Origin of the sequence: Clostridium sp. M62/1 (assembly GCF_020736365.1) — a bacterium.
Lineage (GTDB): Bacteria > Bacillota > Clostridia > Lachnospirales > Lachnospiraceae > Otoolea > Otoolea saccharolyticum_A.
In genome coordinates this window covers 2,881,477-2,938,367 of sequence record NZ_CP085988.1, presented here as the reverse complement: position 1 = coordinate 2,938,367, position 56,891 = coordinate 2,881,477, and the positions used below count along the sequence as shown (strand labels likewise).

The window sequence follows — 56,891 nt, the reverse complement described above, 5'->3', positions numbered from 1 at the left end:
CGACAAAGGATCTGAACATGACAGCGGCTCTGGCAATCATCAGTATTGCCGTGATCGAGTACGCGGGATTCCACAAGAAAGGCGCAAAGGGATTTTTGAAAAGCTTCGCAGAGCCGGTGGCCATTATACTTCCCATCAATATTCTGGAGGTGTTCATCAGGCCGGTATCTCTCTGTATGCGTCTTTTCGGAAATGTGCTGGGCTCCTTCGTAGTTATGGAGCTTATCAAGCTGGTGGTGCCGCTGTTTGTGCCGATTCCGTTCAGCTTTTACTTTGACATTTTCGACGGGCTGATTCAGGCCTATGTGTTTGTGTTCCTGACAGCTCTGTTTATTAAAGAATCGTTAGAGTAGCTGAGAAAAACAGGACGTGAAGCCCTGGACAGAAGGAAAGGCCGGGCGGCCAGAGGCAATCTGCGGCGGGACAGCAGAAAACAGTAAATGAATAAGTAAAGGAGAAAACAGTTATGTCAACATTAATCGCTATCGGAGCAGCTATCGCTGTATTTACAGGTATTGGAGCAGGAATTGGTATCGGTATCGCAACATCCAAGGCAGTGGAGGCCATCGCAAGGCAGCCGGAGGCTGAGAGCAAGATCAGCAAGGCTCTTCTTCTGGGATGTGCCCTGGCAGAGGCAACAGCTATTTACGGTTTCGTAATCGCCCTCGTAATCATTCTGTTCTTAAAATAAATTAGGAAAGGCAGGTGGAAGAGGTGTTACAGTTTAATGTAAGCCTTGTCTACAACATCATAAACCTGATTGTCCTCTGTCTTTTGCTGAAGCACTTTTTAATTAAGCCTGTGCTGGGAATTATGGACAAGCGGCAGGCCATGATAAACGAGAAGCTGGAAAATGTGAAGAGCACGAAAGAAGAGGCCGACGCCTTAAAAAGTCAGTATGAGGCGGCTCTTAAGGATGCCAGAGCGGAATCCGGCCGGATTGTGGAGGAGGCCAGAGGCCGTGCAAAGAAGGAGTACGACCGCATCGTGGCCGAGGCTGACAAAAAGGCGGCTGAGGATCTTCTGAAGGCGAGGGAAAGCCTTGAAGCGGAGCGCGTGAAAACCATGGAAGAGCTTAGAGGAAGGATTGCGGAGGTGGCTCTCTGCGCTGCCAGACAGGTATCCGGCAGTGCTGCCGGCGCCCCTGAGGATCTGGCTCTCTACGACCGTTTTATAGAGGAAGCAGGTGAATGCCATGACCCAGACAGCAGGTAATTACGCGAAGGCCCTCTTTGAGCTTTCCGTGCCGGAGCAGGTGCTTTTGGAGACGGAGAAGCTGCTGAAGGCGGAGAGCCGCCTGATGGAGGCTCTCAAAAATCCGACGGTCTCTCTGACGGAAAAGGAGCGGGTGGCTGACAGGATCTTCCCGGAGGAAACCAGATCCTTTATAAAGACAGTCTGCCGCCATGGACATGCGGGACTTCTTTTTGAAATATTTGACGCCTACAGAGCCTATGCAAAGGAGCAGAGGGGAATTCTGAGGGCTGTCCTCACCTATGTGACTCCTCCAACCGAGGAGCAGCTTCGCGGCCTCTCCGAATTTCTGAAGAGGAGATTTGGAAAGAGAGAGGTGGAGTTTGAGCTTACAGAGGATAAAACGCTGCTCGGGGGCTTTGTCCTGCGGGCGGGAGCATTTGAATATGACAGAAGCCTCAGGGGAAGCTACAGGCGTCTGTCCAACTACTTGTACGGAGGTGAGAGGGCTTGAGTTCAATCAGTTCAGAGGATATTATTTCCATACTGAAGGAAGAAATAAAAAATTATGACGACAGATGCCGTGAGGAGGAAACAGGAACCGTCATCTCCGTGGGAGACGGCATTGCCAGGATTTACGGCATGGAGCATGCCATGTACGGCGAGATCGTGATCTTCGACAACGGTCTCAAGGGTATGGTTCAGGATATTAAGGAGGACAGCATCGGATGCATCCTCTTTGGAAAGGATACAGGCATCAGCGAGGGAAGCCGGGCTGTCAGGACGAGGAAAAAGGCGGGAATCCCTGTGGGAGATGCCTTCTTAGGCCGTGTGGTGGACGCCCTGGGAGCGCCGATTGACGGAAAAGGGGAGATTAAGGAGGACGGCTACAGGCCGGTGGAGCAGGAGGCTCCCGGCATTGTAGAGAGAAAATCGGTAAACAGGCCTCTGGAGACAGGAATTCTTTCCATCGATTCCATGTTCCCTATCGGACGGGGGCAGAGGGAGCTTATCATCGGCGACCGGCAGACAGGAAAGACATCCATCGCCACGGATGCCATTTTAAACCAGAAGGGCAAGGATGTCATCTGTATCTATGTGGCAGTAGGACAGAAAGCGTCCACCGTCGCCAAGCTGGTGTCCACTCTGACGGAGCACGGAGCCATGGATTATTCCATCGTCATGGCGGCTACAGCCAGCGACTGCTCGCCGCTTCAGTATATTGCGCCTTATTCAGGCACTGCTCTGGCAGAGTATTTTATGCACAAGGGGAAGGATGTGCTGATCGTCTACGACGATCTGAGCAAGCACGCAGTGGCCTACAGGGCTCTGTCCCTTCTGCTTGAGAGATCTCCGGGGCGTGAGGCTTATCCGGGCGATGTGTTCTATCTGCACTCCAGGCTTCTGGAGCGTTCCAGCCGCCTGAGCGACGAGCTGGGAGGAGGTTCCATCACGGCCCTGCCGATTATTGAAACACAGGCCGGAGATGTTTCCGCCTATATTCCGACTAACGTGATCTCCATCACAGACGGCCAGATTTTCCTGGAAACGGATCTGTTCTTTGCGGGCCAGAGACCGGCAGTCAATGTGGGACTTTCTGTATCCCGTGTGGGCGGCGCAGCCCAGACAAAGGCCATGAAAAAGGCCTCGGGAAGCATCCGTATCGACCTGGCCCAGTACCGGGAGATGGAGGTGTTTACCCAGTTCAGCTCTGACCTGGACGCCTCCACAAAGGAGCAGCTCCAGTACGGAAAGAGCCTGATGGAGCTTTTAAAACAGCCTCTCGGAAGTCCTTTAAGCCTTCACGAGCAGGTAATCACCCTGTGTGCGGCAAGACATAAGATTTTTATGGATCTTGACGTCAAAAGAGTGAAACCCTTCCAGACAGAGCTTCTCAGATATTTTGATTCCAGCTACCCTGAGATCGGGGAGGAAATTGAGAATACGGGAGTCCTCTCTGACGAGCTGGAAGAGAGGATTGTGTCGGCGGCAAAGCAGTATGCAGAAACGCAGATCCGGTAAAAACGCTTATTTTGGCAGGAAGGCAGGTGAGTAAATGGCGGGCACAAAGGAAATTCAGACCAGGATGAAGAGCATTCAGGACACCATGAAGATTACGAACGCCATGTATATGATCTCCTCATCCAAGATGAAGCGGGCGAAAAAAGTTCTGGCTGACACAGAGCCGTATTTCTTCGGCGTGCAGACAGCCCTCGACAGAATTCTGAGACATCTGCCGGATGAGGAGAAAGAGAGCCGTTATCTGGACGAGAGGACAGATGTGAGTCCCGAGGACAGAAAACGCGCCCTTATTGTGGTTACGGCTGATAAGGGATTAAACGGGGCATATAATCACAATATTATCAAGATGGCAGAGGAGGAGCTGAAAAAGCCCGGCCACACAAAGCTCTATGTACTGGGCGTTGTGGGCCGCCAGTATTTCTCCAAAAAGAAAGTGGATATGGACGGAAGCTTCCGCTACACGGTGCAGAAGCCGACCATGCACAGGTCCAGGATGATTACGGAAACGGTGATCGAGGGCTTCCTAAGCGGAGAGTTTGACGAGGTATCCATCCTGTTTACAGAGATGCTCAATTCCATGAAAGAGGAGCCGGTACTCAAAACGCTGCTGCCCCTCAAGCATCCGGAGCCGGAGCCTATCTCTCTTCCCATGGACATGAGAAGGGAGGAGATCCGTCTGTTCCCGTCAGCCAGAGAGGTGATGGACAATATTGTCCCAAGCTATCTGGTGGGAGTGATATACGGCGCTCTGGTGGAATCCTACGCCAGTGAGCACAACGCCAGGATGATGGCCATGCAGGCTTCCACAGACAACGCGAAAGCGATGCTGAAAGAGCTTTCTGTCCAGTACAACAGGGCAAGGCAGGCGGCCATTACCCAGGAGATCACAGAGGTAATCAGCGGCGCCAATGCCCAGAAGAAAAAGCGGTAGAGGAGATAATTATGAATAAAGGCAGAATTGTGCAGGTCATGGGACCTGTGGTAGATGTTTTATTTGAAGACGGCGTTCTGCCCCATATCAAGGATGCCCTGAAGGTAAAAAACGGGGACAGAACCTGTGTGATGGAGGTGTCCCAGCACCTTGGAAACAGTACGGTCCGCTGCATTATGCTGGCGGCCAGCGAGGGGCTGTGCCGCGATATGGAGGTAGAGGCCACAGGAAAGGGAATCCAGGTTCCTGTGGGCGACAAGACGCTGGGCCGTCTGTTCAATGTGCTCGGAGAGACCATTGACGGCGGAGAGTCTCTGGAAGGGGAGGAGCACTGGGTCATTCACCGGGATCCGCCGTCCTTCGCAGACCAGAAGCCGGTTGTGGAGATTCTGGAGACAGGAATTAAGGTAATCGACCTGCTGGCCCCCTACGCAAAGGGAGGAAAAATCGGACTGTTCGGAGGAGCCGGCGTGGGAAAGACCGTGCTGATCCAGGAGCTGATTCAGAATATTGCCACCGAACACGGCGGCTACTCGATTTTCACAGGCGTGGGAGAGCGTTCCAGAGAGGGAAATGACCTCTGGACAGAGATGAAGGAGTCAGGAGTCCTCTCAAAGACGGCCCTGGTGTTCGGGCAGATGAACGAGCCGCCGGGAGCGCGTATGAGAGTTGCGGAGACGGGACTTACCATGGCAGAGTATTTCCGTGACAGGGAGCACCAGGACGTGCTTCTGTTTATAGACAATATCTTCCGTTTCGTGCAGGCCGGATCGGAGGTTTCTGCCCTTCTCGGACGTATGCCGTCGGCCGTAGGATACCAGCCTACGCTGGCTACAGAGATGGGAGAGCTTCAGGAGAGGATTGCCTCCACGAAGGAGGGAAGCGTTACCTCCGTGCAGGCTGTCTATGTGCCGGCCGATGACCTGACGGATCCGGCTCCGGCCACGACCTTCGCCCATCTGGATGCCACCACGGTGCTTTCCAGGAAGATTGTGGAGCAGGGGATTTACCCGGCAGTGGATCCTCTGGAATCCACATCGAGGATTCTGGAAGCCGACGTGGTCGGCGAGGAGCACTATGAGACGGCAAGACGTGTCCAGGAGGTGCTTCAGAAGTATAAGGAGCTGCAGGATATTATCGCCATCCTCGGTATGGAGGAGCTGTCCGAGGAGGATAAAAATACGGTGTACAGAGCCAGAAAGATCCAGAAATTCCTGTCCCAGCCCTTCCATGTGGCTGAGAATTTCACGGGAATCCCCGGAAAATACGTTCCGCTCAAGGAGACCATCCGAGGCTTTAAGATGATTCTGGACGGGGAGATGGACAAATACCCGGAAAATGCGTTCTTCAATGTGGGAACCATTGACGATGTAATCGAGAAGGCAAAGGCAGAGAGTTAAAGGAGGAGATTTCATGGGAGCAGAGGCAACCTTCGGGCTTGAGATCTATTCCAGCAACGAAATTTTCTATCAGGGCAGAGCGAGCTTTATCGATCTGCCGGCTACAGACGGCGGACATACCTTTCTGGCCCACCACGAGGATGTGGTCATTGCTCTGGTGCCTGGAATTACCAGGTTCGTCCCTGCGAAGGACCCGGGTGAAAAGGGCGAGGGAGCCGCAGATAAGCCTCAGGAGCGAATTATAGCCACAGGAGCCGGTTTTGCAGAGATGATCAACAACCGTGTGAAGGTGTTTGTACACTCTGCGGAGCGGCCGGAGGATATCGACATTAACCGGGCCAGGGAGGCTAAGGAGCGGGCTGAGGAGCAGCTTCGCCAGGAGCAGTCCCTTCTGGAGTATTACAGAAGCCAGCGGGAGCTGGCGAGGGCCATGTCCAGGCTGAGCGCGGCCGGAAAGAGAAAGTAGAGAGGCTCTGCTGCCAGGTTAGGTGCACCGGGGCAGAGCAGAATCTGCCCCTGAAGCGGCCTGCCTCCCCGGGGGAATCTCCAGGCAGAACCGGGAGATGTGATTTTGATATAGCGGATATTTTATTTAAGTATTTTACACGGGAAATCAGTTGCTGTATACTACTATCGGACTTCGCCCAGGGAGGAACAGCCAGTGGTTTTGATATGCCATTTCTCCCTGCTGCAGGAGATAAGAGGAAACAGAGACTGCGGCGCGGCTGTGACGGAATATTGTACTTTAGAGAGGAAATTAAGGCTATGGTAGAGAAAAAAATCCGTTTTCTGAACACAAATGACATTATTAATTTCTGCGGAATCTGCCAGAAGATGCAGTCAGATATTGACGTTGGAAAATTGGGAGAAAGAGTAAGCTGGATAGACGGCAAATCGCTGATGGGACTTATGACTCTGAAGATCGGGGAAAAGATGAAGCTGGTGGTAAACGGCGAGGATGAAGAACTCTCAGAACACTTTTTCAGGGAATATGAGGTGGATGAGATGTACGATGCCGTCCGCCTGGAAGAGAGAGCTTAAGGCCAAGCAGGAGAACAGCTTATGATAGGCTTAGGGACGTTTATCAACAGCGTCAGCATTATTGCCGGCGGTCTGATCGGACATTTTGCCGGCAGGCTGTTAAAGCCTGATATGCAGGATGTCTTAAATAAAGCGTGCGGTGTCAGCGTGCTTTTTATTGCCATTGCAGGGGCGATGGAGGGAATGCTCAGAATTGAGGAAAATGCCTTGATTTCAGGGCAGTCTATGTTCGTCGTCCTGTGCCTTACAGTGGGCACGGCCATAGGAGAGCTTCTTGGAATCGAAAGAGGCTTTGAGCGGCTCGGCGAGTGGCTGAAATATAAATCCGGAAATGGCAGGGATCCGGGCTTTACGGATTCGTTCGTAACGGCTTCCTTAACGGTATGCATTGGAGCTATGGCTATAGTCGGAGCGATCAGGGACGGGATCCTGGGAGACTGTTCCATGCTTGCGGTAAAGGCGGTACTGGATTTTATTCTTATCGCCGTGATGACTTCATCCATGGGAAAAGGCTGTGTATTTTCTGCCATTCCGGTTTTTATTTTTGAAGGCTCTGTCACACTGCTGGCACGGCTGCTGGCCCCCTTCATGACAGGGACGGCCATTTTTTATTTATCACTGATTGGTTCTGTTTTGATTTTCTGCATAGGGGTTAATCTGGTCTGGGACAAGCGGATTCGTGTAGCCAATATGCTTCCGGCTATGCTTCTGGCAGTTCTGGCCGCATATCTGCCGTGGATAAGCTGAGAAATGAACAGGCCCGCTCTCCGGCTGCATCTGTTCTGACAGTTATTCTGACATGTATCTACACTTCAATTTCCACACTGTCTCTTACATCCCGCTTTGTATACAGAATCACCTTGTCCTCGGCGCGCAGCACCAGAGAGCCGCTGGGGATCAGGATCTTTTCCCCGCGCTGCACGATCACGATCAGCGTCTTACGGGAAATATTCAAGTCACGGATAGCCGTTCCCACCCACGGATGGCGATCCCACAGCTGCAGTTCTTTCAGGGTAATGCCCACGTCGTCCTGATAGCCTTTGGCGCCGAAAATCAGGCGGTCACCTATCTCAATTTCCACATTTCCTTTCGGAACGATTGTTCTTTTTCCGCGGCGGATGACGGCCAGAATCATCTCCGGAGGCAGCGGCAGATCGGAGACCCGCATGTGTTCCCAGGGATGGTGCTCTCCTACGGCCAGGCTGATAAAGCGGATATTTGTTTCCTCTGAGTAATCAGCCATAGATTTCAGCTTGGTATACTGCTCCACAAAACCAGCAGATATAATACCGGTGGGAATCGCTACAGTTCCCACGCCCAGAAAGGCGATCACGATGCCCACCAGCTGCCCGGCATTGGTCACCGGGTAGATGTCTCCGTAGCCTACGGTCAGCAGGGTAGACACTGCCCACCAGATTCCGGAAAATGCGTTCTGAAATTTGTCCGGCTGTACGTCATGCTCCAGGCTGTACATAAACAGAGAGGATGCCACAATCAGGATCAGCAGGATACAGACGGACGAAAAAATCTGATCCTTCTTCTCGTGGAGGACATCGGTAATTACATTAAATGCGTCGTAATACATGTTGATGCGGAACAGCCTGAAAATACGCACTACCCGGAACATCCGGAACGTGACAATACCCATGGGAAATATCACGGGAAGGAAATACGGCAGGAAAGACAGCAGGTCGATGATGCCGAAAAAAGAAAACATAAAAGAAATCCTTGCCTGCCTGCGGCTTTTTCTGGGATACAGGTATTCTGCGGTCCAGATGCGAAGCATATATTCCACTGCAAAAATGCAGGAGGTGATCAGTTCCAGGCTGCGGAGCAGGGGAAGATACGGCCGGGACTGTTCAAAGGTCTCAAACAGGGTAATAAATAAGTTCAAAAAAATAATAAATGCAATAAAAAAGTCAAAGACAATACTGGCGATGTCATGATCTCGTCCAATCTGAATGATCTCAAAGACACGGCGCTTGGCAGGAACCTTCACAGCTCTTTTCTCCTTTGTACCAGATAATTTAAAACCATATTAGCACTTTTCTGTGGAAGAATCCAGTCCATCCCTCCCGGTTTCAGGGCCTGAAAATCCGTACTGCGCTTTTTAGCCGGTGCGGCTAAAGGAGAATCCCTGTCCTGTGCCGAAAGCGAAAAGGGGAAGCGGTTGACTTTACAGGGGTTTTGTGTCAAAATTATATACTGGACTGAGGCGGACGAAGGGTTCGCTTTTGTCGCTGCATATTGAGAGAAGCCAGGGGCTTCAGAAAGATAATTACAGAAAAGAAGGTAGATAGAGATGACAAAGATTGATATTATTTCCGGTTTCCTGGGTGCAGGAAAGACTACTTTTATCAAGCGCCTGTTAAAAGAGGCGATTTCCGGTGAAAAGGTCGTTCTGATTGAGAATGAGTTTGGAGAGATCGGTATTGACGGAGGCTTTTTGAAGGATGCGGGAATAGAGATCCGCGAGATGAATTCCGGCTGCATCTGCTGTTCCCTTGTGGGAGATTTCGGAAAATCTCTGGCAGAGGTGCTCACGAAATATACTCCTGACCGTGTGATCATTGAGCCATCCGGAGTAGGCAAGCTCTCCGATGTGATGAAGGCTGTCAGAGATGTTGCCTCCGAGATCGAGGTTGAGTTAAACAGTGCTGTCACTGTGGCTGATGCCAGCAAGGTGCGCATGTATATGAAGAATTTCGGCGAGTTTTTCAACAACCAGATTGAAAATGCCGGAACCATTGTACTCAGCAGAACTGACATAACAGATCCGAAAAAGGTACAGATTGCTGTGGAGATGATCCGCCAGCACAATCAGGATGCGGCGATTGTGACTACACCTGTCAGCCAGCTTGCTGGAACACAGCTTCTGGAAATTATCGAGAAGAAGGACAATATGATGGAAGAGCTCATGAAGGAGGCCAGAGAGCACGCCCATGAGCACGGCCATCACCACGATCACGAGGAGGGAGAGTGCTGCGGCCACGGCCATCACCATGATCACGGAGAAGGAGAGTGCTGCGGCCACGGCCACCACCACGATCACGAGGAGGGAGAGTGCTGCGGTCATGACCATCACCATGATCACCACCATGATCACCACGATCACGACCACGGTGAGAACTGCACCTGCGGCTGCCATGACCACGATCATCACCACCATCATGCCGATGACGTATTTACAAGCTGGGGGCGCGAGAATGTAATCGGCGTCAGCAGAGAGAGACTGGAACAGATTCTTAAGGATCTGGCGTACAGCGGAAAGTACGGAGAGGTTCTTCGGGCTAAGGGAATGCTCCCGGCTGCAGACGGGACATGGATGCACTTTGATCTGGTGCCGGAGCAGGTGGAGATCCGTGAGGGCTCTGCCGACTATACAGGCAAGGTCTGCGTAATCGGAGCAAATCTGGATGAGAAGGCGCTGGAGGAAGCGTTCAGCGCTCAGTAGCCAGGCAGAGGTAAAAGAAGAGAGCAGCCATCGGGCAGGCAGATTTACGGCCCATGGCTGCTGAAAAACAGGAGGACGACAGATGGACGAGGAGCGTATGCCGCTTTTTCTGATCAATGGTTTTCTGGAAGCAGGAAAGACTGAGTTTATCAAATTCACCATGGATCAGGATTATTTTAAGACAGAGGGAAAAACACTTCTGATTGTCTGCGAGGAAGGCGAGGAGGAGTATGAGGACGAGTTTCTGGAGGAGAACCGGACAGCTGTCGTGTATGTGGACGAGCTGTCAAAGCTGACTCCGGAATATCTCTCCGATCTGGAACTGCTCTACAACCCGGAGCGGGTGCTTATGGAGTGGAACGGAATGTGGAGCCTGGACGAGCTGAAGCTGCCGGCAGACTGGGAGCTGTACCAGCAGATCACCATTATCGACGGGTCCACTTTTGAGCTTTATCTGAACAATATGAAGCCGCTGGTGGGGGCAATGGTGAGAAATTCAGAGATGATTATCATGAACCGCTGCGACGACATAGAGGATCTGGATACCTACAGAAGAACCCTCAAGGGGATGAATCCGCAGGTAGAGATTATTTTTGAGGACTCTGAGGGTCAGATAGAGGAAGTGACAGAGGCGGATCTGCCGTACGATGTAAATGCCGATGTAATTGAGATCTCCCCGGAGGCCTATGGAATCTGGTATATCGACGCATTGGACAAGCCGGATCGCTACCGGGGCAAGGTGGTGGAATTTACAGCCATGGTGTTAAAGACACCGGACTTCCCGAAGAATTACTTTGTGCCTGGGCGCATGGCCATGACCTGCTGCGAGGCCGACATGACCTTCCTTGGATTTATGTGCAAGGCCAAGAACGCAAGGCTCCTGGAGACAAAGCAGTGGGTGAAGGTAAAGGCCCGTGTGGAGTACGAGTACAGCCCTGAGTATGAGGGAGAGGGGCCGATGCTTTACGCTGACTATGTGGAGCCGGCAGAGCCCATTAAAGAGATTGTACAGTTTTAAAAAGATGGATGATACAGCAGAAAACGGACTCTTCGGAGTCCGTTTTCTGCTCTGCACAGGCGGCAAGGCTGAAATTTCAAATCCCGTTATGACTTCTTCGCTTTTGTAACTGCTCCATGAGCTTTGTACTGTAGTGAGCGATAAAAATACAAAGTCCCATAAGCGCAAGATAATCCATATAAAAGAAAATTTTCGGTTCGCTGTAATCCAGAAATACAAACTCGCTTTTCAAAAACAGACAGGTGGGGAAACCTCTGCTGATGAAGACCCATATGCCATATCCGGAGATAGTTAATCCTGCGGCGAAGGCGATCATACTGGGGCTTTTTGTTTTACTTTTTATCTTTAACGCTTTTCGCAGCATTCCCAAAATCATATTCCAGTGAAGTCCCAAATGCACGCTCATCAGGAGAAAGCCCCAATATGCCCCGAGAATATGGAGCCGGCGAGCCAGGGACATGCCGCCTGTCCCCGGCAGGAAGGCAAATACATAGCGGGACATCACAATACCGCTGTACATCTGAGCCAGCATTGCAAGCAGGAGAAGCAAATCGACACAGAGCGTCACAGTGCGCAGTGCGCTGTATTTCCCCTTGAACAGGGTTTTATGCCAGCGCCCGTTCAGAAGGTGGTGGGCCACAAAAAGAAGGAACATTCCGGCACCCACCCATTCATGGGGCGCTTCTCCCCAAAACTGATAGCCCATTAAAAAAAGCAGGGCCAGTGTCATGAAAACGTCGACGGCTAATTTTATAACGGCTTTCGGTTTCATTCCTCCACCGCCTTACCTATGCAGGCAATGGCGTTCAGGCTGCGGGGATAACCGATGTAGGGCAGGCACCCGGAAACAACACGAATCAAAAAGTCCCTGTCATTTCCAAGATTCAAATTTCCTTTTGCGTGGGCAATCAGCTGAGGCTCACAGCCACCCTGGGCCATAAGGAAGCAAAAGGTAATCAGCTCACGCTCTGCCAGGCCAAGGCCCGTTCGGGTGTAGTAATCGCCAAAGCAGTTTGCCGCCAGCCAGCGGTTGATATGGCCTGTTTTCCAGGCCTCCTTCATATGCTCACCGAAAATTGCCGCCTGTGCCTCGATCCCTTTTTCCAGCCTGTCGGCAAGGGTAGTCGTCGCCTGTCCGTCAAGGGGAAGCTCTATGCCTCTCTCGGTCAGCACCTCATTGGTAACATTCAGAAACGGCAGCATTCTGCCATACCCCAGATAGTCGGCGGCCTGATAAACGATCTCCTTTGCCGCTATGGGGGTGATGCCGTTTTCCAACGCCTGAGGGAGCATTTCTCTATAGGCATCCACACCTCCGCAGCCGATCAGCGCTGCCAAAATTGCCAGACAGCGGGTTGGCGGCTCCAACTGCTGGTTTTCTTCGTTTACAACTTCATCAAAGGCAAAATGCTCAAAGCGTTCTGCAAATTCAGGATCTGTTTTCTTTAAATTCATTTTTTTGTCTCCTTTCAGATTTTTTGGCTGCCTGTAGACCACACGTGTTTTTCTCTTGCGGCTTCAGGGGTGTTCTGCGCCATTACGCCTACCAGATTGTGGGGAACATAGGGTTCCTCTAAAAATGCGAGCTCATCGTCAGTCAGAGTAAGCCCGGCAGCTTTCGCCATGCCCTCAACCTGGTGAAGCTTCGTTGCGCCCACGACAGGAGCAGTAACCTTTGTCAGCAGCCAGGCAAGGGAGATTTCAGTCATAGATACTCCGCGCTTATTGGCAAGCTGTATCACACGGTCGATGATGATGCTGTCCTGCCTGGCGGTAGCGTCGTATTTCAGATGAGCATAGCTGTCCTCCTGCAAACGCTTTGAGGTTTCGCCGGGGTATTTGGAGAGCCGGCCGCCTGCAAGTGCGCTGTAGGGTGTCATGGCTATATTATCCTCACGGCAGAGCTTCGCCATTTCCCGTTCTTCCTCCCTGAAGATCAGATTGTAATGTCCCTGCACCGATACAAATTTTGCAAAACCTTCTTTTTCGGAAAGGGCGTTTGCCTTTGCAAGCTGATAGGCAAAGCAGTTGGAAATACCGATGTACCGGGCCTTCCCCGCTTTGACGGCGTTGTTCAGCCCCTCCATAATGTCGTACAGAGGCGTATTGTAATCCCACATATGGTAAATGTATAAGTCAACATGATCCATGCCGAGATTTTCAAGACTCTTGTCAAGCATTTTTTCGATGTGCTGCTGGCCGGTGATCCCCGCTTCAATTTCCTCATTGGTACGGGGCAGGAACTTTGTCGCTATCACCACGCTGTCACGCTCTGCAAAATCTCTGATGGCCCTGCCGAGATACTGCTCGCTTGTACCGCTCTGATAGCCGATTGCCGTATCAAAGAAGTTGATGCCAAGTTCCAGGCCTTTTCTGATGATTTCACGGGAATGTTCTTCATCGACCGTCCAGCTGTGCTGACCGTTTCCGGCCTCTCCAAATCCCATGCACCCCATACAGATACGGGATATATGAAGGTCAGAATTTCCTAATTTTGTGTATTTCATAACTGATCTCTCCTTATACGCCCGGCTCCACGAACATTTTTTTGTCTTTCAGGCGCTCCATATGGTCGTCCCACTCTTCCTTCGGAAAATCCTCAATGGACACCGAGACGAATTTTTCGTCAATGTTCAGTTCCTTTGCCAGGAACTGCTGTACCTTAAGGGCTATCTCTTTTTTAGCCGTATCGTCCCTTCCGGGGATCATCGTAATATCAACATGCGGCATAAAATTACCTCCTATCAATTTTCATAATAAAATGCCCTCTTATTTTGCAAGTCCTGTATCATTCAGCCATTGGCTGACCGCATCGTCGGGATTGGATGAGGAGCTGCTTCCGATATGAAGCCCCTCTGTTACGGATGCGTCAGGCTCAAGGGATTTTATCTCATTGACTGTTCCGGAAAGACCGCTTCCTCCGCTGGTGCAGAACGGAGCAATCGTTTTTCCTGACAGGTCGTAAGTATCGAAAAATGTATAGAGAATCATCGGCATATCGCCCCACCAGTTGGGGAATCCCACATAGACAACATCATACGGGTCAATGTTTTCGATGCTGCCGGAAATTGCAGGGCGCGCGTTTTCCTTCTGTTCCTCCTGTGCCACATCCAAAACAGTATCATAATCATCGCTGTAGGATGTGGCAGGCACAATCTCAAAAATATCGGAATCCGTCTGGCTCTGAACAGACTTTGCAACATTTTCAGTATTGCCTGACCAGGAGAAATAAACGACCAGTGATTCAGAGCCTGTTTCGGCGGGCGCGGAAAAATCTGTCTGTCCACTCGATTCTTCGGCGGAGCCGGAGGAAGCACCTGGACTATCTGATTCTTCCTCAGATGCAGAGGTCTGACTGCCTGACTGCTGTGGGGGAGGGGATGACTCCCCATTTGCCGTGCTGCTGCAGGCGGAAAGAGAGAGCAGCAGGGCAAAAGCTGCGAGAACTGTAAATGCTTTTTTCATTGCGACAACTCCTTTCTGGTTTGAAAAATTTTCCTTTATGGTTCAAAATGGATATTAAAATGGATATTGTGCAGCCCCTTTCCTTCAGTGAGTGCTGATTTTACTCTCACAGCTCGTTTTTCCGACGATGACCTGGCCTTTTGCTTCGTCGATATCCATAATGATCTGGCTGACCTGGGGCACATAGATATGTCCGGACAGGGGATTTTTAATGCTGACGATTGGAGCAGTGAGAGTTGCCTCTACCTGGGAGCGCTCAAAGCTCAGATCGGTTTCGATCATTTCGCAGTTTACGAGCTTCAGATTTTTGCAGTAGCAAAGGGGCTGGGTGCCGCTGATTCTGCAGTTTTCAAAGGTGATATTTTCGCTGTACCACGCCAGGTATTCACCTTTCACAGTGCTGTTTCGCACGGTAATGTTTCTGGCGTGCCAGAAAGCGTCCTTCGTGTCGAACACGCAGTTTTCAAAAACGGAATCGGTGATATACTGAAAGGAATATTTGCCTTTCATGCGGATATTGCGGAAAGACAGGTGATCAGAGCGGAGCATAAAATATTCGCTGTCGGCGGTGCAGTCCTCCATGGAGATACCGTGCACCGACCAGCCGAATTCCGGTGAAAGGATGTCGCAGCCGCGCATTTTAATATTTGCACATTCGCGGAGGGCCTTAATTCCGTGGAGTCTGGTATGGCTGATCTCCACATTTTCAGAGTACCAGAGAGCTGCTCTGCAAAGCTCGGTCATTTCCGAGTTTTCAATTTTCAGATCCGTGTCGTGCCAGAATGGATAGCGGAGATTGAAAAAGCAGTGATCGACTGCAACATCTCTGGATTCCTTAAATGCGCTCTCCCCGTCAGCAGGGCCGTCAAAAGCGCAGTCTTTTACGAGAATATCACGCGCGCCATAAAGAGCTCTCTCTTCGTCAAAGGTTTTATTTTCAATGGTTTTCATAGCGTTCTGCCCCTTTCAAGCCTTCATTGCCTTTTGTATTTCAAACCGGAGATAATCCAGGCGGTCTAACTGCCGTTCCTTGAAATGGATTTCATCCAGTGTGCCGTTTCTCTTTTCGCTCAGCATTTTCAGCCGTTCTTTCTCGGTTGACTTTCCCTTCAGAAGAAGCTGCATATATTTTTTCACCTCGTCATTGGAAAAGCCGATGTCGTGAAGCGTCATAATGGTGCTCAGCCGTTCCATATCGCTCTCATCATAATGCCACGAGCCCATAACTTTTTTGACTTCGCCGCACAGCCCCCAGCTTTCGTATTCCTGCAGGATTTTAATGGGGATTTTATATCGTTCGCTCGCCTCGTTAATCGTCATTTCAACCCTCCTTTCCGATAGAAATAAAACAGTGATAAAAATAGAAATTAAATAAAGACGAAAACAAAAAATAAAAATAAAGGTGCTCCGTCCTGGAACACCTTTATTATAAATTTGCCTGTATGGAATGTCTAATACTTATATTTCATCACAAGATATGCCTTTCAGGTATTGTGATGCAAAATCGATAAAGGCGGAGGTTGTAGAAGAAAATATCTGCTCTTTTTTCCACGCTAAGGCTGTTGAAACTTCCAGAGCAGGGCGTAATGGGATAAAGCGCAGATTTTCGTAGGTGCAGTTTAAGTTTATGCTGAGCATTACGCCTATGTTTTCTTTCACCAGCACGGCTTCGTTATAAGGAAGATTCGCCGTCGCTGCGATTTCCACCTGTTCTCTGTAATCGCCAAGCCATTTTCCGATACGGCTTTGGTTGAAATCGCCTGTTGCAGTCACAATCGACATTCCTTTCAGGTCTTCAGGACTTATGCTTTCTTTTTCAGAAAGAGGAGAATCGACTGGAGCAAACAAACCCCATTGCTCTTTAATCGGCATATTGACAAAGTTATATTTGCGCATGTCAATAGGCTCTGACATTAACCCGATGTCTAAGTGTCCTCTTTCAATATAGTCCCGGATGTTATTTGCATTTCCGCTGTATATCTCATACGTTACATTGGGATATTTTCTGCGGAACCCGGCAATGATTTTTGCTAAATATTCCGTGGAGCGAAACTCTCCGCTGCCGATTGAAATGGTGCCGGAGAGAGCCTCGTCTTTCTGCAGAAAATCCCGCTTTGTTTTATCTGCCAGGGACAGAATCTCCTGTGCGCGGCGCTTTAATATCATTCCGTCCTCAGTCAAAATAATATTATGATTGCTGCGGACAAACAGTTTTACGCCCAGCTCCTGTTCCAAATCGGCAATCTGCCGTGACAATGTAGGCTGTGTGACATGAAGCTGCCGGGCTGCTCTCGTAAAATTTTCTTCTCTTGCGATTGTCAAAAAATAATTTAATACGCGAAGTTCCATCTGCCTTACCTCCGATAAAAGTATAGCATAGGCAGAGATGAAGAACAATATATCTGACTATAAGATATGCTTTCTGTGAATAGCAGTTTTCTGCTGTCGGCCGGACCTGACGGAAGGTCTTTCTGCAGCGTAAAAAAACAGGGCACCTGCAGGGGAAGATAGTGAATCTGTCCCTGCAGGCGCCCTGCATATGAGCCTGCGGCGGCCTAAAGGCAGCCGGCTTTTATGTTTACGACATCGGCGGCACAGGAGTGGGCCTGCTTTGGTCGAACACCTGGGTCACGTCGAAGAGATCGCTTAAATGGGTCTTGACCGGATTTGTTTCCGGAAGATCATAGTACATCCGGTAGCCGTCCAGATTGCGTCTGCCCTGGCGGAAGTGGTCTGTTCCGATCTGGACAAAGTACTGGGCGGAGTCCACGTTGCAGAAGTAGCGGAAGCCCTTGGACTTGAGATAGAGAAGCCGTTCATTGTCCTCGGCATAGGGACGCCAGCCTCCTATATCACTTCCGAAGGGGAACAGGATAATGTCGGTGCCTCCGACGAGAGGAGCAACCTCTGTATCCCATTTGTCTGTGTCCGCGATGAAGTCCTCCATGGAGATGGAGCCCATATCTCTGTGGCCCCAGCTGTGGCTGGCCAGCTCGTAGCCGTCATCCTTTAAGGCCTGGGCTACTCTGGCGGCATTTTCACGCTCTGCCTCATAATCGAAATCAGGATGGGCAGCCTTATACTCATCCGTATTGTAGGAAGCTGCCGTGCGGTAGCCGAGGATTCCATTGTAGCCGGTGAAGGCGATGACAGCCTTGGCTCCCTTGTAGGAGAAATCCGGGTGTTCCTCAATAAATTCGTCTAACAGGGGAACGAGATCGTAGGCGCCTGTGGAAACGCTTCCGTCATCCATCTTCATCTCGCAGACGGGCTTTCCGTCCTCCCCGACAACCATGCGGGATGCAAAGCCGTCGCCCTCCATGTACTCGTAATAGCAGACGTCATCCTGGGACATGACAAAGGCCTGTTTTCCCGGAGGCAGCATAATATTGCCCTCTGTAAAGACAGGATTTCCGTTTTCGTCTGTGGTCTCATAGGCGATGTCGTGGAGACTTACAAGGACAAAACCGCGGTCGTACATGGACTGAAGGATCTTCTCAAATTCCTCCTTGGTGGTCATCATCTGATTGTAGCCGTTCTGTTTCCTGTCTCCGTCAAAGGCCTTGGAGGTGTCCATAATCAGGGAGTGGAAGAATACATGGGTTACCTTGTATGGATCGACCCTTACCAGAGTGGATTTGGCGGCCTCATACTCAGCGATGGCTGCGGTTACCTGCTCGTTATCCTTTATGGCCTCATTTTCGGAGAGGAGAGCGATGGCTCCGTCATAGTCATAGCCGGCAGCCAGAAGCTCTGCCTGCTCAAGCTGGGAGGCAAGTTCCTCCTCTGGAGAGAGCGGCGCTTCAGACGGCTCTGTCTGTCCCTGCGTGCCGCTTCCTGTTTCTGACGGCGTGGGGAACAGGCCGGATGTTTCAAAGTTGCCTCTGCTCACAACGATAAAGATTCCTGCCAGAATGAGTCCAAGGACTGCAATTCCAAGCAGAATCAGAGGGAGTCTGCGGGGACGGCGGCTGCGGCGGCGCCTGCTCCACCCTCTGCGGTTTAGATATTGGTTTTTCATAGACAATCTCCTTTGTTTCTGTGTTCTGTGGTTTTATGCTTCAGGATGTGCCTGGCGGTGAAACGGCTTTTCATCTCTGCCGCCCTGAAGTCAGACAGGCCCTGAACAGCAAAAAAGGCAGAACGTGCGCTGCCTGTCTGGCTGCCTTTTTCAGGCATCAGGCAGGCGGCGCGTCTTTGCCGGTAACTGGTAAATAACGTCTGCGCTGATAAAGTTTCATATATGGAAGGAGGCTGTGACTGCAAACTCAGCTGCCTGTCCTGCGGGTGCCGTGTCATCCGGATTCCTCAAAGGGCAGAAGCGCGCAGCCTCTTTCTGTTCAACTATTATAGCATAGCCTGCGGGAATGTGTCATTAATGTTTATTACAAATTTCAGAAATTTTTGTCAGAAATGGCAGAGCGATGGGGAGGAAATCAAAGAAGTATTCATTTAAAACTGGAATAGGGACAAAGGATGCGTCCATATGCTGATGAAAGAGGATATGTTTAGAGTCGGGGGACAGATTGTATGAAGAGAATCCTGTCTGTCATATGTGCAGCGCTCCTGCTTGCAGCTGTTTTATGCCAAAGTGCCTTTGCACAGAAGCCGGAGATAGGAGCGGAGGTGTCGGCGCCTGCGTCCGCTGCCCTGGAAGGGCCGCAGATTCAGGCGCCCTGCGGGATCCTGATGGAGGCCTCCACAGGAACAGTGCTGTATGAAAAAAATGCGGACGAGGCGAGAAATCCTGCCAGTGTCACAAAGATTATGACACTGCTTTTAACCTTTGACGCCCTCAAGTCAGGGAAGATTGCCCTCACGGACGAGGTGGTGACAAGCGCCCACGCCAAATCCATGGGAGGCTCTCAGGTATTTCTCGAGGAGGGGGAGGTACAGACGGTGGAAACGCTGATCAAGTGCATTGTCATCGCGTCGGGAAATGACGCCTCGGTGGCAATGGCAGAGTACATAGCGGGGGATGAGGCATCTTTTGTACAGATGATGAATGAAAGGGCGAAGGGGCTGGGGATGGAGCAAGCTAATTTTGAGGACTGCTGCGGGCTGACCGATTCGGCCTCCCATGCCATGTCCGCCAGGGATATTGCCCTGATGACAAGAGAGCTGATCACGAAATACCCTGAAATTTTTAATTATTCGACTATCTGGATGGAAAACATTACCCATGTGACGAAGCAGGGAACTAAGAAGTTCGGCCTTTCCAATACGAATAAGCTGCTGAAGATGGCCACAAACTTTGAGGTGACGGGGCTGAAAACAGGCTCCACCTCCACGGCAAAATACTGTCTGTCGGCCACGGCGCGAAAGGACGGGGTGGAGCTGATTGCCGTTATCCTGGCTGCGCCGGACTACAAGGCGAGATTCAACGACGCAGTGACTCTCTTAAATTACGGCTATGCAAACTGCCGTCTTTATACAGACGAGGATGTGGGGGAGATACCGGAGGTACAGATACTGAGAGGCGTGCAGGACACGGTTCCTGTAAGGATCGACAAGCCGTTTTCCTATCTGGGAACCTCAGGGGAGGATTTCTCGGGAATTGAGAAGGAGTGGATATTTGAGACAGAGCTTAAAGCCCCGGTACAGGAGGGAGAGATTGTAGGAAAGCTGGTCTACCGCCTGAACGGGAAGGAGATTGGCCAGGTAGATGTGGTGGCAGCGAAAGAGGTTCCCAAGGAGACCTTTTTCGATGTCATAAGAGAGGTTTGGGAGGCGGCGCTTCTGTAGAGTGTCTGAGGGAAAACCGGGACCGCCCTCTGCTGTCAGCCCGGCAGAGGGAAGGTCCCGGTTTCGGTTGACGGGAACGGCGGCGTTTTGTATAATAAAGTAAAGCAACTATTTTAATTTTATGTAAAATTTCACAAAAACTGAAGATTCGCGGCGGTCTGCGCCGCGGGAAAACAGGAGGGGTTTCAATGACAGATTACAGCAAGATGTCACCGAAAGAGGTGAGGGAGCTTATCAGGAGAGGAGAAATTACACGTCCCACAGCCGGTATGTGCGGGGGATATGCCCAGGCAAATCTTGTAATTCTCCCGAAGAAGTACGCAGATGATTTTAAGGAATTTGCGAGAAAGAATCCAAAGCCCTGCCCGATTCTGGAGATTGTGGAGGGAAGCCCTGAAGTCCACGATATGGGTGAGGGGGCTAATCTGGTGACAGATATTCCACGGTATTTTATCTATAAAAACGGCGTCAAGGTGGATGAGGTGACGGATGCTTCCTCCTACTGGGAGGATGATTTTGTGGGATTTCTGATCGGCTGCAGCTTCTCCTTTGAGGAGGCACTGCTGCGGGAGGGCATAGACGTGCGCCACATTTCCATGGACTGCAATGTGCCCATGTACAAGTCCAACATTCCCTGTGAGCCGGCAGGCGTCTTTGAGGGGCCGACAGTTGTGAGCATGAGACCCATGACGCCGGAGGACGCAAAGAAGGCATGGGAGATTACCGAGCGGTATCCCAATGTACACGGCTGTCCGGTCCACATGGGCGATCCGGCCGATATTGGAATTAAAGACATCACAAAACCGGACTACGGCGATCCGGTGGAGATCCGGGAAGGGGAGATCCCCGTATTCTGGGCCTGTGGTGTTACGCCGCAGGCGGCAGTGGAGCACGCCAAGCCGCCGATCGTGATTACCCACGCGCCGGGACATATGTTTATCACGGATATTTTGAACAGCGAGCTGAATGACTTCCTGGAGAAGAAAAAGAAATAGAAATAGGGAGAAATAGGGAAAGAGAGAGGGAGAAGACTGATTGTTCCGATGGAAGGGACAGTCAGTCTTCTCCCTTTTTGTGCAGAGGGGCAGTTAAAAAAGAGGCGGAGGAGAGACTCTCTCTCCTGTCATCTGAAAAGCTCTCTGGCATTCTGCTCCAGTTCTCTGAAAAAGAGGCTTACGTGGAACCCGTCATTGACCGCATGGGAGAATTCTCCTCCCACCGGAAGGGTAATGCGTCCGCCGTCAGAGGTCAGCTGGCCAAACATGGCAAAGGGGATAAAATCCTCCTTCGTGTCACCGCTGAAGCTGAACCCCTCAAAAGATAGATCCGGAACAATCGAGATGCCGCAGATATTTTCGGGGATTGTGCTGTCGCACAGGAGCCTGCCGCAGTTTTCCGCCAGGGCATAGTCCTTCTCAAAGGCATGGTAGAACTGGGAAAAATCAGGGCAGAATTCTGTGAGTTTCATGGAGAAATGTCCGGGGGCGCCTTTGCGGGGAACTGTATAGTACGGGTCGATTCTGTCCCAGATGCCGATGTTCCCCTGACTGTCTCTTCCGTACCGGAATTCCGGATGGCTGTTGACTGTTTTGGCTGCACAGTAGACTAAAGCCGGGTACAGACGCAGCCCCCGGTGCTTTACAGCCTCATAGAGAGCCGTAATATCGATGCGCACCGTCATATAGATCGATGTTTTTCTGAAAAATTCAAGGTATTCCCTGCGCTCCCAGGAATCATAGCAGATCGGTTTTAATCCCATGCCGTTCTCCTCTCTGTCGAAAATGTCAAAGATGTAAGAATGCCGGACATCTCCATGGTGCTGTGATGCCGGGCTTAGGAATAGTTTAGCACAGGAGCGAAGGTATGGCCAGGGAAAGCTGCTGCTATTTCAGCGCTTCCTCAGAAAACTGCGTGGTTACCAGGTCATAGTAGGGAACACGGGCCTTGAGCTCTCCGGATTCTTCGAGAATATTCTGCAGCAGATCGAAGCTTTCTTCCTCGAATATGGTGTCGCCCTTCCAGGTATCCTGGGATTTGTAGCGCTCTACAATCGCAGCGATGACAGCCTCATCGGTTTCCGGAAACTGGGGCTTTATGACCTTTGCGATCTCCTTGGAGGAATGGGAATTGACATACTCCAGACCTTTCTGGATGGCATTGGTGAAGGACTGAATGATTTCAGGGTTTTCTGAAATATAGCTTCTCTTTGCGCTGTAAGCCGTGTAGGGAACATAGCCGGAGTCCACTCCCAGGGAAGCTACCACATAGCCCTCGCCCTCCAGCTCCAGGGAGGTGGCGTGAGGTTCAAACTCCACGGTGTAGTCCGCATCATTTCCCGTAAATGCGGCGGCTGTCAGGCCGAAGTCGATGCTCTGGTCGATGGTCAGATCCGTTTTTGGATCAATCCCGTTTTTCCTCAGGATGAACTCGAAGATCATTTCCGGCATGCCGCCTGCCCTGCCTCCGAGTACGGTCTTTCCTTTCAGCTTATCCCATGTAAAGCTGTCGTCCGGCGTGCGGGCCACCAGAAAGTTTCCCGCCCTCTGTGTAAGCTGGGCAAAGTTTACGGCGTAGTCCTCAGAACCCTGCTGGTAGACGTAAATGCTGGACTCGGAGCCCATAAAGCCGATGTCGGCGTCCCCGGAAATCAGCGAAGTCATGACCTTGTCGGCCCCGCCTCCGTTCACAAGGGTCAGGTTAATTCCCTCCTCCTCAAAATACCCCAGCTCAATGGCTGCGTACTGGGGGGCATAGAAGATAGAATGGGCAACTTCATTTAAGGTGACAGGCGTAAGGCCGTCCGTCTTTTCGGAACAGCCAAAAAGCGTGGCAGAGGCCAGAAGAAGGGCTGCCGCCGCTGCAAAAGCAGATCGTTTCATGTAGATCCTCCCGGTTGTGATTTGATAGTAATATAGTATAGAGGGACAGGAAAAAAGGTGAAGAGAGATGTAAAGGAAAGCCACGGAGGCGTCAGACTCTGCGGTGGCTTAAGGATGGGCTTAAATTTATAGATTCTTTATCTTTTGACTATGGACTTTACAACTTTAGTATGCTAAAATTAACCATAACGGACTATAGATTTGAGAAGGAGTTGTATACATGAATAAGAAGATAAAGACAGAGGCTGTTGATCATCTCTTTCAGGCCATTCTGACACTGAAAAATACGGAGGAGTGCTACAGCTTTTTCGAGGATGTGTGTACAGTAAATGAGATTCTCTCGTTCTCCCAGAGATATGAGGTGGCCAAGATGCTCAGGGAAAAGAGAACATACCTGGAGATTGCGGAAAAGACGGGGGCATCCACAGCTACGATAAGCCGGGTAAACCGTTCCTTAAATTATGGAAACGATGGGTACGACATGGTATTTGAGCGTCTGACAGGCGATGCGGCGCCGAAGAAAACAGAGTAGGGGCCAAAGGGCGCAGAACGGGAGGCGGCTCATACGGGTAAACCGGGAAGCGTCAGGGAATAAGACAGAAGGTATAGTAAAAAGACATCAGAAAAAGAAGGACGGGATTCAGGCAGCGTCCTATAGGAATTAAAAAGAATTTTAGTCGGAACCGGCGTGTCAGATCGCACCGGTTCCGATTCATTTAAGGACCCCCCTCCAATCCTCAAAGGGATCCGGTAAAGCACCTGCTCCCTGATATAGTAAATTTAGAAGCAGCCGGTGTTGCTTTTATTTTCATCGCTTAATCCTCCAAAGATAAGGTGACGGTCACATAGCCGTTTCCCAAAGCCTCTTTCCAGCCAGTAAGATCATTGATATGGCCCAACCGGGTATAGCTCCAGGAATTAGAGCCGTAGAACATAACGATTTGATTGCCCTGATACAGCACAATATCCCCGGCCTGGGTGGTGGTTTGCTGGCTGCTGGCAGGAAGGCTCGTTCCCAGAGGCCCGACTTTTTCAAAACCGGAATAGTCGCTCATCTGAATGGTGACGGGGCCTTGTTCCATCATATCCACCAGCGCATCCGCCGCTGCATTTTCTTCCAAAGTGGCAGTAAAAGTGCTGCCGCCGACCTGTACATTCATCTGCATTTCGCTGTTTTCCTCCTCAACCTGCCCATTTTCCACGTCCCCTGATTCCGGCACTGTGCTGGAATCTGATTCCTCTGGTTCTTCCGGCACGATATTCGATTCTGGTGCTTCCGGCTCTGAAGATGATTCCGCTTCAGAAGAAGAGGTATCTTCCATTTGGGCAGCAGAACTGCTTTCTGAAGTGCTCTCTGCCTGCTCACTGCTGCCGCAGCCTGTAAGCAGCACCGACAAAGACATAAGAACAGCCAGTGTCAGGGGTATTGCTTTTTTCATAGTTTTATCACCACTTTCTTAATAGAATGATTTATAGAAACAGCCTGACAAAAACGATGATTCCAAAGGCACAAAGGATTCCGCCAAAAATGCGGTTCACAGTATGAAGCTGAAATTTGGCTGCCCTTCTTTTGATAAAAAGAGTTAGGACAGCAAGGGTTCCCCACCAAAAGCAGGTTCCCAGAAACACCCCGGCTGCCAGGCAGATACCGTCGCTCTATCCGTCCGCTTTCGAGAACCCAAGGGAGACTGCGAGGCCTCCCTTTTACGCTCTCATGCACAAGCGCAGACGCTTTTAGCCTCTTGTTTCTGCACCTGCACGGTTCCCTTGGCTTCTTCAATATCCCGGATAATTTCACCTACAGCCGGAACAGCAATATATCCGGACAAAGGATTTTTGATGCTGATAACCGGCGTTGTAACCGTAGCTTCTACCTCGCTGCGCTCAAAGGCCAGATCGCAGTCGATCATCTCACAGCCCACAAGCTTCAATCCCCTGCAGTAGCACAGGGGCTGTGTACCGATGATTTTACAGTTTTCAAAAGTAACATTCTCGCAGTACCAAGCCAAGTATTCGCCTTTCACAACACTGTTGCGGACGGTGATATTTCTCGCATGCCAGAAAGCATCCTTGGTATCGAAGATGCAGTTTTCAAAAACAGAATTTTCAATGTACTGGAAAGAATATTTCCCTTTCATGCGTACATTCGTAAAGTGCAGGTTGGCAGAACGCATCATGAAATATTCGCTCTCGGCATCACAATCTTCCATCTCGATACCCCGGACAGACCAGCCGAACTCTGGAGAAACGATGTCGCAGCCTGCGATCTTTACATCGGCGCATTCCCGCAGGGCCTTGATGCCGTGAAGTCTGGTATTTTCGATGGCAATGTGGTCAGAATACCACAGGGCAGCCCGGCAAAGCTCAGTCATCTCCGAATCACGGATGGAAAGGCCGTGGTCATGCCAGAAAGGGTATCGCAGGTTAAAAAAGCTGTGTTCCACCTGCACATCTTTACATTCTTTAAAAGCGCTCTCTCCATCAGCTGGGCCGTCAAAAGAGCAGTCCTTTACCAAAATGTCGCTGCTGCCATAAAGGGCACGCTCTGCATCAAAGGTCTGATTCTGAATCGTTCTCATATGGAAACCTCCTGTTTACAATTAAATTTTTATTTCTTGTTCTGCATTTGATAGATGAGATAGTCAAGACAGTCGATTCGCTTTTCATCCTTATGCAGCTTTTCCAATAAATGTTTCCTGTGACCGGAAAGGAGCCGGATTTGCTGTTCCTCATCCTCGCTGTCCTGGAGAGCCATAAACTTCTCTACCATTTCATCTGTACATCCGGCATCCTTCAGATTCTGTAAAACGGTATAAGCATAAAGATTTCCGTTTGTCTCCCGCTTTGCTGTATTATTTTTGCACATTTTTATTCTCCATCACTGATAACCACAATCTGGTTGCCCCAGCCTTCCAAAACAGGATTATTTTCTACGGCGTCCACAAATTCCTCTGTGGCATCAAATGTACCAATCCTGGTGTACTGCTCGTTGATCTCTGCATCATGATAGTAGAGCACAATGCGATTAGGGTCCGAGTAGAATACATCGCCTGCATGGGCTTTTGTTGCGGTTTCGCTGTTGTCAGGAATCTCATACCGGCTGGGGATATCGTAATATTCCATCACATCGGATTCATCATAGCTGTAAACCGGCAGCCGCCAATCTGAAGTGCCAACATAGCCAGCGATGGCCTCTGCAGTAGAATTTTTCTCCAGGTGCATGACGAATGGTTCGCCATCATCGCCAAATCGAACTGTTAACTCCGTGGTATTTGAAACCGGAATATTGTCCTCCTCTTCACTGGAACGGCTGGCCGTCTGAGAGGAAGAAACACGATTGTTTTCCTCAGAAGAACTGGATTCGGCTGAGCCGGATGAACTGCTGCATCCTGCCATTGCAATACTGAGTGTCAGAAACACGCCTATCAAGGCTGCAAACGGATTTTTCATAGTATTTCAGCTCCTTCTTTTGCTGTATTTTTTCTTTCCATCTATAGTTTAGTAGCCGCAAGATTAAATATCAAATACTTATACTTTATCGTTTTCCATAATTAAATCAAATGGAATTGCTTTATTCTTCCGCCAATAAAGCGAGAGACGTTTTCCCAATTTTTCCTGCTGCTGAATAAGCAAACAGAAGAAACAGAACTATCACCACAATCCCCGGAAGCACTGCGGTAAAGATATCCGGCTGGGAGGAAAAATTGCTGATGCCCTCCATCCGCATAAGCATCGCCACCAGCGGGTCGGTGAGGAAAGCGCTGAGAATTGTCCCCAAAGTGCTGCCCAACAGGGCGATCATCCCAAAACGCAGGGCAAAGGAACACCTCAGCTGCCCGGATGAAAAGCCCATGGCACGGTAAATGCTCAGATCCCTTTGCTCGGCCTGCAGCAGATTTCCCGCTGTCAGCAGTGTGACCACCAGCACAAAGAGAATCACCATAGCATACAGGAAAATCATCAGCGCCTGCATGGCGGAAAGAATACCGGCAAGCCCTGGCCAGGAATTTTCATGGAGGTACACATCTCCTCCGTAAGTATCCTGAAGAGCCTGCATAATCTCCGGCTTGAGAGACAGGTCGGCCCCAAAATAGTGGGTACACCATATGGAAGGAGATTCTTCGCCAATCCGATCATAACCCTCCCGGTTCATACCGATGTTCATTCCCATATCGTTGGCGCACTGATAAATACCGCTGACCACATATTCTCCGCTGCCGAGCGCCCCTGCCACGATAATGCTATCTCCAACAGAGACGCCTAAATCTGCCGCCACAAATTCCGTCAGCACTACTTCATCTGCCTCCCGGCAGGTTTGCCCGGAGAGCAGATGAAACCGTTCTGGCTCTGAAATCACGTTGGCAGTCATGTCCACACCATTTACGGAAACGCTGGGCATGGCCAAATCATAGGAATCGATAATGGATGTGTAACTCTCAATTGTCTGTTCTACCTGGCGGGTTGCTGTTTCCCTCATAGGCTGGGCGGCAATGTGCAGATCGGAGGGGTTAAAGGCGTCCATTAACCCCTCACCGTTTGGTCCCAGCCAGGCGTTTACCCGGCCAATGAGTGAAGCAAAGAACACCAGCAATACTGCCGCCAGACAGGCTCCCATGTACCGGCGCCTGCCGCTGAGAAGCTGCCGCAGGGCAAGCCAGAACGGAAGCCCTTTCTTTTGGATGGGGAAAGCCGCCCTTTTGCTTTCCTGGGATTTCTTCCAGGTCCCGCGGATGGCGTTCACGGGAGAAATCCGGCGGATCGTCCCAGTGCGGAACCAAACGAAGCCCATCAGCAGGAGAAGAATTGCCGCTAAGGCAGTCAGGCAAATGGAGGCGGGCAGTGCAGATGGAATCAGCAATCCGGTGGCAGTCACTGTCATTGTGCAAATCAGGCCGGCTGCTGGGATAGAAAGAAGCAGCCCCACTCCCATACCGTACAGTGTGGTGATAGAGTACTGCAAAAGCTGAATTTTTCTCAGTTTTCCGCTGGTAAACCCCATGGTTTTGAGGATTCCCATATTCTTATAATCCTGCTCGATGGTGCTGCCGATGCTGTGGGAGAGCACCGCCATGGACGCCAGAAGCAGAATTGCCACAAAGGCCAGCAAGAGGCTGGTGAACACATTCTGCAAAGTCAGCATAAAGCCAGAGATAGATTCACGGCTGTGGGTAAACTCCACATAGCTTGTCAGGCTGGTATTCTCATTCAATAAAGCATTGAACTGTGCGGCGGTCAAGGCGCTGCCATAAACTTGAGAAATGTGCAGCATAAACCCTTCACGAGCCAGGCTGTCCGCGCCGGATTCCTCAATCATCCCGATGATTTCCTCATGATCCTGCCCGTTTATCAGAAACCCTTTCATTCCGATCATGGAGCTGCCCATAAAGGGGTCTTCGTAAAATCCCGCCACAGTAAAGCTCATATCTCCTCCGCTGCGGGCAATGGGAAAGGTGATGGAGTCCCCAACCTGCACCCCAAACATGGATGCCGCAGAGGCAGAAGCATAGACTTCTCCTGACACAATTTCTGCAGGGGCCTCCCTGTAGCCGGACAAATCATCAGCAAAGAATTTGTAGGGATAGTGCGCTGGGTCATAGGTAATCAGCTGGCCTTCGCTGTCTGACTCCTGGTCACCGATTTCATATTCGGAGAAGATAAGGGATTGTACCCCAACTGATTGCACTTCGTCCAAGGTAGAAATTTCCTCCGCTAAAGGAGCTGTCTGCGAAAGCCCTGATACCCAGGCAGTGATATCCCCATAGCCCAACCGGTTCATCTCACTGTCCACATAGCGGCTGGAATTATTCCATACTGTCAGTACGGTTCCTAGAGACAGTGAAACCAGCAGAATCAGAATAAACACGCCAAGTATGGATCCCCGATGGGAGTTGATATTGGATTTTAGCAATGTCTTGATTTCCATACCATGCCCCCTTACCAGGACAGAGAGGTAAGCCATGCGCTGACTTTTTCTTCCCGCTCTTTCTGCATGTTCATATCAAAGGGCGGCAGCGGCATTTCGTCCAGGATCTTTCCGTCTTCCAGGTAAAGGATACGGGTTCCCCGGATGGCCGCTTTCACATCATGGGTTACCATGAGGATGCTCTGCCCCTTCTGATTTAAGGAAGTGAGCAGATCCATCACCTCTTCGCTGTTTTTCCGGTTGAGCGCCCCGGTGGGTTCGTCAGCAAAAAGCAGTCCAGGCTGATTGATCATAGCTCTGGCAATGGCCGCCCGCTGTGCCTCGCCGCCCGAAGCCTGAGAAGGCAGGCGATCCCCCGCTTTTTCTGCATGCATCTGAGCAAGCAGGGATTTTGCCCGTTTTTTGACTGTTTTCTCTGACTTTCCTTTCTCCAAATAACCGGCTATGGCCACATTCTCGAACAAAGTCAGGTTACTTACCAGATGGGGCTGCTGGAAAACAAAGCCGAATTCTTTAGCCCGCAGGGCCGCCATCTTCTTTTCGGAGAGGGTTCCCAACTCCTGCTCCTTATACAGCACTTTTCCACTGCTGAGAGCGTCCATGCCGCTGAGTGCATAGAGCAGGGTAGACTTTCCAGCGCCGGAGGGCCCCATGATAATGGTAAAATCCCCCTGGCAGATCCTCACGCTGATCTGGTTCAGCACCGGCTCCTGCGCGCCGGGATAGATTTTTGTGATTTCTTCGGCTGTCAGCAAGGCTTCTCTCATACCGCTTCCTCCATTTCTGTTTTCTCATATGGGACAATCAGCGGCTTTTTTCCTGTAAACGGACTGGGAAGAATCTCATCCACAAAACGCACGGCAAACTTTACATAGCTTAAATTTTTCTCTCGCATAATTCCCTCCATCTGCAGGAGCATTTCTGCCTCAATGGCGGGCTTTTTCTCTTCTGAAGCAGCTTCAGCCAACATTTCAAAGGAATCAGAAGCATTTTGCCGGAACTGATAATCCAGTAATCCTTCGATACAGAAGCCCTCTATCGCCAGCGGATGCAGAAAATCACGATGCCCGGTCCCGTCCTCAAACCACAAAAGATCCTCACTGCGTCCCAGCAAAATTTCTGCGCGGGTAAAAGGGCTTCCCGCCATGGGCTCTTTGAGCACCAGATAGTCTGAAATGCGGTAGCGGATCAGCGGCTGGGCAAAGTTATAGAGGCTTGTCAGGTACATGGCTCCTTTTTCCACTTCAATGATATTTAGGTCATCAAACAGCAGCATGCCGTCTTCCATCCCAGTTTCTACACCGAGAGCCAGGGACTCACTGGCCCCATAGATATTGATGACAGGACAGTGAAAGGTTTTTTCAAGAAAATTCCTGAGTCCACAGCTTAAGGGTTCCCCGCAGGAGATCACCCGCTTGATTTGTACCTGCACCTTGCCTTTTGCAGCTAATTCTGCCAAAATCTTAATGGCGGACGGATAGCCGATGATGATGTTGGGGCGGAACCTCCGAACATTATCAATCCAATTATCCAGGGGAGTTTTGATGTCCAGATACATCTGCTTGGCTCCCACGCCGTCAATGCCATCTCCCACAGCCATAGCTCCGCCGTAACGGCCATCTGTGGCAGCTATGTAAATAATACGCGGCCTCCCGGCCAGCAAGTTCAGAATCTGCGGCACAGTCATGTTCCATAAGGCACCCCGTATAATCCCCAGGAGCATGGTGTGCCAAGCCGGTTCATCATAGATGAAGTACCCGGGTTTCCCTGTACTGCCGGAAGAATGTACGACATGATATTTTCCAAGATAAGGCTTGCGGTCCGCCTGGGTTTCCGCGTCAAATTTTCTAAGATCCTCTTGGTGCAAATCCTGTACTGTGATAAGCTCGTCAAAGTGCTCCATCAAAACTGATTTATCAATAGTGGGGAAGGAGGAAAGGGGCAAATTGTCCAGCTGTTCTTCTGTGATGCCAGCTTTTTCAAAGTACGCCGGTAAAAAGCAGAGTGTTCCCAAGCGAAATGGAGCAGCATCCGAAGCTTTCGATTTTGCAGCTCCTTCATTTGTGATTCCGGCAAACGGGTGTTTTTCATAAATACAAATAAATCTTTTAATGTTTTCAGACAGTTCATTTTGGCCGCTCCTTTCTATCGAGATTCTAATCGGAAAGTGTAGTTCCGGTTATAATTTTCCCGGTGATAATACCGGGCCTCTCCTTCAGACAGGTTCATAACGATACTCCACTCGGTGGATTCAAACTCACCAAAATTATCCTTGCTCACACGGTCCAGGGCATCTCTGACATCTTCCATTTCCATCTGAGGGGTTTCCTCCAGCTTATTTCTCAGAATATCATACCGTTCGTGGGATTGTTCCGTTCCAATCCCCTGTTTCTCTCCTTCTGCCAGATAGAAGTTTGTCAGTACCGGCGTTTCCGTGATAACCATTTCATTGTCCACATATTCCACTGCCACACTGCGGCCGGCAGAATCTGCTATGGCGAAATGGATCATCATGCCCATAGAACCATGGAGATCGTATTGCCTGAGCAGCTCCAGCGCCTCATCCACGCTCCCAGCCTTATCTAGCAGTAGGCGGATTGCTGTTGTAGTGGTAATGTCCGGCTTATCCGTATTCTGCTCAATGACAGCGCTGTCCTGAATCATATTCACGGATACAGCCAAGCCGGCTTCGTTCATCCCGTCCAGCGGAGCATACAGGGCAGCGAGTGTTTTGAACTCGTCCAAATTCAGAGCCATCCCTACCATGCCGCCGCCCACGTTCTGGGAGATGAAATCCATATTAACAGTAGAAAGAGAAGCATGGCCGTTTTCTGGATGGGATTCCACAACCATGGCTTCGCAGTTCTTCCAATCAAAATTGCGTCCAAACAGGGCATCTCCATCAGGACTTTGTACCGCAATGGTGCTGCATCCAAAAATACCACCCAGCAGGTCCCCCAAATTCAAATCGGAGAGAAGATTATTTGCAAGATACTCAACGACTTCTCCATCAGATGAAGCGCCGCCGCCGGCGAGGAATTCGTCAAAGCCGTAATCTCCGTCATACCGGATGGCAGAGAAACCATCCTCCAATTCCGCAATCTCCGAAGCGGGAGAGATCAGATGGACGTTTTCTGCATCCGGTGAAGTTTGAGCAGTTCTGTTATTCTCTGCGTTCGGCATATGGTCATCCGTCCTTTCTCTGCATCCAGTCATTAACATTGTGATACCAAATAAAAAGGAAAGGCAGAGTATTCCGCTTTTTTGCAAGCGTTTATGCGTCATTTTGAAATCCTCCTTACACTTTCGTTTCTATAAGCTCAGTATATCCGCTTCAAAATAGCATATCAAATACTTATTCATTATCATTATTCATAATTGATTTTTATGGAATTTTTCGGTATACTGAATGCAGGAGGATATCTAAATGAAACTGCGTTTGCTGGAATACTTTTTAGCAGTGGCCAGGGAACAAAATATTACCGCAGCCGCTGAGTCCTTGCACATCTCTCAGCCGGCCTTGTCCACACAACTCAAAAATTTGGAGGATGAGTTAGGAAAACAGCTTTTAATCCGTGGAGTCAAAGGTTCACGCAAGGTTATTTTGACAGAGGAAGGCATGATTCTGCGTAAGCGTGCAGAAGAAATGCTCTTGCTTATGCGGCGGACGGAAGAAGAAATAACCGGCTCTAATGAAACCATCGCAGGCAATGTATTTATTGGAACCGGTGAAACGGAGATAGTTCGTCTTTTTGCTAAGGTCGCAAAAAAATTGCAGCAAAAATATCCAGATATTCGATATAACATCTCCAGCGGTAATGCAGAACATGTATTAGAATATCTGGATAAGGGGATTATTGATTTTGGGCTGCTTTTTACGGAGATCGATCCGCAGAAATATGAGGCCATCCCGGTTCCAATCAAAGATACCTGGGGTGTTTTAATGCGTAAGGATTCTCCCCTGGCAGAAAAAGAAACTATCTGCCCGGAAGATTTGTGGGATAAACCTCTTATTGTTTCCCATCAGAAAGGAGACGACGTATACCTGAACCAATGGCTTCAGCGGGAAGAGTCGGAACTGCATATTGTGGCCACTTACAACCTGCTTTTTAACGCTTCTCTGTTAGTAGATGAAGGACTTGGATACGCCCTGTGCTATGACAAGCTTATCAACACACAAGGCAGCAACCTTTGTTTTCGCCCTTTTTTCCCACAATTAGAGGCTCGCGGTTTTATCGTCTGGAAAAAATATCAGGTGTTTTCCAAGGCTGCAAATATCTTTTTAAAGTACCTGCGGGAGCTGCTTGAACCGGAAATATAATTCTTGTCTGCTGTAGGAAACCGCACCGCTATTCAAAGCCAATCTATTCTAATGGGGAACATCGAGAGTCTCCTATAATCGAAAAACCATCGGTTCTGAAAGAGCTAAAGAGGAATTTTGAAATAGCAAAAGAAAAACTCTATGCAAATGGTTCGTTCATTCACATAGAGTTTTCTTACATAACAGGAAACTTCGTTCCCCGTTATGTAAAAAACGCGCCGCGGGAACGCACTGCGGCGGAAAGGAAGAATGCCGCTTTCGCGCCCCGCCGCAGGCGGAGAATCCTGCGAAGCAGGATTCTTTCTTATTTCCCGTTCACTTGACACAGGTCGGTATTTTTGCAATATTTTTTATGCCCCTCTGCCATTATTTCCTGTCCTTCTTTTTCTTTCCCTCCGGCGGATTCTCCTGCCGAAGCTGTTCGGCAATCAGTTCGATCATCTGCTTTTTCAGATATACGTCAAAGGCCAGCTCACAGATAAAGGAGAAGAGCTGAAGAAACTGCCGGTCGCTGTCCTCATCGCTCCCGCATAAAGGGAAGCGCTCATCGGAAAAGGTTTTCATGGCAGCCTCAAATTTAACCTGCACATCCTCCTTCAGACGTTCCCGCTGTTCCTTTTCAAGGGAAAAGACCTCGCTGTAGATCTCAGACAGCTCCGGCACAGAGCCGTCTGAAAAATGGCATTCTGTGATAGGAGAGAGGATCTGCTCGATATCCCTGAAGGAGAGAACATTCTTAAAATAGTAGATGAAGGCCAGAAGCAGAATGTGGTTTCGGGAGTATTTTTTCTTCACCGGAGGCGGGAGCAGATTGTTTTTTGCGTAATTGTTGATCATGGTCTTTGTAAGCACCTTGTCCTCGCCGATCCACCGGGAAGAAGCCAGGTGAGTATCCATGAAGGTTGTCACCTGATCCATATACAGGTTAATATTGGGAATATCAGACGGATTGATGCGGGATAAGCTGTCCACGTAGTCCATCAATGCGTTTAAGCGTTCTTCATTTGTTTTCATACCTTGTCACCTCATAGTTATATTATATAGTATTGAATACTAGATGACAAGAGAAAATCGTTCTGAGGACAGGTCTTAGGCAGTTTCTCCTTTTCACCTGCGGGGAGGCCGGCAAACTTCCCGGTTGAGGAGAACGGATGTTTGTAGTACAATAGGGAACAAAGAGGAAAAGGAGGCTTTCCATGTCATTACAGTTTATTATCGGCGGTTCCGGCTCGGGGAAAACCCATGTTCTCTACGAAAACCTGATCCGGCAGTCACTTGAGGAGCCGGAAGGAAAATACTTTGCCATTGTGCCGGAGCAGTTTACCATGCAGACACAGAAGGATATTGTGGCCATGCATCCCTGCCACGGCGTGAGAAACATCGATATTGTCAGCTTTGAGCGTCTGGCCTACCGGATTTTCGAGGAGCTGGCTGTGGAGACGCCGGCGGTTCTGGACGATATGGGAAAGTCCATGGTGCTAAGGAAGGTGGCCGCAGGTCGGAAAAAGGAGCTGCGCCTGTTTGGAAGCCATCTGGACAAATCCGGCTTTATCGGGGAGCTGAAATCCATGATGTCGGAGTTTTTCCAGTATGGGATCACTGGAGAGGCTCTGAAGGAGATGGCAGAGGGCACCCAGAGCGCCATGCTGCGCCAGAAGCTCTCAGACATGAGCGAGCTGTATGAGGGATTCCGGGAATATACGAAGGACCGGTTCATTGCAAAGGAGGAGATCCTTGATATTCTGTGCCGGGTAATTCCGCGCTCAGAGCTGATTAAGGACAGTGTGGTGACCCTGGACGGATACACGGGGTTTACGCCGGTGCAGTACAGGCTTCTGGAGCTGCTTTTAACCTACTGCCGACAGGTGACGGTGACCATTACCATGAATCCGGAGGAGAATCCCTACAGAGAAAAGCCCATCCAGCACCTGTTTCACCTAAGCAGCCATACGGTGTGCAGGCTTACGGATCTGGCCGCCTCCTCCGGAGCAGGGCGCACAGAGGATATTCTTCTTAAGGGAGACTGCCCGAGATTCAGAGAGAGCCCTGAGCTTTCAAAGATTGAGAGGGAGCTGTTCCGGTACGGGCGCAGAGGGGAACAGAAAGAAGGAAAACAGGAAGAAGGAAAACGGAAAGAAGAAAAACAGAATCAGACCGGCTGCGGGGCTCCCCACAGAAAGAGTGGGCTGATTCTTCATCAGGCGGAGAATCCCATCCGGGAAATCCAGTTTGTCTGTGCCCAGATTGAGAGGCTGGTGAAGAAAGAGGGGTACCGCTACCGGGATATTGCGGTGGTGACGGGAGCCCTGTCCGATTACTCCGGGGAGCTTACAAGGCAGTTTCAGGAAAACAAAATTCCCTGCTTTCTGGACAGCAAGAAAAATATTCTCGGAAATCCCATGGTAGAGCTTCTCAGGGCCTCCATGGAAACGCTGACCGAGGACTTTTCCTATGAGAGCGTGTTCCGGTATCTGAAAACGGGAATGGCCGTGGAGGATGTGGAAAAGCTCTCAAGACTGGAAAATTATGTGAAGGCTCTGGGAATCAGGGGGTATAAGCGCTGGAACAGCCGGTGGGAACGGGTGTACCGGGATGGAGAGCTGTTAAATCTGGACGAGCTCAATGAGTTCCGGGAACAGATTGTGGCGCCGTTTCGGCCTTTAAGGGAGGTATTTTCCGACCGCTCGTCCTCGGTTCGGGAAATGACGGCGGCCCTTGTGCATTTTCTGGAGGAGATTCACGCAGAGGAGAAGCTGGGAGAGTGGGAAAAACGGTTTTCTGAGATGGGGGAAGCAGAGCTTGAGAAGGAGTACAGCCAGATTTACGGGCTTGTGATGGAGCTGTTTGACCGGGTCGCTGCCCTCCTGGGCGACGAGGTGGTCAGCCGGAGGGAGTATGCACAGATCCTGGATGCAGGCTTTGAGGAGATCAAGGTGGGACTGATCCCGGCTGTGGTAGACCGCGTGGTGGCGGGAGATCTGACAAGAACCAGGCTCTCCCACATAAAGGCCTTGTTTTTTGTGGGAGTCAACGATGGAATCGTGCCGTCTGCTGTCAGGAGAGGGGGAATCCTGACAGAGGCGGAGAGGAGGCTCTTAAAGGAAAAGGGTGTGGAGCTGGCGCCGACGGCCAGGGAGGAGGGCTTTTTAGAGCGGCTGTACCTCTATCTTGTCATGACAAAGCCGTCGGACACTCTGTTTCTGACCTGGAGCCAGACCTCGGCAGCGGGTAAGGGGCTTCGCCCTTCCAGCCTGATCGGGCAGGTGAAGTCGCTGTTTCCAGAGCTTACGGAGACGCGGTCAGACGAGTTTGAGGAGGCAGCCTGGTCCCTTCCGGCTGGAAGGCGGGCGTTAATCGGAGGGCTTCGCGAGAGGAGTGCGTCCTCCTCCCAGCCGAAATTCCTGGAGCTTTACCGCCGATTCTATACGGACAGCGGGTACAGGGAGATGACCAGGCGTCTGGTGGAGGCTTCCTTCTGCTCCTATGAGGACAGGGGAATCGGGCGGACTGCAGCAGGCAGGCTGTACAGCCCCATCCTTCGCGGAAGCGTGACGAGAATGGAGCGGTATGCAGCCTGCGCCTACGCCCATTTTCTGAACTTCGGGCTGGAGCTTCGGGAGAGGAGAGAGTATGAGCTGGCTGCAGCGGATATCGGAAACATGTTTCACAGCTCCATTGACCTGTTTTTTAAGACCATGAAGGAGGAGGGAAGGAGCTTTCGCACCCTCTCTCCGGAGGACAGGAAGGAGCTTGTGGGACGCTGCGTCTCGGCGGTGACAGCGGAGTATGGGAATACGGTGGTGTCAGCTTCCTCCAGAAATGAATATCTGGGGCGCCGTGTGGAGCGGATCACAGACAGGACCGTGTGGGCCCTCACGGAACAGCTCAAGAAGGGAGATTTCGAGCCGGCCGGCTTTGAGCTTACCTTTACGCCGGCAGATAATCTGAAGGCTATGAAGATCCCTGTTTCCAGGACAGAGGCCGTTCACCTTCAGGGGCGCATTGACCGGATGGATCTGTGTGAGGATGAGGACAAAATCTATGTAAAGATTATTGACTACAAGACAGGTCAGACGAAATTCGAGCTGACGGAGCTGTTCTACGGGCTTCAGATGCAGCTGGTGGTATATCTGGATGCGGCCATGGAGAAGGAACAGAGGAAGCACCCGGACAAGCAGGTCGTGCCTGCGGGAATTTTCTATTACAATATCGCAGATCCAATGGTGGAAAAGTCAGAGGACATGGATGAGGAGGAGACCCAGGAGGAAATCCTGAGAGCCCTCAGGATGAACGGGCTTGTAAACAGTGATTTAGACGCCATCTCCCATCTGGACAGAGAGATAGAGACCCAGTCTGATGTGATCCCGGTGGCCTTCAAGGCGGGGATCATTCAGGAGGCCAGATCCTCGGTAGCCAGCGAAAGGCGTTTTGCGGCCCTGACCGGGTTCGTCAACCGGAAAATCCAGTCCATGGGACGGGAGATCCTGGACGGAAGGATCACGGTGGATCCCTACAAGCGGGGAGACCGCACCGCCTGCGATTACTGTCCTTATCACGGAATCTGCGGCTTTGATCTGAAGACAGAGGGCTATTCTTTCCGCCGTTTTAAGGCAATGAAACCGGAGGCAGTCTGGGAGGAGATTGAGGCGGAGGAAGAGGAAAGCAGAATCGGAGAAGGCAGAACAGGGAACCGCATAAGCAGAGGCGGTCAGGAAGACGGAAACGGAGGCAGTGCAGAGTCATGGGAGTAAACTGGACAAAGGAGCAGAGGCAGGTAATTGAGAGCAGGGACAGGAATCTCCTTGTCTCAGCCGCTGCCGGGAGCGGAAAGACCGCAGTTCTGGTGGAGCGAATCATCCGGATGATCACGGACGGGGAGAGGCCGGGGGATATTGAGAGGCTGCTGGTGATGACGTTTACCAAGGCGGCGGCCTCGGAGATGCGCGAGAGGATCCACGACGCCATCGAGAAGAAGCTGAAAGAGGATCCGGGCAATGAACATCTGCAGCAGCAGGCGATTATGGTGCAGTATGCCCAGATCACTACCATTGACAGCTTCTGCCTCCATATTTTGCGGGAACATTTTGACTGCCTGGACATTGACCCTGCGTTCCGCGTGGGGGATGAGGGCGAGATGCTTCTGCTGCGGGGGGATGTGATGGAGGAGCTTTTGGAGGACTGGTATGGGAGACATGATCCGGCCTTTGAAAATTTCGTGGAAACCTATGCGTCCGGAAAGGCAGACGGAGGGATAGACGATTACATCTACCAGGTTTACAGCTTTTCCCAGAGCAATCCCTGGCCGAAGGAGTGGATAGACGAGTGCAGGAGAGAGCTGTCGGACACCTCTGTGGAGGCCCTCGACAGAACCGGGTGGATGCAGTTTCTGCTGGAAGATGTGAGGAGGCAGGCGTCTGAGTGGGCGGGGCAGCTTCAGGAGGCTGCCAGGCTCTGCTCAGAGGAGGATGGGCCCGGGGCCTATCTTCCCATGATTCTCTCCGATCTGTCAAATGCCGAAAAGCTCCGGGAGGTGTCGGGGTACGACAGCTTCGTGCAGGCGGCGTCAGGCTTTGAATTTCCCAAGCTGGCCGCTGTCCGGGGGAAACATTCACCGGTGAACCCGGATAAAAAGGAGAAGGTGTCTGAGTGCAGGAAGCGGATCAAGAAGGCTGTGGAGAAGATGAAGGGGCAGTTTCTGTTTGCCTCCGAGGAGGAAATCCTTGCAGATCTGGCAGGAAGCAGCGAGGCAGTTCTCATGCTCCTTACGCTGGCGGAGGATTTTGCCGGACGGTTTGAGGCAAAGAAGAGGGAGAGAAACCTGGTGGATTTTAACGATCTGGAGCATCTGGCCCTTCAGGTGCTGTACCAGGAGGAAAAGGAGGGGGGAGAACACAGGCCCGGCGAGGCGGCCGATCTTCTGGCAGGGCAGTTTGACGAGATCCTGGTGGATGAGTATCAGGACAGCAATCTGGTGCAGGAGGCCCTTATCAGGGCAGTGTCCAGGGAACGGTTTGGAACACCCAATGTGTTTATGGTAGGCGATGTAAAGCAGAGTATTTACAAATTCCGCCTGGCCAGACCGGAGCTGTTTCTGGAAAAGTACCATTCCTACACGAAGGAAGACAGTCTCTATCAGAAGATTGAGCTTCACCAGAATTTCAGAAGCCGCAGGCAGGTGCTGGAGAGCACCAACGACGTGTTTTACCGGATTATGACGGAGAATCTGGGCTCCATCTCCTACACAGAGGAGACAGCCCTTCACCCGGGGGCCTCCTTTGAGCCCCTGCCACAGGAAAGGGGCCGAAAAGAGGCGGAGCTTTCTGGGTCTGCTGCAGGACAGACTGCAGGGGAAGCCGGAGAGGATGGGCCTTTAGAGGAGCAGAGAGATCCGTTTTCCACGGAGATCCTCCTCATTAACACAAAGGACAGCGTGCTGGAGGAGCTGGACGATGACATCTCCGACTACACAAGGCAGGAGCTGGAGGCCAGGATGATCGGAAAGCGGATCAGAGAGTTGACCGATCCGGAGAGGGGATGCCCGGTCTGGGACAAAGAGCTTGGGCGCTACAGGAAGGCGGAGTACAGAGATATTGTCATCCTTCTGCGCAGCGTCTCAGGGTGGGCGGAGAGCTTTGTGGAGACTCTGGCACACCAGGGCATTCCGGCCTTTGCCGAGTCAAAGACAGGCTATTTTACCACCATTGAGGTGGAGACGATGCTGAATTTTCTGGCAGTGCTGGATAACCCCATGCAGGATATTCCCCTTACCGCCGTTTTAAAGGCTCCGTTTTTCGGGCTGACGGACCGGGAGCTGGCAGAGATCGCGGCCAGATTTAAGCATTCTGCAAACCGGGGACAGGACCGGGGAATGTACGGGGCTATCTGCCTGTATCTGGGGGAGAGCGATCAGGCAGGAGAAACGATGCAGTCCTCTGCAGAAGGAGAGCGGGAACCGGAAATTCTGGAAAAGCTGGCCAGCTTCTTCCGGGTGACGGAACAGCTGAGGAGGGAGGCCGTTTATCTGCCCATCCACGAGCTGATTTACCGGATCTTTGACGTGACCGGCTATTATGACTATGTGTCCGCCATGCCGGCAGGGGAGACCCGCAGAGCCAATCTGGACATGCTTGTGGAGAAGGCGGCTGCCTATGAGGCCACAAGCTACAGAGGGGTGTTCCATTTTATCAAATATATTGAAAAGCTGAAAAAGTACAATACAGACTTCGGCGAGGCCTCCACTGCGGCAGAGGGCGGCAATACGGTGCGGATTATGAGCATTCACAAGAGCAAGGGACTGGAGTTTCCCATTGTCTTTGTGGCTGCAATGGGTAAGCAGTTTAACAGGCAGGATACCAGAGGAAAGATTCTGATCGACTCCCGGTTTGGAATCGGGACGGACTATCTGAATGCCGAGACAAGGCTTAAGGCTCCCACCCTCAAGAAAAATGTGCTGAAGCGCAGGATGGATCTGGAAAACATGGGGGAGGAGCTGCGGGTTCTCTATGTGGCCATGACGAGGGCCAAGGAGAAACTCATCCTGACAGCCTCTGACAGAAATCTGGAGGCAAAGCTGGAAAAATGGAAAGAGCTTCTGGACACAGGGGAGAGGGGACTTGCCTTTACCCTCCTGTCCCTGGCCGGCTCTTATCTGGACTGGGTGCTGATGGCCATGGAGGGAGGCGTCTGCCGGATTTGGATGCGCGAGGTGATGGCGAAGGAGCTTTTAAGTGAAGAGATCGGGGAGCAGGTAAGGCGGAAGGTGACAAAGGATATGCTCCTGTGGCCGGACAGGGAGGAAGAAGGGGAGGAGTCTCCTGCCTCTCAGATATTCGGGATGCTGGGAGATGAGGAGTACAGAAAGAGGCTGGAGGAGTCCTTCTCCTTCCAGTACCCCTGGGAGGATGAGCTGCGGCTGAACACGAAAATGTCCGTGTCCGACATTAAAAAAGAGGGAGATGAGGAGCTCTTTGAGGAGAGCGCATTCCTCCCGACGATTCCATCCTTCCTGTCCGGTGAGGAGAAGGAGGTACAGGGGGCCAGGCGGGGAACCGCCTACCACAGGGCCATGGAACTTCTGTCTTTCCATGAGATCAGAAAAAAGTCTGATATAAAGGAGCAGCTTGACAGGCTTGTGGAGGAGGGGAAGATGACTGCCGATTCCAGGGAGCTTGTGAGAGAGTCTGTCATCTGGCCATTTTTCAGTTCAGATCTGGGAAAGCGGATGGCCGCCGCCCAGAGAGAGGGAAGGCTGAAAAAGGAGAGCCAGTTTGTTATCGGCATTCCGGCCAGAGAGATGGGAGATTTTAACTCCGATGAGCTGGTGCTGGTTCAGGGAATTATCGATGCCTTCTTCGAGGAGGACGGAGAGCTGGTGCTGGTGGACTACAAGACGGATTATGTGGAAAAGGAAGAGACGCTGAGGGAGAGGTATGGGATTCAGCTTGACTACTACAGGCGGGCACTGATGCAGATGGAGAAAAAGAGGGTGAAGGAAACGGTGATTTACTCCTTCCGCCTGGGAGAGGTGAGGCTGCAGCCAGAGGGCTCCTCTCAGGCCAGATAGCTTTCCAGCTCATCCAGATTTCTGGGGATGGGAAGAGAGGGATCCAGGATCCCTTTGCGGCACAGGGAGTCAAACAGGCGCAGGGCGGCGGGAACAGAGAGATTTGCCTGGGAAAGAAGTTCACTGTCGGTAAAAATCTCTTCCGGCGTCCCCTGCCCCAGGACGCAGCCATCCTTTAACACGACAGCCTCATCGGCCCAGTCCAGGGCGAAATCCACGTCATGGGTGGCCATCATGACGGTGATCCCCTTATCGGTCATCCGCTTAACAGCCTCCCGGACCAGCTTCGTATGCCTGGGATCCAGGGCGGAGGCCGGCTCATCCAGAATGACAAGCTCCGGCTCCATCACGAGAATATCGGCAATGGAAACCTGCTTTTTCTGTCCCCCTGACAGGGTGTGGACGGGACGGCTTTTCAGAGAGGTCAGTTCCATTTCATCGAGAATCCGCTCCACGGCCTGACGCGCTTTTTCCTCGGGAAATCCCAGATTCATGACTCCGAAGGAGATCTCCTGGTAAACGCTGGAGGAAAAGAGCTGGCTGTCCGGATCCTGAAATACGATTCCCACCTTCTGGCGGAGGGATAAGAGTTCTTTTCTGGAGTATCCCACCAGCTTTCCGGCAAAGGACAGAGTGCCGGATGTGGGACGGTGAATGCCGTTGCAGCAGAGAAAAAAAGTCGACTTCCCGGAGCCGTTGGCTCCCAGAAAAGCTGTTTTGCTGCCGCGCCTGATTTTCAGAGAGAGATCCCGAAGTGCACAGCTGCGCCCCTGGTCGTAGGAGAAAAACAGGTGATCTGCCTGAAGGATCACCTCACTTTCCGGACAGACGGGTCTGGCGGGTGCTTCTGTCTCCTTTTGTGTCATGTCCCGGCAGCAGACTCTGCAGGTGCCGGTCAGTTCTGTTTGCTTCATGTCGGTCCTCCTTTAATGGGTGGTGAACAGTGAGTGTGAATGATGAATGACGAGTGATAAGTCAGGAAGCCAGCCACAGAACCAGGCAGGCCGAGGCTTCAAAGGCAGCTATCAGAACCAGATGGGAAGGCTTTGGCGGCAGACACTCCCTCAGAACAGAAAAATTCCCGTCATAGCATCTGGCCTCCATGGCGTCATACAGGATGCCGGAACGGCGGACAGACTGGATGAACAGACAGGAGACCAGGGAGGCAAAGGAAGACAGGGAGGTGTGAAAGTCGCGGTTCCCCAGCCTGGAACGCTGGGCCACGGATATTTTTCCGGCGCAGTCCAGGAGCAGAAAGATGAACCGGTAAATCAGCATCATCAGCTCGATGATAAGCGCCGGAAGATGCAGCCCTTTGAGAAACAGGAGAAGCTCTGAAAGGGGCGTGGAGAGAGCCAGAAAATAGAGGCAGGATACACCTGCCAGGGCAGTGGCAGCCATGCAGGCGGCGGCAGAGAGAGTCTCCCTCCCGGCTGTCAGATACAACCCTCCCACCGGAAGGGAGAAAAGCTCCAGGGGAGTCTCCCGCAGAGAAAGCCCTAAAACCAGGGCATTCATTGCAAGAAAGCTGAGGGGGATCAGAAAAAGGCGAAAGTAGGAGACGGGGGAAAGTCCCCCGGCCAGGACAGTAAGAGCTGCCATGACCAGGATGATATAGAGATCCAGCCGGATACAGCGCCCTGCCACACAGAGGCAGAGGGTGAGGATGGATAAGAAAAACTTTTCACCGGTGTTGATATAGCGAAGCCGTGACTGGTAGCTGAAGCTGTCAATTAAAAGCATTTATCTTTCCTCTCGTACTGTCTGGCAGTCATCCGGGATTTCGGATAATCCGCACTGTCTCGTCCACTTCTTCCTCTCCACAAAACGGCCCATAAAGAAGGCAATCACGCCCACGCCGATTCCCGTCTGAAGGCAGAACAGCATGCTTTCTACCTCCCCTGGAAGTTCTCCTCCCAGCAGTGTTTCCAGAACAGGGGAGGCCCACGGCTCGTAGCCTGGATCCGTCGTCTCAATCAGCTGGTTGCCGCGGTCGTCTGAACCGCCGAATTCTGCGCCCTTTAAAAGAAACAGAGGGGCAAATGCGATCAGCACGGCCCCGATCAGGAGGGCTGCTGCGAGAGTGCGGCTGCTTTTCTCGGCTGTCTTATGGCCGGTTCCGGCTTTCCCTTCCCTTCTTTTCGGTGCGAAACGGTCTTCTCTTTCCATTATTCAGTTCCCTCCTTTAAAAATCCCACAGCGGCAAGCTCCGGCTGCGCATATGATTCCAGTCCGATGACGATGGCGACAGTCAAAAGCCCTTCTACCACGGCAAGAGGGATCTGGGTTCCTGCAAAGATAACCAGATTTTCCCTGAAGGCGATGGAGAAGGAGGTGGCCGAGTTATGGGCCAGGGCAAGCTGGAAGGCAGTCACGCAGTAAGTGAAGAGATCCCCCAGAAAAGCGGCTGCAAAAAGGGAAACTTTTCTGTTTATCCGGAAACCGCTAAGGATCCGGTAGAGCAGCCAGGAGACGAAGGGACCTGCGATAGCCATGGAGAAGGTATTGGCTCCCAGGGTGGTCAGGCCGCCGTGAGCCAGAAGGATCGCCTGGAAAATCAGTACCAGAATCCCCAGAACAGACATAGCAGAGGGCCCAAACAGGACAGCCCCCAGTCCCGTCCCCGTCATATGGGAGCAGCTTCCGCTGACAGAGGGAATTTTCAGGGAGGAGATCACAAAGATAAAGGCCCCTGACATGGCCAGAAGAGTGATGGCGCGCCGGTTTTCACGGATCGTCTTTTGGATGGAAAAGAAGCCTGCCAGAAGAAAGGGCAGACAGATCAGTCCCCAGGCCACGCAGAATCCGGCAGGGAGAGCACCCTCCATGATGTGCATGGCAGAGGCCGGAAAAGAGACGCCGAGGGCTGCGGCAGGCAGAGCTGCCAGAAGGATTTGTGTTTTTCTCGTTTTTGTCATCGTAAACTCCTTTCATTCGCTGTGCGCACCCATCTGCACTAATGGCTTGCGGTGTTCCTGTCTCAGGCTTTGCTTTTTCAGGGCACGCAAAAAAGCGCTTCATCACAGAAAGTCTTGTGAAGAGCGCCGACGGCTGGGTAAAGGCCGTCTGACAGAGCCTCTGTCCTTCGCAGTAAGCTTTGCCGATTTCCTATGGCGGGCAGGTCTTCTGACTCAAGCGTCCTCATTGCCCCCGGCCTTCCCAGGCAGAGCCCAGTGACACGTTTTGGGGACAACTCTTCTTTTACAGCGGCGTGACCGTGGAGGATTTTCACCTCACTTCTCTATTCTCCTGCGGAATGAAAACGCAGGCACCTCGCCATATTCAATTCAGATATATTATAGGAAAGAACAATCCAAAAGTCAACGGTTATGTTCCGCTCTGCCTTCTGTCTGCCAGAGAGCTGTGATGCCCTCGGAAAGCCTGCTTTTCAATTCTTCCAGAAATTCCGCGGCAATGCCGGAAACAGCGCCGCCTCTCGGGAGAATACAGCCAAACTCCAGGCAGTCGGTACACTCCTCAATGGGAATGGAGATGACCTGATAGGTGGAGCTCTGAGCTGAGAAATCGTGAATGCCGATGCTGTAGAAATCGCTGTTGGAGAGCAGGTGCATCAGGGAAGCACGGCCGTCCAGATATACGATTTTAGGCCCTGAGTTCAGGTTATACTGAGCATTCTGCGAAAAAATCCGGTAGGCGTAATCCTCGGCTGCATCCTGGTACCTGGCAAAGCCGTAGGGGGCCAGATTGCGGAGCGTGACAGGACGTCCCTCCCGTATGAGGGGATGGTTTGCCGAGAGGATGATGTGGGGCCGTACGTGGGCCAGAAAGGAGTAAGAGAGCCCCAGAGAGGATATGTGGGAGCTCACCTGCCCTCGGTTTTTCGGATCGAGGTGGATGACGCCCACGCTGAACTGGCCGGAATAGACATCCTCGACTACCTCCTGGGCAGTCCCTTCCCGGAGGCGGTGAAGAAAGGAGGGCTCATCCTTGTGCCGGAGAACGATCTCGATAAAGCTCTCCATGATGTGGGAAAAGCGAGTCATGGACACGCTGAGGAAATGGGAGGGAGCATCAGAGGAGCCTGAAAAGCGCTGAAGCTTTTTTGCCTCTCTTAAAATGGTGTCCGCGTGCTCCAAAAAGTCGCGCCCGTCAGGCGTCAGGATTACTCCGCTGCGTGTGCGCTCAAACAGAACCGTTCCCGCCGTATTCTCCAGTTCTTTTATGATTTTCCCCAGGTAGGGCTGTGATATGTAAAGGGTCTGTGCCGCCTTGTTGATGGAGCCAAGGCGGGCAACCGCTATAAAGTAGGAAAGATGCTTCAGATTTAAATCAAAATTCATAGCTGACCTCTCAAAATGGGATTCTGTAATAGCTGTTTTATAGTCATTATACCATAAAAAAGTGCCTGATGTGGGTTTTTGTTGTAGCAATATGCTATATCCCTATAGATATAGAGAATTAGGCCCTGTTCAGAAAAGATGGTATAATAGCGAGGAAAGCGCATGCCATGCCTGCATGAGCATGCCTTTGACGAGCAGTCCCATCGAGACGACAGTCGGGGGCTGAAAAGCAGCTATGGGAGAGGATATCCAGGCAGGACGGGGGAATGAGAAATGACAGAGGAAAAAGTCAGATTAGAGTCGCCTCAGAAAGAAGGCGGTGGAAGAAATGGCGGCGTATCGGACGGGGAGATGCCCCGGATTTTAAACGAGGCTCTTCTTGCCGGGATGAGAGAGGTGCCGAAGGGGGAAACCGCCTCCTATATACCGGAGCTGTCACGGGCTGATAAAACAGATCTGGGGATCTGTATTTATACGAGAGACGGAAAAGTCTATGAGGCCGGGGATGCAGAAAAGAGGTTCAGCATTCAGAGTATTTCCAAGGTAATTTCCCTGTGTGTGGCGCTTCAGCACTGCGGCTTTGAAAAGGTGTTTGAAAAAATCAGGATGGAGCCGTCAGGGGATGCCTTCAATTCCCTGCTCAAGCTGGATATGACCAGCAATTATCCCTATAATCCAATGATCAATTCCGGGGCGATTGCAGTGGCCAGCTACCTGATGCCTGTGTTCAGCTTTAAAGAGCTGTTGGACTATGCGGGAAAGCTCTGCCTGGATCCGAAGATCAGGCTGGATGAGAGAGTCTACTCCTCGGAGATGGGGCACAGTGCCAGAAACAGGGCTATCGCCTATCTGCTCCAGAGCAAGGGAATTATTGAATGCGATGTGGAGAGAAGTCTGGAGCTGTATATCAAGATGTGCTCCTTAAGCGTTACGGCAAAGAGCCTGGCAGGCCTTGGCCTGGTGCTGGCAAACGGGGGATTTCATCCGAAAACGGGAGAGCGGCTTCTGGACAGGGAGGTGGTGCGCACGGTGAAAACGATTATGCTCACCTGCGGTATGTACGACGGTTCCGGTGAATTTGCCGTGGAGGTCGGAATCCCGTCCAAGAGCGGCGTAGGAGGAGGAATCCTCTCTGTTGTGGACCGAAAAATGGGAATCGGCATTTACGGTCCGTCCCTGGATCAGAAGGGAAACAGCGCAGGAGGCCAGGCCATGCTGAGATACGTTTCTGAGAAACTGAATCTTCACATGTTCGCGTGGGAAGATTAGAAAAGATTGAATAAAGGTTAAAATTTTGCAAAAATTTGTTGTAAAGACAAGGGGTGATATATTATAATAAAAAATGTATAAAAAGTATTAAAAAATGCTAAATTTAGGCCGCGATCACAGAAGAGACAGGTGATCGGAAGGGGGAAAACGACGAAGGCAGGTTTGGCAGATAAAATGAGCATTTAAAAAGTTCAGTAAGAAGAATAAGAGATGAAAAATTTGTGGAAAGGGAAGGTGATTTCGATTTGTTTGCGGAAATTATCAATACGCTGAGTAACTGGCTGTACACCTATATTCTGATTATACTGCTTCTCGGAGCGGGCGTCTTTTTTACAATAAAGACAAGGTTTGTGCAGTTTCGCTGTCTGCGGGAGGCAATCCGGGTGGTAAAGGAGCCCAGCGACGACAAGGAATCCATCTCTTCCTTCCAGGCGCTGATGGTATCTACTGCGTCCAGAGTGGGAACGGGAAATATTGCGGGAATTTCAACAGCCATCTGCATCGGAGGAGCAGGGGCCATGTTCTGGATGTGGCTGGTGGCCCTTTTAGGCAGCGCATCTGCGTTTATTGAGAGTACACTGGCTCAGATTTACAAGAGGAGGGCCGATGACGGAAGCTCTTATGGAGGTCCGGCCTATTACATACAGGCAGTGTTAAAGAAACGGTGGCTGGGAGTCCTCTTTGCATGTACCTTGATTGTAACTTACATGGGAGGATTTAACCTGGTAGCTGCATTTAACATTGCGGATTCCTTCCGGGCATACAGTTTTTATGACGAATCCACAACACCTCTGATTGTGGGAGTTGTGCTGGCCGTGATCTTTGCTCTCTGCATATTCGGAGGAAGCAAACAGATTTCAAAGGTTACAGGAGTTCTCGTTCCTGTTATGGGAATCTTCTATATCCTTGTATCTCTTGCCATTATTGTGACCCACTTAAATCTGGTTCCCAAGATGTTTGCGGATATTTTTTCACAGGCCTTTGATTTCCAGGCGATATTCGGAGGCTTTACTGGTTCCGCTATTATGCAGGGAATCAAGAGAGGCCTTTTTTCCAATGAGGCGGGCGTCGGTTCCGCTCCCAATGCAGCTGCATCCGCAGGAGTCTCCCATCCTGTAAAGCAGGGACTGGTGCAGATGCTCTCCGTCTATATTGATACTATCGTGATCTGCTCCGCAACGGCTTTCATGCTTCTGTGCTCCGGAATTGAACCAAGCACAGAGCTCCAGGGAATGCCTTATGTGCAGGCGGCGGTGGCCAATACACTGGGAGGTTTTGGAACTGTTTTTATCACAGTTGCACTCTGCCTGTTCGCGTTTACCACATTAATCGGAAATTTCTACTATGCAGAGATGGGGCTTGGCTATATCTGTGACAAGAAGCCGGGAAAGAAACTGATGCTTGTGTTCCGAATCGCGGCAGCTCTGATTGTATGCTTTGGTTCTACAATGGAATTCAGCGTGGCCTGGAATACGGCAGATGTGCTCATGGGACTGATGGCAATTATCAATCTTCCTGTCATCCTGATCCTCTGCGGTCCGGCTGTGCGCTGCATGAATGATTACCTGAAACAGAAGAGAGCGGGAAAGAATCCGGTATTTAAGGCAGCGAGCATTAATCTGGAGACAAAGACAGATTTCTGGAATTAGAGAAAACAGAAAATGCAGGAGGCGGCATACTCCCATGGCTGGGGTATACCGCCTCCTGCATCACTTTAAAGAAGAAACAGCTTTGCAATACCGAGAACCACAGATCCGGCTACCAGCAGTCTGCCTGCCAGCTTCCAGCTTTCTTCTGAGCTTTTCCAGTACAGAAGCGCTCCTGCAATTCCAACAGCTCCGATTGCCCATCTAAACAGCTGAGCGGACAGATAGTTTGACGGCAGGCTGTTAGCCCCCAGATATGCTGTCAGCAGTCCGAAGGCAGCCATCACATAGACTGCTCCGCTCTGAAACCGTGATTTTTTTGCCAAAAACATAATCAGGATACCAATTGCACCCAAAACACTCATCACAACAAACAGTACCATTAACATTCCTAATGCCATATTTTGCACCTCTTTCATCTTTTTTTGATTGTTTAAAAACGAATGAGATTCTCTGTTTCATTTTCATGCTCCCAGTGTAGCAGGAAAATCTGAAAAAAAGTCACAGCAGTTTCTGAAGAATTCTAAAGAATAACAAGTCCTTTTAAAACAATTTCAATATGAAAGAGTTCCGGCGTCCGATTAATGGTGATACTGCCCTGGTAAAGCTCCGCAATCTGGCGGATTGCAGCAATTCCCAGTCCGCGGCTTTCCGTTTCCGGAACGGCATTTTTAGAAATAACGTTTTCCTGTGTGATACAGAGGGAATCGGCTCCGGTTTTGATTTCCAGACTCACAGGACAGTTTTCGTTTCCGTACCGTTCAATATTTGTCATCAGATTGTCGAAAATTCTCTGAAGTTCTCCTGGATCCACGGTCCACTCAAAATTTCTGCAGGCATCGAGAGAGAGCTGGCATAGAAAGTGTTCCTCCAGAGACGCTTCCCATTCGCTGGCCATCTGTTCCATCAGGAATCTCCCGTTTTCAATATGTGTCAGTTTTCTGACATTTGTGTTTAGCAGGCGATCGGTCAATTCTCTGATCTGGCCGGCCCGGCTGCAGACACTGTCAATGTAAGCCCTGATTTCCTCCTCACTCCATGTTTCACGCTCTCTCATATACTCGGAGCGGGCGAGGATTGCAGCCAGTGGGTTGCGGATATCATGGGACATGGAGCGGATGAAGCGCTCCCTTTCGTCACGAAGGGACTGCTCCCGGAAGCGAAGCTCCCTCTGAGAACATGCAAGCCTGTTGATGCATGCGGCGAGCTCTGCCAGCTCATCATTTCCCTCCTCAGGAATGGAAAAGTCCATCTCTCTGGCATCCATTTTTTCGATTCCTTTTATGATGGTCAGAAGGTAGGACACTTTTTTAGAGAGCAGAATAAAGAAAATCCAGAGAAAAAACAGGACAGCTCCCATGGCACACAAACTCTTCAGCCACAGCCTCCCGGCCGAAAGCCATTCTCTGGCCGGAACCCACCCTCTGTAGTGCAGGTAATTTTGTGCGATGGAAGCGGCTCCTCCGTATAGAAACAGATAAAAAACAGCAGAGCAGATCATGCTGATACAGAAATAAAGGATCAGCTCCCAGGCGAGCTGCCTCCTGCGTACACGGTGTTCAGTCAATGTAATATCCCCTTCCCCAGGCTGTTTTTATATATTTCGGATTTCGTGAATTGTCGCCCATTTTTTTTCGGATATTCTTTATGTGTACCATAATTGCACCGTCCCCAACAGCGTCTTCCCCCCATACACTCTGGTAAATATTGTCCAGGGAGTAGATTTTTTTTCTGTGCTTTGCCATAAGCTCCAGGATTCGGTATTCCGTATAGGTCAGGCTGATTACAGCCTGGTTCTTTATAAGGGACTGACTTTCTGTATCCAGAAGCAAATCGCCGATGGGGATCATCCCCTTTTTTTCAGCTGTCTCCTCCCTGGCTGCGGCGGGAGGAGTTCCCTGCTCCGCTCTGCGGAACACAGCGCGAACCCGCATGATCATCTCCATATTGGAAAAGGGCTTTACGATGTAGTCATCTGCTCCGATTAAAAAGCCGTTTACCTTGTCTGCTTCTCCTGAGTAGGCTGTGAGAAACAGAAGCGGCGCCTGAAAGCGGGCCCGGATTTTTTTGGCAGCCTCAAAGCCTGTTTCCTCCGGCATATTGACATCTAAAATATACATATCAATGGACTCGTCCGCCAATTCGGCAGCCTGCAGCCCGTTTTCTGCTTCAACTACTTCGTACCCTTCGGCGCTTAAAATCATTTTCAGGATTTCTCTGAGATCCTGCTCGTCATCTGCTATCAGAATTTTCTTTCGTCCTGTCTGATCCATCTTTTGCTCTCCTTCCGCGTGACACTATTTTAAAGTGGGTGAAAACCTTGGAAGCAAAATCTCCGGGGGTTTAGCATCCTGTTCTCGGCGCGGACAAAATGTCCGCTTTGCGGTCATTGTACCATAATTTCCACTAGATGGAAACTGCCGGTTTTAGTTTCTTATTTCTGGCAGAGAGCTGGAACACGGACGGGCATTATGCAGGGAGACTGGAGAGAAGCTGGAAGGCAAAAAGCAAAAAGAGCGCCTGTGCGGCATACGGGCAGGTTCGCTTCAAACCTGCCCGTATGCTGTACGGCGCGCTCTCTTCATAACAGAATCTGTATAGAACCATCTGCTTATAGGAATGGGGACGGTCTAACCGTCTAAGCCTACTTTCCCTCAGCTACAATCAGCTCCTCCCCGTAGGGAAGGGTTTTGATCCAGTCGCAGAAGGTGTGCCACTCAGCCAGCTTGTGATCCTTTCTCGCATAGTAAATATTGATCAGTGTCTCATAGTTAAAGGAGCAGGTTCTCATCTGGTTATAGCTTGAAGGCAGAAGCTGGATCAGATCGTACCAGTCCTCCTTGCTCTTCGTCTCCAGGTATCTTAGCCGTGTTTCCTCCAGCTTGTCCACGACGGTCTGCATAAATGCCTTTGCCCCGTCTGTCATGTGATCACAGCTGAAGTCATCCATAGTAAACTGCCTGCTGTGGATTTTATGCATGGTGCTGCAGGAATTGGCTACAGTGGCAATTTTGTAGGTGTCATATTCCTTCCACCAGTAGAGAGGTGCAGTGATATCCACGGAAACGAAAATCTGGCGCACAAACTTGCGGTGATCGCTTCCGGCTTTTCTGAGCCGTTTTGCCAGGTCCAGGTCATTGGGTCCTAAAATATAGGCTCCATTTTCGTCGTAGTAGCTGTCGGAACGGTTCCAGCTGTTCATGGGGTTTCTGGCGCCGCGGATCGCGTTTTCCAGGTTCATCACACTGGTTCTTTCTAATTGAATCATAGGGATTTCCTCATTTCTTTTCTTCTTGCTGTATGTTAAATGGCTGTGAAAGTATTATACCTGTCCGGCGGGCAGAATGCAATGACAATTAAACGCCCGCGCCGGCACCTCAGTACTGGGACTGCAGGATGCAAAAGCCCATGCTGCAGGCAGCAGACAGGGCCTTACTATGCCCGGCTCGTCCAAACGCTCTGGGCTGTCAGAAGGGCAGGCAGATTTTGTGCAGTTCCTTCTGATTATACCTGAAAAGGAAGGCGGAGTAAACATCAGAACGCCTTGCCTGCCCGCGTCCTTCTGTGCTATACTACGAAAACGCAGGAGGCTGCCTGCCTGGCCCTGATGGAGGGCTCTGCATTCGGCCTTCAGTGAAAGCAGTCCTGACTGCAGTTTCAGAGAAAGGCGCAGGGCAGGAGGAAAAATCCGGGAAAGGTGGATAAGGAAATGAAAATTATAGATGTGACAGGCGTTGGAGAAGGAGCGGTTTTCCTCCTGAGGGGGAAAGCCAATATTCTTTTTGAGGCGGGGATGGCCTACGCCGCTGACGCCATGATAAAGAAAATCAGGGAGGAGCTTGACGGGCAGGAGCTGGACGCAGTGCTCCTGTCCCACTCCCATTACGATCATGTGGCAGGGCTTCCCGCTGTCCGCAGAGAGTGGCCGGGGGTGAAGGTGTATGCGTCAGAGCGGGCAAAGGAAATTCTTGTAAAGCCGGGCGCTCTGGAAACCATCCGCAGGCTCAGCAGAGAGGCAGCAGAGGCCTCGGGGCTTTCCTGGGACAGTGAGTATGACGACAGGGATCTTAAGGTGGACATTGCCTTAAAGGACGGGGAAACGGCAGATATCAGAGGGGATCAGGTGTATGCCTTTGAAACGATCGGACATACGAAATGTTCCCTGTCCTATGTGGTGAACAAAGAGGTGATGCTCTGCAGCGAAACAGTGGGAGTCATGAACCGGAAAAAGGAATACATGCCCAGCTTTCTCGTGGACTACAGGGGAGTGGAAGAGTCCATCCGCCGCTCTGAGAAGATACCGGTCAGGGAGATTATCCTGAACCATTACGGTCTGGTGGATGAGGAAGATATGCCGGGTATCTGGGACTTTTTGTTAGAGACTGCCAGGGAGAGCCGTGATACGATGATCCGGATTATGAACGAGACAGATACGGATGAGGAAGCCCTGCAGGAGATGGAGAGGGTATTCCACGGCAAGGTAGATAAAAAAGAACAGCCTGACGAAGCGTTTTTTATCAACGCGGCCAGCATGATGAGAACGCTGAGGCGGCAGTACCCGGAGCTCCTGAAATAAAATTAAGAGGCACAGACGGGAGAGAAGTGAGACGTACAGAATGCCGCCGTTCGGTGAGGCTTCGGCATACCCTGTGAAGGCAGGAAAATCCAGAAAACAGGAAAAGCGGAAAGGAGAAAAAGATGCAGTTAATAGCAGCAGTCGATAAAAACTGGGCCATTGGAAGAAAGGGGCAGATGTTAGTGACCATTCCGGCCGATCAGAAACTGTTTCGGCAGGAAACCATCGGAAAGGTAGTGGTTATGGGGAGAAAGACTCTTGCGGCGCTCCCGGGAGGCAGGCCGTTAGACAGCAGGACAAATATTGTGCTCACAAGAGATCCGTCTCTCTCCGTAAAAGGAGCCACTGCAGTTCACAGCGTGGAGGAGGCTCTTGAAAAGCTGTCCGTGTACAGGGACGAGGATATCTTTATTATCGGGGGACAGAGTATCTATGAGCAGTTTCTGCCCTACTGCGGGGTGGCTCATATTACCTTTATTGATTATGAGTATCACGCGGATACCTATATGGTGAACCTGGACAAAGAGGGCTGGCGCGTAACGGATGTAAGCGATGAGCAGACCTACTTTGACCTGTGCTATGAATTCCGCAGGTATGTGAGAACAGATAAATAGAGGAAGAGGAGGGAACAGGGGTCGAATATCCACATGGCTGGCTGAATATATTTCTGGTAAAAAAACGGTTCCATGCACCGGCGCATCTTGTAAAAAATTTGCCCCGCTTTTTGAAAAGAGGCACTGGGAGAGGCAGAAAAGAGCCCTGAAACAGGGGAATTCAGGCAGAAAACGATCTGGCATGAAGGTTGCTTGATAAGTAGGTGCCGGCGCAGAAAACTGTTTTAGGAGGAGATATGTATGGCCAATGAGGGAAAAGCGGAAAAAAGAAGAGAAAATTCTAATACGGAGATTCTGAAGACCGGGGAACAGCCGTTTCGGCCTTCCCTTGCGGCTTCGCTGATTATTGTGGGATATCTGATTATTTCCATGGCAGCCGCAATTTTTTACCTGGATCAAAAGCTCCACGTCACGATGCTGACAGCCTTTGGGGTGGCTGTGCTGGTGCTGACGATTGAGAAATGTCCCTACTCAAAAGTGGAGGAGGCGATCCTTGAGGGCAGTAAGCTGGCAGTTCCGACGATTCTGATTCTGTACAGCATCGGATGTCTGATGGGCGCGTGGATCGCCAGCGGGACGGTGCCGATGATTATTTACTGGGGGCTTAAACTGATTAATCCATCCATCTTTCTGGTGACAGCCTGTCTGGCCTGTGTGATTACCTCCCTGGCCACGGGAAGTTCCTGGTCAACCATTGGAACGGTAGGCGTGGCGCTGATAGGCGTCGGAATGGGACTCGAGATCAATCCGGCTATGACCGCCGGCGCAATTGTGAGCGGAGCGGCTTTCGGAGATAAAATGTCTCCGCTTTCCGACACGACCAACGTGGCTCCGGCTGTGGCAGAGGGAGATCTGTTTGACCACATCAAGGCCATGGTCTACACAGCAGGTCCTGGAATCGTGATTGCCCTGGTTGCATTTTTTGTTCTGGGAATGAAGCACGGCGGAAGCGCAGACACAGAAACGGTGAGCGCGATTCTGGCAGCTCTGGAAAGCCAGTTCCATCTGAATATTATCACCCTGATTCCGCCGGTTCTGGTTATTGCCCTTGCAGTGATGAAAAAACCTGCCCTTCCCACTCTGCTGATTTCCGGTATTGTGGCGGCTGCCATTGCGATTTTCATGCAGGGCGAAACACTTCCTTCCATTGCCAATATTATGGAAAACGGCTATGTGTCGGAGACAGGCTTTGCAGATATTGACTCGCTTCTGTCGAGAGGCGGCCTGTTCAGCATGAACTATACTTCAAGCCTTACGATCATCGTAATGGTATACGGTTCGCTTTTGGAGAAGCTGGGCGTGCTGGAGGTTGTTTTAGAGAAGCTGAAGGTTCTTACCAGAACCGTGGGAAGCCTGGTCTGCACTACAGTTGTTACAGCTATACTGGTCAACCTGATTACTGCCAGCCAGTACATGTCCATCGTTCTGCCGGGAAGAATGTTTGTATCAGAATATAAGAAGAAAGATATGCTTCCCCAGACGCTTTCAAGGACACTGGAGGATTCAGGAACAGTAACCTCTCTTCTGATTCCTTGGAATCTCTGCGGTTCCTTCGCATCTACAACGCTGGGAGTCTCCTGTATAGCATATCTCCCATTTTCCGTATTCAACTGGATTGTCCCGATTATCGCAATTATCTACGGATTTACGGGAAAATTCCAGTGGAAGACAGGGGAGATACCGAGCAGAAAAACGTACAGACCCATAGAGAAATCAGAATAGAGCAGAAAGGCTGTCAGAATCTGGTATGGAAGATTAACCATTTGTGGACATGAATAGGAAAACGGTGGTATAATTGTGATAATTTGAAGCGATAATTTGCCCGCGCAGGACACGGACAGAGGGAAAACTGAAAACAGAGCTTTCCTCTGTCCGGTCTGTGCTGTTCAGGGCGGCAGGAAGAGAAGAAGAATAAAGGGGTGTGGTTATATGTTCAGCCAGTATGTACAGCAGGCACTCGGAATGCATGAGAACACGGACGCGGTTCTGATCTGTGACCGCAAGGGATACATAGAGTATGCGAAATGGAAAAATGACGCCTTTTTCTATCCCAAGGAAGTGGTGGGAAAGCATATTCTGGACGTATATCCGCAGATGGACAGCAGGGAAAGCACGATTATGCAGGTGCTGCGGACCGGGCATCCCAGTTTTGAGGTGGAGCAGAAAATCCTCACCTGGAAGAATGAGCTGGTTCACTGCCTGAGCACAACGCTTCCTATCGAGGTGAACGGTGTGATCATCGGGGCGCTGTGCGCCTCGGTCCACTACTCGGAGAAGGCGAAGGCTCTGCCGGGCAGGAGGGGAAAATACTACTGCCTGGAGGATATTATCACAGAAGATTCCCAGATGGAGGAGCTGAAAGAGCGGATCCGCCATGTTGCGAGGAATAATTCCACAGTTCTTATTATGGGTGAGACAGGGACAGGAAAAGAGCTGGTAGCCCAGTCTCTCCACACGTGCAGCGACCGGGCGGATAAGCCCTTTATCTCCCAGAACTGCGCCGCCATTCCGGCCAATCTTCTGGAGGGG

The 56,891-nt window shown here is 50.9% G+C and carries 55 protein-coding genes, 1 pseudogene and 1 riboswitch (2 of these 57 only partly in view); of the genes and pseudogenes, 24 read left to right on the top strand and 32 right to left on the bottom strand.

What is annotated here, in order from left to right; all coding sequences use genetic code 11:
• From LK436_RS13780 to LK436_RS13735, 10 genes are all read left to right on the top strand, one after another.
• A protein-coding gene (locus LK436_RS13780) for a F0F1 ATP synthase subunit A (protein ID WP_008394980.1) crosses the window boundary here: on the top strand, nt 1-353 show its end. 355 nt of this gene lie to the left of the window's left edge; 353 of the gene's 708 nt are visible here — the last part of the coding sequence; its start codon lies beyond the left edge, outside the window; the stop codon is at nt 351-353.
• 113 nt (nt 354-466) lie between these two features.
• Nucleotides 467-691, top strand: coding sequence for an ATP synthase F0 subunit C (gene atpE / locus LK436_RS13775; protein ID WP_008394981.1), 225 nt, complete (start codon nt 467-469; stop codon nt 689-691).
• A 14-nt stretch (nt 692-705) separates the two neighbouring features.
• Complete coding sequence (atpF, locus tag LK436_RS13770; protein WP_008394982.1) at nt 706-1,215, top strand: F0F1 ATP synthase subunit B; 510 nt, start codon at nt 706-708, stop codon at nt 1,213-1,215.
• Complete coding sequence (gene atpH, locus LK436_RS13765) at nt 1,196-1,708, top strand: ATP synthase F1 subunit delta (RefSeq protein ID WP_008394983.1); 513 nt, start codon at nt 1,196-1,198, stop codon at nt 1,706-1,708. The genes atpF and atpH overlap by 20 nt, the downstream gene beginning before the upstream one ends.
• Complete coding sequence (gene atpA / locus LK436_RS13760; protein ID WP_008394984.1) at nt 1,705-3,216, top strand: F0F1 ATP synthase subunit alpha; 1,512 nt, start codon at nt 1,705-1,707, stop codon at nt 3,214-3,216. The genes atpH and atpA overlap by 4 nt, the downstream gene beginning before the upstream one ends.
• A 34-nt stretch (nt 3,217-3,250) precedes the next feature.
• Nucleotides 3,251-4,147, top strand: a complete 897-nt coding sequence (atpG, locus tag LK436_RS13755) for an ATP synthase F1 subunit gamma (RefSeq protein ID WP_008394985.1) — start codon at nt 3,251-3,253, stop codon at nt 4,145-4,147.
• Between the two features lie 11 nt (nt 4,148-4,158).
• Entirely contained in the window at nt 4,159-5,547 is a 1,389-nt protein-coding gene (atpD, locus tag LK436_RS13750; protein WP_008394986.1) for a F0F1 ATP synthase subunit beta, read from the top strand.
• Nucleotides 5,548-5,560: 13 nt separating this feature from the next.
• Nucleotides 5,561-6,013, top strand: a complete 453-nt coding sequence (locus tag LK436_RS13745) for a FoF1 ATP synthase subunit delta/epsilon (protein ID WP_008394987.1) — start codon at nt 5,561-5,563, stop codon at nt 6,011-6,013.
• 299 nt (nt 6,014-6,312) lie between these two features.
• Complete coding sequence (locus LK436_RS13740) at nt 6,313-6,588, top strand: HPr family phosphocarrier protein (RefSeq protein ID WP_021966909.1); 276 nt, start codon at nt 6,313-6,315, stop codon at nt 6,586-6,588.
• A 21-nt stretch (nt 6,589-6,609) separates the two neighbouring features.
• Nucleotides 6,610-7,335, top strand: coding sequence for a DUF554 domain-containing protein (locus tag LK436_RS13735; RefSeq protein WP_008394989.1), 726 nt, complete (start codon nt 6,610-6,612; stop codon nt 7,333-7,335).
• 58 nt (nt 7,336-7,393) lie between these two features.
• Here LK436_RS13735 and LK436_RS13730 read toward each other — a convergent pair whose 3' ends face one another.
• Nucleotides 7,394-8,587, bottom strand: coding sequence for an ion transporter (locus tag LK436_RS13730; RefSeq protein WP_008394990.1), 1,194 nt, complete (start codon nt 8,585-8,587; stop codon nt 7,394-7,396).
• Nucleotides 8,588-8,890: 303 nt separating this feature from the next.
• Here LK436_RS13730 and LK436_RS13725 point away from each other — a divergent pair, with 303 nt between their 5' ends.
• The gene (locus LK436_RS13725; protein ID WP_008394992.1) at nt 8,891-10,042 is read left to right on the top strand and encodes a CobW family GTP-binding protein; all 1,152 of its coding nucleotides are present in this window, start codon (nt 8,891-8,893) and stop codon (nt 10,040-10,042) included.
• Nucleotides 10,043-10,124: 82 nt separating this feature from the next.
• Entirely contained in the window at nt 10,125-11,060 is a 936-nt protein-coding gene (locus LK436_RS13720) for a GTP-binding protein (protein ID WP_008394993.1), read from the top strand.
• Nucleotides 11,061-11,136: 76 nt separating this feature from the next.
• Here LK436_RS13720 and LK436_RS13715 read toward each other — a convergent pair whose 3' ends face one another.
• The 10 genes and pseudogenes from LK436_RS13715 to LK436_RS13670 all read right to left on the bottom strand — a co-directional run bounded on the left by LK436_RS13715 (nt 11,137) and on the right by LK436_RS13670 (nt 18,546).
• Nucleotides 11,137-11,832: a DUF4405 domain-containing protein gene (locus LK436_RS13715; protein WP_008394994.1), complete on the bottom strand. Its 696-nt coding sequence runs from the start codon at nt 11,830-11,832 to the stop codon at nt 11,137-11,139.
• Entirely contained in the window at nt 11,829-12,515 is a 687-nt protein-coding gene (locus LK436_RS13710) for a carboxymuconolactone decarboxylase family protein (RefSeq protein ID WP_021966913.1), read from the bottom strand. The genes LK436_RS13715 and LK436_RS13710 overlap by 4 nt, the downstream gene beginning before the upstream one ends.
• 14 nt (nt 12,516-12,529) lie before the next feature.
• Nucleotides 12,530-13,567: an aldo/keto reductase gene (locus tag LK436_RS13705; RefSeq protein ID WP_021966914.1), complete on the bottom strand. Its 1,038-nt coding sequence runs from the start codon at nt 13,565-13,567 to the stop codon at nt 12,530-12,532.
• A 13-nt stretch (nt 13,568-13,580) separates the two neighbouring features.
• Complete coding sequence (locus tag LK436_RS13700) at nt 13,581-13,790, bottom strand: tautomerase family protein (RefSeq protein WP_008394997.1); 210 nt, start codon at nt 13,788-13,790, stop codon at nt 13,581-13,583.
• Between the two features lie 39 nt (nt 13,791-13,829).
• Nucleotides 13,830-14,525: a flavodoxin gene (locus tag LK436_RS13695; RefSeq protein ID WP_008394998.1), complete on the bottom strand. Its 696-nt coding sequence runs from the start codon at nt 14,523-14,525 to the stop codon at nt 13,830-13,832.
• An 84-nt stretch (nt 14,526-14,609) separates the two neighbouring features.
• Nucleotides 14,610-15,476: a DUF3737 family protein gene (locus LK436_RS13690; protein WP_008394999.1), complete on the bottom strand. Its 867-nt coding sequence runs from the start codon at nt 15,474-15,476 to the stop codon at nt 14,610-14,612.
• 15 nt (nt 15,477-15,491) lie between these two features.
• Nucleotides 15,492-15,845 (bottom strand): MerR family transcriptional regulator, encoded by a 354-nt coding sequence (locus LK436_RS13685; RefSeq protein ID WP_008395000.1) that lies wholly within the window; start codon nt 15,843-15,845, stop codon nt 15,492-15,494.
• Nucleotides 15,846-15,983: 138 nt separating this feature from the next.
• Complete coding sequence (locus LK436_RS13680; RefSeq protein ID WP_227910223.1) at nt 15,984-16,691, bottom strand: LysR family transcriptional regulator substrate-binding protein; 708 nt, start codon at nt 16,689-16,691, stop codon at nt 15,984-15,986.
• Nucleotides 16,692-16,703: 12 nt separating this feature from the next.
• Nucleotides 16,704-16,874, bottom strand: a pseudogene (locus tag LK436_RS18565) (LysR family transcriptional regulator); the annotation flags it as partial.
• A gap of 229 nt (nt 16,875-17,103) precedes the next feature.
• Entirely contained in the window at nt 17,104-18,546 is a 1,443-nt protein-coding gene (locus LK436_RS13670; RefSeq protein ID WP_008395002.1) for a hypothetical protein, read from the bottom strand.
• Between the two features lie 509 nt (nt 18,547-19,055).
• On the opposite strand from LK436_RS13670, the gene LK436_RS13665 reads away from it, so the two are divergent.
• Nucleotides 19,056-20,270, top strand: a complete 1,215-nt coding sequence (locus LK436_RS13665) for a D-alanyl-D-alanine carboxypeptidase family protein (protein ID WP_008395005.1) — start codon at nt 19,056-19,058, stop codon at nt 20,268-20,270.
• A 188-nt stretch (nt 20,271-20,458) separates the two neighbouring features.
• A complete protein-coding gene (locus tag LK436_RS13660; RefSeq protein WP_008395006.1) occupies nt 20,459-21,265 on the top strand; it encodes a putative hydro-lyase in 807 nt (268 codons plus the stop codon).
• Between the two features lie 128 nt (nt 21,266-21,393).
• Here the strand turns inward: LK436_RS13660 and LK436_RS13655 are convergent, their stop codons facing one another.
• Together LK436_RS13655 and LK436_RS13650 are read right to left on the bottom strand one after the other, a co-directional pair.
• Nucleotides 21,394-22,029, bottom strand: a complete 636-nt coding sequence (locus tag LK436_RS13655) for a CatA-like O-acetyltransferase (protein ID WP_008395007.1) — start codon at nt 22,027-22,029, stop codon at nt 21,394-21,396.
• Nucleotides 22,030-22,153: 124 nt separating this feature from the next.
• Nucleotides 22,154-23,149: an ABC transporter substrate-binding protein gene (locus tag LK436_RS13650; protein WP_008395008.1), complete on the bottom strand. Its 996-nt coding sequence runs from the start codon at nt 23,147-23,149 to the stop codon at nt 22,154-22,156.
• Nucleotides 23,150-23,369: 220 nt separating this feature from the next.
• Here LK436_RS13650 and LK436_RS13645 point away from each other — a divergent pair, with 220 nt between their 5' ends.
• Complete coding sequence (locus LK436_RS13645) at nt 23,370-23,681, top strand: YerC/YecD family TrpR-related protein (protein WP_008395009.1); 312 nt, start codon at nt 23,370-23,372, stop codon at nt 23,679-23,681.
• A gap of 283 nt (nt 23,682-23,964) precedes the next feature.
• On the opposite strand, the gene LK436_RS13640 is transcribed toward LK436_RS13645, so the two are convergent.
• From LK436_RS13640 to LK436_RS13600, 9 genes are all read right to left on the bottom strand, one after another.
• Nucleotides 23,965-24,588: a cyclophilin-like fold protein gene (locus LK436_RS13640; RefSeq protein ID WP_008395011.1), complete on the bottom strand. Its 624-nt coding sequence runs from the start codon at nt 24,586-24,588 to the stop codon at nt 23,965-23,967.
• Nucleotides 24,589-24,861: 273 nt separating this feature from the next.
• Complete coding sequence (locus tag LK436_RS13635; protein ID WP_008395013.1) at nt 24,862-25,728, bottom strand: DUF3737 family protein; 867 nt, start codon at nt 25,726-25,728, stop codon at nt 24,862-24,864.
• A gap of 29 nt (nt 25,729-25,757) precedes the next feature.
• Entirely contained in the window at nt 25,758-26,015 is a 258-nt protein-coding gene (locus tag LK436_RS13630) for a hypothetical protein (RefSeq protein ID WP_008395014.1), read from the bottom strand.
• Between the two features lie 2 nt (nt 26,016-26,017).
• Nucleotides 26,018-26,599, bottom strand: a complete 582-nt coding sequence (locus tag LK436_RS13625) for a cyclophilin-like fold protein (protein ID WP_008395015.1) — start codon at nt 26,597-26,599, stop codon at nt 26,018-26,020.
• 121 nt (nt 26,600-26,720) lie between these two features.
• Complete coding sequence (locus tag LK436_RS13620) at nt 26,721-29,072, bottom strand: ABC transporter permease (protein ID WP_044930333.1); 2,352 nt, start codon at nt 29,070-29,072, stop codon at nt 26,721-26,723.
• A gap of 11 nt (nt 29,073-29,083) precedes the next feature.
• A complete protein-coding gene (locus LK436_RS13615; RefSeq protein WP_008395017.1) occupies nt 29,084-29,839 on the bottom strand; it encodes an ABC transporter ATP-binding protein in 756 nt (251 codons plus the stop codon).
• Nucleotides 29,836-30,975, bottom strand: a complete 1,140-nt coding sequence (locus LK436_RS13610) for a phenylacetate--CoA ligase family protein (RefSeq protein WP_227910078.1) — start codon at nt 30,973-30,975, stop codon at nt 29,836-29,838. The genes LK436_RS13615 and LK436_RS13610 overlap by 4 nt, the downstream gene beginning before the upstream one ends.
• Nucleotides 30,975-31,202, bottom strand: a complete 228-nt coding sequence (locus LK436_RS13605) for a hypothetical protein (protein ID WP_227910077.1) — start codon at nt 31,200-31,202, stop codon at nt 30,975-30,977. Before LK436_RS13605 ends, LK436_RS13610 begins: the two co-directional genes overlap by 1 nt.
• 15 nt (nt 31,203-31,217) lie before the next feature.
• Entirely contained in the window at nt 31,218-32,255 is a 1,038-nt protein-coding gene (locus tag LK436_RS13600; RefSeq protein ID WP_227910076.1) for a carcinine hydrolase/isopenicillin-N N-acyltransferase family protein, read from the bottom strand.
• A gap of 244 nt (nt 32,256-32,499) precedes the next feature.
• Here LK436_RS13600 and LK436_RS13595 point away from each other — a divergent pair, with 244 nt between their 5' ends.
• On the top strand, nt 32,500-33,393 hold the full coding sequence (locus LK436_RS13595) for a LysR family transcriptional regulator (protein ID WP_008395020.1): 894 nt from the start codon (nt 32,500-32,502) through the stop codon (nt 33,391-33,393).
• A gap of 366 nt (nt 33,394-33,759) precedes the next feature.
• Here the strand turns inward: LK436_RS13595 and LK436_RS13590 are convergent, their stop codons facing one another.
• The gene (locus LK436_RS13590; protein ID WP_008395022.1) at nt 33,760-34,407 is read right to left on the bottom strand and encodes a DUF1836 domain-containing protein; all 648 of its coding nucleotides are present in this window, start codon (nt 34,405-34,407) and stop codon (nt 33,760-33,762) included.
• A gap of 182 nt (nt 34,408-34,589) precedes the next feature.
• On the opposite strand from LK436_RS13590, the gene addB reads away from it, so the two are divergent.
• Complete coding sequence (gene addB / locus LK436_RS13585) at nt 34,590-38,144, top strand: helicase-exonuclease AddAB subunit AddB (protein ID WP_008395023.1); 3,555 nt, start codon at nt 34,590-34,592, stop codon at nt 38,142-38,144.
• Nucleotides 38,135-41,956, top strand: coding sequence for a UvrD-helicase domain-containing protein (locus tag LK436_RS13580; protein ID WP_008395024.1), 3,822 nt, complete (start codon nt 38,135-38,137; stop codon nt 41,954-41,956). Before addB ends, LK436_RS13580 begins: the two co-directional genes overlap by 10 nt.
• On the opposite strand, the gene LK436_RS13575 is transcribed toward LK436_RS13580, so the two are convergent.
• From LK436_RS13575 to LK436_RS13555, 5 genes are all read right to left on the bottom strand, one after another.
• Nucleotides 41,944-42,870, bottom strand: a complete 927-nt coding sequence (locus LK436_RS13575; RefSeq protein WP_021966930.1) for an energy-coupling factor ABC transporter ATP-binding protein — start codon at nt 42,868-42,870, stop codon at nt 41,944-41,946. The two genes, LK436_RS13580 and LK436_RS13575, sit on opposite strands and share 13 nt — an antisense overlap.
• A 61-nt stretch (nt 42,871-42,931) precedes the next feature.
• Nucleotides 42,932-43,699, bottom strand: coding sequence for a cobalt ECF transporter T component CbiQ (gene cbiQ, locus LK436_RS13570; protein ID WP_008395026.1), 768 nt, complete (start codon nt 43,697-43,699; stop codon nt 42,932-42,934).
• On the bottom strand, nt 43,700-44,023 hold the full coding sequence (locus tag LK436_RS13565; protein WP_182433236.1) for an energy-coupling factor ABC transporter substrate-binding protein: 324 nt from the start codon (nt 44,021-44,023) through the stop codon (nt 43,700-43,702). It abuts the gene before it with no gap.
• A 101-nt stretch (nt 44,024-44,124) separates the two neighbouring features.
• Nucleotides 44,125-44,874, bottom strand: coding sequence for an energy-coupling factor ABC transporter permease (locus LK436_RS13560; protein ID WP_008395028.1), 750 nt, complete (start codon nt 44,872-44,874; stop codon nt 44,125-44,127).
• A 180-nt stretch (nt 44,875-45,054) separates the two neighbouring features.
• Nucleotides 45,055-45,248: riboswitch (cobalamin riboswitch) on the bottom strand.
• Between the two features lie 28 nt (nt 45,249-45,276).
• The gene (locus LK436_RS13555; RefSeq protein ID WP_008395029.1) at nt 45,277-46,257 is read right to left on the bottom strand and encodes a LysR family transcriptional regulator; all 981 of its coding nucleotides are present in this window, start codon (nt 46,255-46,257) and stop codon (nt 45,277-45,279) included.
• 351 nt (nt 46,258-46,608) lie between these two features.
• Between LK436_RS13555 and glsA the strand changes: the two genes are divergently transcribed.
• Nucleotides 46,609-47,526: a glutaminase A gene (glsA, locus tag LK436_RS13550; RefSeq protein ID WP_347476039.1), complete on the top strand. Its 918-nt coding sequence runs from the start codon at nt 46,609-46,611 to the stop codon at nt 47,524-47,526.
• Nucleotides 47,527-47,747: 221 nt separating this feature from the next.
• A complete protein-coding gene (locus LK436_RS13545) occupies nt 47,748-49,175 on the top strand; it encodes an alanine/glycine:cation symporter family protein (protein WP_008395031.1) in 1,428 nt (475 codons plus the stop codon).
• Nucleotides 49,176-49,240: 65 nt separating this feature from the next.
• On the opposite strand, the gene LK436_RS13540 is transcribed toward LK436_RS13545, so the two are convergent.
• The 4 genes from LK436_RS13540 to LK436_RS13525 form a co-directional block, all read right to left on the bottom strand.
• Entirely contained in the window at nt 49,241-49,573 is a 333-nt protein-coding gene (locus LK436_RS13540; RefSeq protein ID WP_015544053.1) for a hypothetical protein, read from the bottom strand.
• 122 nt (nt 49,574-49,695) lie between these two features.
• The gene (locus LK436_RS13535) at nt 49,696-50,739 is read right to left on the bottom strand and encodes a sensor histidine kinase (RefSeq protein ID WP_044930338.1); all 1,044 of its coding nucleotides are present in this window, start codon (nt 50,737-50,739) and stop codon (nt 49,696-49,698) included.
• Entirely contained in the window at nt 50,732-51,445 is a 714-nt protein-coding gene (locus LK436_RS13530) for a response regulator transcription factor (RefSeq protein WP_008395034.1), read from the bottom strand. Before LK436_RS13530 ends, LK436_RS13535 begins: the two co-directional genes overlap by 8 nt.
• Nucleotides 51,446-51,816: 371 nt before the next feature.
• Nucleotides 51,817-52,440 carry a hypothetical protein gene (locus LK436_RS13525; protein ID WP_008395036.1) on the bottom strand — a complete coding sequence of 208 codons (624 nt, stop codon included), beginning with the start codon at nt 52,438-52,440 and terminating at the stop codon, nt 51,817-51,819.
• Between the two features lie 441 nt (nt 52,441-52,881).
• Here LK436_RS13525 and LK436_RS13520 point away from each other — a divergent pair, with 441 nt between their 5' ends.
• The 4 genes from LK436_RS13520 to LK436_RS13505 all read left to right on the top strand — a co-directional run.
• Complete coding sequence (locus tag LK436_RS13520) at nt 52,882-53,748, top strand: MBL fold metallo-hydrolase (RefSeq protein WP_021966935.1); 867 nt, start codon at nt 52,882-52,884, stop codon at nt 53,746-53,748.
• A 122-nt stretch (nt 53,749-53,870) separates the two neighbouring features.
• Nucleotides 53,871-54,362: a dihydrofolate reductase gene (locus LK436_RS13515; protein ID WP_008395039.1), complete on the top strand. Its 492-nt coding sequence runs from the start codon at nt 53,871-53,873 to the stop codon at nt 54,360-54,362.
• Nucleotides 54,363-54,602: 240 nt separating this feature from the next.
• The gene (nhaC, locus tag LK436_RS13510; RefSeq protein WP_008395040.1) at nt 54,603-56,084 is read left to right on the top strand and encodes a Na+/H+ antiporter NhaC; all 1,482 of its coding nucleotides are present in this window, start codon (nt 54,603-54,605) and stop codon (nt 56,082-56,084) included.
• Nucleotides 56,085-56,324: 240 nt separating this feature from the next.
• Nucleotides 56,325-56,891: the start of a sigma-54 interaction domain-containing protein gene (locus LK436_RS13505; protein ID WP_227910075.1), read on the top strand. The gene runs 747 nt beyond the window's last position; only the first 567 of its 1,314 coding nucleotides appear in the window; it begins with the start codon at nt 56,325-56,327; its stop codon lies beyond the right edge, outside the window.

Bases quoted from the DNA above. Each gene is read 5' to 3' on its own strand.
- LK436_RS13555 (WP_008395029.1), bottom strand. From the start codon at position 46,257: ATGAATTTTGATTTAAATCTGAAGCATCTTTCCTACTTTATAGCGGTT.
- LK436_RS13625 (WP_008395015.1), bottom strand. From the start codon at position 26,599: ATGAAAAATCCGTTTGCAGCCTTGATAGGCGTGTTTCTGACACTCAGT.
- cbiQ (WP_008395026.1), bottom strand. From the start codon at position 43,699: ATGCTTTTAATTGACAGCTTCAGCTACCAGTCACGGCTTCGCTATATC.
- LK436_RS13520 (WP_021966935.1), top strand. From the start codon at position 52,882: ATGAAAATTATAGATGTGACAGGCGTTGGAGAAGGAGCGGTTTTCCTC.
- LK436_RS13725 (WP_008394992.1), top strand. From the start codon at position 8,891: ATGACAAAGATTGATATTATTTCCGGTTTCCTGGGTGCAGGAAAGACT.
- LK436_RS13700 (WP_008394997.1), bottom strand. From the start codon at position 13,790: ATGCCGCATGTTGATATTACGATGATCCCCGGAAGGGACGATACGGCT.
- LK436_RS13620 (WP_044930333.1), bottom strand. From the start codon at position 29,072: ATGGAAATCAAGACATTGCTAAAATCCAATATCAACTCCCATCGGGGA.
- LK436_RS13650 (WP_008395008.1), bottom strand. From the start codon at position 23,149: ATGAAACGATCTGCTTTTGCAGCGGCGGCAGCCCTTCTTCTGGCCTCT.
- glsA (WP_347476039.1), top strand. From the start codon at position 46,609: ATGCCCCGGATTTTAAACGAGGCTCTTCTTGCCGGGATGAGAGAGGTG.
- LK436_RS13695 (WP_008394998.1), bottom strand. From the start codon at position 14,525: ATGAAAAAAGCATTTACAGTTCTCGCAGCTTTTGCCCTGCTGCTCTCT.
- LK436_RS13670 (WP_008395002.1), bottom strand. From the start codon at position 18,546: ATGAAAAACCAATATCTAAACCGCAGAGGGTGGAGCAGGCGCCGCCGC.
- atpG (WP_008394985.1), top strand. From the start codon at position 3,251: ATGGCGGGCACAAAGGAAATTCAGACCAGGATGAAGAGCATTCAGGAC.
- LK436_RS13745 (WP_008394987.1), top strand. From the start codon at position 5,561: ATGGGAGCAGAGGCAACCTTCGGGCTTGAGATCTATTCCAGCAACGAA.
- LK436_RS13740 (WP_021966909.1), top strand. From the start codon at position 6,313: ATGGTAGAGAAAAAAATCCGTTTTCTGAACACAAATGACATTATTAAT.
- LK436_RS13615 (WP_008395017.1), bottom strand. From the start codon at position 29,839: ATGAGAGAAGCCTTGCTGACAGCCGAAGAAATCACAAAAATCTATCCC.
- LK436_RS13595 (WP_008395020.1), top strand. From the start codon at position 32,500: ATGAAACTGCGTTTGCTGGAATACTTTTTAGCAGTGGCCAGGGAACAA.
- LK436_RS13705 (WP_021966914.1), bottom strand. From the start codon at position 13,567: ATGAAATACACAAAATTAGGAAATTCTGACCTTCATATATCCCGTATC.
- LK436_RS13600 (WP_227910076.1), bottom strand. From the start codon at position 32,255: ATGCCGAACGCAGAGAATAACAGAACTGCTCAAACTTCACCGGATGCA.
- LK436_RS13525 (WP_008395036.1), bottom strand. From the start codon at position 52,440: ATGATTCAATTAGAAAGAACCAGTGTGATGAACCTGGAAAACGCGATC.
- LK436_RS13515 (WP_008395039.1), top strand. From the start codon at position 53,871: ATGCAGTTAATAGCAGCAGTCGATAAAAACTGGGCCATTGGAAGAAAG.
- LK436_RS13680 (WP_227910223.1), bottom strand. From the start codon at position 16,691: ATGATATTAAAGCGCCGCGCACAGGAGATTCTGTCCCTGGCAGATAAA.
- atpH (WP_008394983.1), top strand. From the start codon at position 1,196: ATGACCCAGACAGCAGGTAATTACGCGAAGGCCCTCTTTGAGCTTTCC.
- LK436_RS13540 (WP_015544053.1), bottom strand. From the start codon at position 49,573: ATGGCATTAGGAATGTTAATGGTACTGTTTGTTGTGATGAGTGTTTTG.
- LK436_RS13575 (WP_021966930.1), bottom strand. From the start codon at position 42,870: ATGAAGCAAACAGAACTGACCGGCACCTGCAGAGTCTGCTGCCGGGAC.
- atpE (WP_008394981.1), top strand. From the start codon at position 467: ATGTCAACATTAATCGCTATCGGAGCAGCTATCGCTGTATTTACAGGT.
- LK436_RS13660 (WP_008395006.1), top strand. From the start codon at position 20,459: ATGACAGATTACAGCAAGATGTCACCGAAAGAGGTGAGGGAGCTTATC.
- LK436_RS13630 (WP_008395014.1), bottom strand. From the start codon at position 26,015: ATGTGCAAAAATAATACAGCAAAGCGGGAGACAAACGGAAATCTTTAT.
- nhaC (WP_008395040.1), top strand. From the start codon at position 54,603: ATGGCCAATGAGGGAAAAGCGGAAAAAAGAAGAGAAAATTCTAATACG.
- LK436_RS13590 (WP_008395022.1), bottom strand. From the start codon at position 34,407: ATGAAAACAAATGAAGAACGCTTAAACGCATTGATGGACTACGTGGAC.
- LK436_RS13530 (WP_008395034.1), bottom strand. From the start codon at position 51,445: ATGGATCAGACAGGACGAAAGAAAATTCTGATAGCAGATGACGAGCAG.
- LK436_RS13710 (WP_021966913.1), bottom strand. From the start codon at position 12,515: ATGAATTTAAAGAAAACAGATCCTGAATTTGCAGAACGCTTTGAGCAT.
- LK436_RS13635 (WP_008395013.1), bottom strand. From the start codon at position 25,728: ATGAGAACGATTCAGAATCAGACCTTTGATGCAGAGCGTGCCCTTTAT.
- LK436_RS13655 (WP_008395007.1), bottom strand. From the start codon at position 22,029: ATGGGATTAAAACCGATCTGCTATGATTCCTGGGAGCGCAGGGAATAC.
- LK436_RS13580 (WP_008395024.1), top strand. From the start codon at position 38,135: ATGGGAGTAAACTGGACAAAGGAGCAGAGGCAGGTAATTGAGAGCAGG.
- LK436_RS13715 (WP_008394994.1), bottom strand. From the start codon at position 11,832: ATGAAACCGAAAGCCGTTATAAAATTAGCCGTCGACGTTTTCATGACA.
- LK436_RS13645 (WP_008395009.1), top strand. From the start codon at position 23,370: ATGAATAAGAAGATAAAGACAGAGGCTGTTGATCATCTCTTTCAGGCC.
- LK436_RS13665 (WP_008395005.1), top strand. From the start codon at position 19,056: ATGAAGAGAATCCTGTCTGTCATATGTGCAGCGCTCCTGCTTGCAGCT.
- LK436_RS13605 (WP_227910077.1), bottom strand. From the start codon at position 31,202: ATGAACTGTCTGAAAACATTAAAAGATTTATTTGTATTTATGAAAAAC.
- LK436_RS13735 (WP_008394989.1), top strand. From the start codon at position 6,610: ATGATAGGCTTAGGGACGTTTATCAACAGCGTCAGCATTATTGCCGGC.
- LK436_RS13610 (WP_227910078.1), bottom strand. From the start codon at position 30,975: ATGGAGCACTTTGACGAGCTTATCACAGTACAGGATTTGCACCAAGAG.
- addB (WP_008395023.1), top strand. From the start codon at position 34,590: ATGTCATTACAGTTTATTATCGGCGGTTCCGGCTCGGGGAAAACCCAT.
- LK436_RS13720 (WP_008394993.1), top strand. From the start codon at position 10,125: ATGGACGAGGAGCGTATGCCGCTTTTTCTGATCAATGGTTTTCTGGAA.
- LK436_RS13640 (WP_008395011.1), bottom strand. From the start codon at position 24,588: ATGAAAAAAGCAATACCCCTGACACTGGCTGTTCTTATGTCTTTGTCG.
- LK436_RS13685 (WP_008395000.1), bottom strand. From the start codon at position 15,845: ATGACGATTAACGAGGCGAGCGAACGATATAAAATCCCCATTAAAATC.
- LK436_RS13690 (WP_008394999.1), bottom strand. From the start codon at position 15,476: ATGAAAACCATTGAAAATAAAACCTTTGACGAAGAGAGAGCTCTTTAT.
- LK436_RS13560 (WP_008395028.1), bottom strand. From the start codon at position 44,874: ATGACAAAAACGAGAAAAACACAAATCCTTCTGGCAGCTCTGCCTGCC.
- atpD (WP_008394986.1), top strand. From the start codon at position 4,159: ATGAATAAAGGCAGAATTGTGCAGGTCATGGGACCTGTGGTAGATGTT.